Origin of the sequence: Lutibacter maritimus (assembly GCF_900116115.1) — a bacterium.
Classification (GTDB): Bacteria; Bacteroidota; Bacteroidia; order Flavobacteriales; family Flavobacteriaceae; genus Lutibacter; species Lutibacter maritimus.
This window is the reverse complement of sequence record NZ_FOZP01000002.1, coordinates 1-57,671: the sequence shown is the minus strand read 5'-3', so window position 1 is coordinate 57,671 and position 57,671 is coordinate 1. Positions and strand designations below refer to the sequence as shown.

Below are 57,671 nucleotides of genomic sequence, written 5' to 3'. Positions count from 1 at the left end.
AATTAGAAAGCAAATTATAGAATTATTAGAAACATCAACTACAGATGTTGCTGCAGAAATTTCTGTAAATATTACTTTCACTTTTAATACTGAAGGAGAAATTGTTGTTTTAAAAGTAGCTTCAATAGATAAAGAAATTTTAAATTTTGTTCGTGAGAATGTAAATGGTCAAAAAATTGAAAATCCAGGTAAAGTTAAAAGACAATATACTATGCCAATAAGTATAGTAACTAAATAGTTAACCAAAAATAGTAATTAAAAAACTCAAGCTTTTTGCTTGAGTTTTTTTTGCAATAAACTTTTTAACATAAATTAAGTTAAATCATAAACTAAAATAGCATTTAAAATTTAAAATTAAATATTGCAATTAGTTGATAATTAGCTGTGTGTAAAATTTATTGATTGCGTGTAATATTATTTTTGTACTTATGTTGGGTTAAACAATTGTTAATCAGCTAATAATTAAAAAATAAACAATCAATTGCTGTTAAATTTGAATACTATTAAAGTTTAACCTAAATCTACTATTATGAAAAAAATTAAAATTACCGCAATTGCATTATTAATTGGAGTTGGAAGTTTGTTTGCAACGGAAACAAATAAATTTGATGCTCCTACAAAAGAAATTAGAAATCAAATTATTGATTTATTGGGAACTCCAGATTTTGTTGTACAAGATGAAATGACTGTTTTAATTTCTTTTACATTTAGTTCAAATGGAGAAATTGTAGTGCTAAATGTAAACTCAAGCAACAAAGATGTGCTAAATTTTATTAGAGAAAACTTAAATTATAAAGCTATTAATAACCCAGGCGAAAAAGATAAACTTTATACAATTCCATTAAAAATATCTGAAGTATAATTTATTACTTAAATTTTTTTAAAAGCATTCTAACTTTTTTAGGATGCTTTTTTAATTCTTTTTTAAATAGACATACACAGGAAAATGATCACTAAAACCACCTTGATACCATTTTCCAACATAAGTTCTAAACGGATTTCCTTTATATTTTCCTTTCCATTCTTTTAAAAAGTGTTCATCAAAAATTTCGGCATATTTAAAAGAATGCTTATTTTCTTCTATAGTGATAAAATTTTTTGTAAAAATTATTTGATCAAATAAATGCCATTTTCTGTCGTGATTTAAAGTTCCGTGGCCAGTATTAATTAATCGTTCCATCGGATTATAAAAAGTGTCATTCACTAAATATTTTTTAACGCTAATGTTTGTAGGGTCGTCATTAAAATCGCCCATAACAATAATTTTTGCATTTTCTGTTTCATTATAAATTTGATGCACAATTGATGTAACCAATTCAGCGGCTTTAATTCTTTTTTCTTCAGAAACATCTTCACCACTTCTTCTTGACGGCCAATGATTTATTAAAATATGCATTAATTCGCCATTTAAGTTTCCTTTAACTAATAAAATATCTCTGGTAAAATCGCGTACACCAAATTCATTTTCAATATATAACGTAAAAGTTTCAGAATGCAGCAACTCAAACAGTTCTTTTTTATATAATAAAGCAACATCTATTCCACGCTCATCAGGAGAATCATAATGAACCACTCCATAATGTTCGTTTTTTAAATTAATGCTACTAATCAAATCATTTAAAACTACATCATTTTCAACTTCAGCAACGCCAACAATTGCGGGTGAATAATACGAACGTTTTGTGCCAAGTTGAGAAATAACGCTACTTAATTTATTAATTTTTCGTTTATAACGTTTGTAATTCCAATGTTTTTTGCCGTTTGGTGTAAAATCATCATCTAAAATGGTAGGATCTTTTTTCGTGTCAAATAAATTTTCAAGATTATAAAAAGCAATGGTATATGCTTGTTTATTTTTCCCAACAGTTTTAAAAAATGAAAACATAAATAAATTATTAAAAGTCCAAAATACAAAATTAGATTTACTTTAGTATTGTATCTTTGCAGTAATAAATAAATACAATAATTTTCGTATTGAATATGATTGAAGAAAGAAAAGTAACATCTGAGGAAGCTGTTTTAATTGGGATTATAACACAACATCAAACTGAAGAAAAAACCAATGAATATTTAGATGAGTTGGAATTTTTAACAGTAACTGCTGGTGGAGTTGCGGTAAAAAGATTTATTCAACGGTTAGATAGTCCTAACCCAAAAACCTTTATTGGCACAGGAAAATTAGATGAAGTTAAAGCGTATATTGATACACATAATATTGAAACTGCCATTTTTGATGATGAACTTTCTTCTGGACAGTTACGTAATATTGAAAAGGTTTTAAACTGTAAAATATTAGACAGGACCAATTTAATTTTAGATATTTTTGCATCTCGAGCGCAAACAAGTTACGCACGCACACAAGTTGAATTGGCACAATGTCAATATTTATTACCACGTTTAACACGTTTGTGGACTCACCTTGAAAGACAAAAAGGTGGGATTGGTTTACGTGGTCCTGGTGAAACTGAAATTGAAACAGATAGACGTATTATTCGTGAAAAAATTGTGTTACTAAAGGAAAAACTGAAGGTTATTGACAAGCAAATGGCGGTTCAACGTAAAAATCGCGGAAAATTAGTGCGTGTTGCTTTGGTTGGTTATACAAACGTTGGTAAATCTACTTTAATGAATGTGATAAGCAAAAGTGATGTTTTTGCTGAAAACAAATTATTCGCTACGCTTGATACAACTGTTCGAAAAGTTGTGATTAAAAATATTCCATTTTTATTAACCGATACAGTTGGGTTTATTAGAAAATTACCTACGCAATTGGTAGAATCTTTCAAATCTACATTAGATGAGGTTCGTGAGGCAGATTTATTATTACACGTTGTAGATATTTCGCACCCTAGTTTTGAAGATCATATTGCATCGGTAAATAAAATTTTAGATGAAATTAAATCTTCAGATAAACCTGTAATAATGGTTTTTAATAAAATTGATGCGTACGAACCAGAAGTTATTGAAGCCGATGATTTAGTGACTGAGAAAACTGAAATTCATTATACTTTAGATGAATGGCGCAAAACTTGGATGAGTAAATCGGGGGATAATTGTCTATTTATTTCTGCATTAAATAAGGAAAATTTGGATGAATTTAAAGAGAAAGTTTTTGAAGAAATAAAGAAAATTCACATTACACGTTTTCCGTATAACGACTTTTTATATGATGAATATAATGAGGAGGATTAAAAATTTACTGTAAAAAATTCTTTTCAATAAATTGGTGAAAAACGTCTTTATATTGCTCACTTATAGGAATATACGTTTTGTCAAATACAATTCTATTTCTTTCAATTGTTGAGATTTTTGATAAATTTACTATGTAAGATCTGTGAACACGCATAAAATTATTTGAAGGTAATTGTTGCTCTAAAAGTTTCATGCTTAGCAATGTCATTATTGGTTTTTCAACAGTTAAATGAATTCTAACATATTCTCGCATGCCTTCAATGTACGTAATGTCATCTAATTTTACACGTACAATTTTATATTCAGACTTTATGAATAAATAATCGTCATTACTTTTTATTTCTTCAGCAGCATTTTGTTTTAAATTGAACCATTCTTTGGCTTTGTTGGCGGCTTTTAAAAAGGAAGCATAATCAATTGGTTTTAATAAATAATCTATAGCATCAACCTTAAAACCTTCTAAAGCATATTCACTATAAGCAGTTGTGAAAATTACTTTTGGCGGATTTTTTAATGATTTTACAAAATCTAATCCGTTTAAATCAGGCATGTTAATATCAATAAAAATCAAATCAATAGTATTTTCCTGAATAAAAGAAAATGCTTCAATTGGACTTTCAAAATTGCCTTTTAATTCTAAAAAGGGTGTTTTATTTATATAACTAACCACTTGTTTTAAAGCTAAGGGCTCATCATCTATTGTTATACATGTAATCATAATGGAACATTTAAATTTATTAGATAAAACTCCTTGTTGTGATCAACTTTTAAAGTGTAATTTTCGCCGTAAATAAGGTCCAATCTCTTTTTAGTGTTTTCAATTCCAATACCTTTAGTTGTGCTTGTTTTATTAAAATTAGGATTGCTATTTTTAATAATGAAAGTTAATTGTTCTTCTGAAAAACTCATTTTGACATCAATAAAAGAAACTGAATTATAGCTAATTCCGTGTTTAAAAGCATTTTCTAATAGTGATGTAAAAAGTAGCGGAGGGATTAATTTTTCTGGAATTACGGTAGGAATATCTACTGTTATTTTTACTTTTTCAGAAAAGCGTAGCTTCATTAATTCAATATAACTTTCAATAAAGGATATTTCTTTTTTTATGGGTGTTTTGCTCCCTTCAGAATCATATAATAAATGACGCATTAGGTTAGAGAGTTTAATAATAGAGGTTTTTGCTTGTTCAGAATCAATATCTACTAATGCGTGAATATTGTTTAAAGTATTCATAAAAAAGTGCGGACTTACTTGGTTTTTTAAAATGGCCAATTGGTTTTCTACACTTTCTTTTTCAAGTTTAAACTTTTCTTTTTCTAAACTAGACCAACGCATTGAAATTTGCAAACCAGTATCAAAACCAACTAATAAAACAGCTAAAATTAAAAAGTTTATTGATGGTGGAATTGGTTGAGGAGCAGATTCTGAACGTCTCATGGGCGGCGGTGGTATTCTATCAGCATTTTCAGGAGTTGGGTTTAAAAATCCTGAATTTTCAATACCTTCTGGTCTTGGTCTTTTTTGTATAGGAATATCATTAAAAAAATGAATATTAACAGCAAAAAGGACTATTATTGAAATGGTACTCAAAAAATAACCAACTCTTTTTCCTTTAAAAAAAAGCCTAGGTAATAAAGCAAAACGATTGATAAAAAACAACACTAATAAAGGTAAAAAGTTTAACCAAACAGTTTGTACTTTTTGCCACTCAATTTGGTCTTCAAATCGTCCAAATAAAAGAGGAGACGCAAATAATAATGCCCAAAAGGCAATAATTATTAAAGGCTCAAAATAATTGAATTTGTAATTTTTTTTAATTAAGCTCATCGTTTAAAGGTTACTATCTTTATTCTATTTTAAAAACACCTTTGTTTATACAATTTATGATTTAGTGTATAAACAAAGGTATTAAAATCAATTTACTTTAAATAAGTTGTTACCGCACTTGCTCTGCTGCTTGCATGAGATTTTATGGCACTAATACCAGAATAAAATGAACTACTGCTATTTAAAAAGGAATAGCCTTTTACTTCTGTTGTTGCGTATGGTGCTATTAATTCTGCATAGGTATCATAAACAGCTTGAATGTGTGTTGTTTCAAAAGGCCCATCTATAGTTGCTTTTACATAGGCGTCATATTTTGCTTTGTAAACGCTGTCTGCATATAAATATGATATTAATGGCCAATCACCAGAAAGATTTGAGAAATTTAAATTTAAAGAGCCACCTTGTTTCCCTGTTTGTAATGCTTCATTATTATCCCAAGGAATCCAAGTTAGTTTATTAGTAGAAGGATTATTATATAAATAATAGTTGTGTTCCATTCTACCATAAGTATCCCAATTTTGAATTACTGTATTTACAGCTAAATAATTAAGAAATACATCTGTGTCAAAAACAGCATCTAAACCTGCTCTCCAAGCTGCAGGATCTGTTGTTCTGGTGCTAGCGTGTAAGGCACTAAATACTGCTTTAACATCGCTCCAATCAGCTTCATCTTCGTTTGTTTTCTTTTCAAATCCATCTTCATTAAAAGTTCCATTTGCAAAATTTGCACCATCATCTTCAGGTTTGTATAAATTTCCATCACCGCTTGAAAATTGAGTGTCAATAACTGTATCATCAATTTCTTCAACCAATGTGTAAAGTCCAAAATATTGTGGTCCGCTTCCGTAATCAACATATAACGTGTAAAAACCAGTGTTTGAAACAGCTAAACCAGCATTTTTAAAAATTTCTGCTGCAACTTTTTCTCTTAATAAAGCATCGTCATCATAATTATTTTTTAAACTAAATTTTTTGAAACCGTAAAAGCGTTGGTTTTTAATTTGTGGATAATCATCTTCATATTCATCAAAATCTAATTTGAATGAAAGTTTTAAAATTCCTGCTTGCCAAGCACTTTGCAAGCTAGAGTTTCCTTTAAAACGAATACCTACTTTATACCATTCTTTTCCGTTATAAAATACAGAAGCTGGAACAAAAATTGGGTCTTCATCAGAAAAAGATGTGCCACCACCTCCGCCACCACCAGGACCAGAATTTGATGACCCAAAAGTTCCGTAAAGACTTGTCATATCCGCTAACATAGCTTTCCAGTTTGTATTAGATACCACAAAATCTAATCGTTTTACAACAGTATTATCAAATACTTCTGTGTAATTTGGGTCTGCATCTTTGCTGTGCGTTTCGGTTGTCCAATCTGTTGGTGTAAAGTCTAAATCGTCTACAACTACGTTAGTTGTCTCAGTTGTATCGGCATCAGAAATTATTTCATCATCAGAACAGCTAATATGCACATAAGATGCGATAGAAATTGTAATAAAAAGTAATGCAATTTTAATAGTTGAATTTTTCATGTTTATTTGTTTTTAAAAGTGTATTTATATTTTAATCCAATTACATTTAGTATTGATGGATTGCTAGTGTTTAATTCTTTTTCAAATTGATAGTATAAATTTATTTTTCCATATTTTTTCAAATCGTAGTCAGTTCCTATAGATAATCTGAATTTATCAAACCCATTTTCTTCATTTTTTTTGAAGTGATTAAATAGTTCTGCAGAAAATTCAGGATCTAATTTCCATTTTTTAATATTGTAGCCTATTGAAGTTTTTAATCGAATATGTTGGTTAGCATAATCGCCTTCAGATGCACTAATTCCTAATTCATTTTTATTTTGATAACGAAATCTGTATTTAAGTGAAAACTGATCAATTTTATGTTTATAAGCTGCATCTAATTGAAATCTGAAATGATTTTCATTTCCTTGAATTTTTCCTTCATTATCATTTTCTTTAATGAATCGTGCACCAGCGCCAATTGAGAAGTTTTTTGTTAAATCATATTCAGTGCTTATTTCTGTAAAATATTCATCTATTTGCGATATATTTTCTTTTAATCTAAGTTGTTCTTCTAATCCGAAACTTAATTTTTTATTGAATTTATATTCCAATTCAATGGCCGTCCAATTTCCTAAGTCGCTGTTTTGAGAATATGTAATTCCAGACGCAACTAAAAAGAAAAACAGGATAGTGTTTGATATGGTTTTGTTGAATTTCATTTTTTATAATTTTCCGTTGTAATAGTAAATTGTAACCTTTGAAGTATTTTTTAATAAATCTAAATCACCAATTGTAACTCTATTAATAGTTAACCCAGTTTTTTTCTCTAAATCTAGTTTTAACAAACTATAATTTTCCGGTTTTACATTTTCAATATTTTCGTAGGTAATTTTTTTAGAGATTTCATGTTTTAAATGCCAGAATTTTTCTAGAATAGTTAGTACAAAAATTATAAGTGTATTGGCGATTAAAATTTCTGAATAGCTCATTTTTTTGTTCGCTAATGAATTAATTACTGAAACACCAATTACTATAAATAAATACGTCATTTCCTTTATAGCAATAGCATCAGTTCTGTATCTAATAATTCCAAAAATTGCAAAAAGCCCAAGTGCCATACCAATATCTAAATTGTATTTTTTTAGGGTAAAGCATAAGAAAAATACAATTATACTAATCATATAGTAGGTAAATAAATAATCTTTTCGTTTAGAATTTTTATAGTATAAAAACTTGATAATTATTGTTAGAAAAAATAGGTTTAAACAAAATCTAAAAAGCATTTTGTAAAAATCATCATCAAAAATTGGGATGTCTAAAAATTCCATAAAATTGTTTGTTTTATTTAACTACAAAGAAAAATGATGTGCTAAATTTTAAGAAAAGAAATCAATGAACTGGCTTGTTTTATCAACCAAATAATTCCCCACATATTTAATTTTCTTTAACATGTGAGGAAAATTTAACCAAACTTAATTATAAACTCAAAACTTATATTTTAATGCTTATTTAAATCACATTTTATTTTTTCTCAATGGTTTTTTCTTTAAAAAAGAAGCGTATTTTGTTTGCTGGTCTTTTGATAAAATAGATGTAATTTCCTTTTCAAGTGAAGTTTTTAAAGCTTCCATTTCATTTCTATCAGGTCTTCCAGCACTTGTTTTTTCTTTTATTTCTTCAAAGTGTGCAGTATATAATTTTAAAACTTTAGCTTCTTGTTCATCACTTAAAAGAATCTCTTTTGATAAATCACTAACCATAGTTTTAATTTCTTTAGCTGTTGGTAACGCAGGAGGTCCTTCTTGTCCACCTCTTTGTTGTCCACAAGCTGTTGTTGTAATTACTAATACTACAACTAACATTTTCCAAATTTTGTTCATTTTTAGTTTCATTATTTTATTTTTAAAAGGTTGTTATTTAATCATTTGCTGAAACAAAGAAATGAAATGAGTGTATTTTTAGAAACTAAAATCAATGTACTCAGGTATTTTATCAACCAAATTCGGATACTTTAGCACTAACAACTTTATAAACTTTAAAAAACTTATACTTTTTATTGATGAAAATGGTTTTACAAAACGGACAAAAAAAACCGGCCTATGACTGACCGATTTTTTCAACTTAATTCAAACCAAAAATATTAATTATTTAAATACTACTATTATATGGGCCAAGTATTAAAAGGTTGTTTTTCAAACTGCATTGTTCCATCTTCACCTTTAAAAATATTTATCCAAACATTCCAATTTTCATAATCTACTTCAGGGTAATCTATACGGTAATGGCTACATCTACTTTCAGTTCTCATAATAGATGCTTTCAATTTCATTTCAGCAGTAACAATCATATTTGCTGTTTCGTGTACCAAACGCAATTCATGAAAATTCTTTGCTCTTAACGTTGGTAAATGATGATCTCTTAATTCTTCAACATAAGCCAAAGCGCCTTTTAATAAGTTTTCCTTTTTTATATAAATTATAAAGTTAGGAATCATAATTCCTTGTAATGTTTGTGTAACCCAAGCAGCGCTGTAACCAGCGTCACGTTTTAATGGTGCTAAAATTTCTTCTTTAATTTCTTTTATTTTGCTTGATGAAATACTTGCTGTTTTTACAGTTTTACTATACTTAGCAGCGGCCTCACCTGCAACAGCTCCTTGAACGGCAGAACCAGCTAATGAAGAACCAATTTGCGTGTAAATTGCGCCAGCCATATAAGATCCTAAAGCATCACCTGCGGCAAATAAACCTGAAATGTTAGACTCACATTGATCATTTATGGGAACTATTCCCTCAGCTTTGTGAATAGACATTCCGGCAGAAGAACCCCCAACTACACTACCTCCCATTCCTGGAGGACCTCCTTTACCTTCTTTTCTTGGAGGTCTTTTTTCACCTTCTTTTTTTCCCCCCTGATGACCGCCTGCATTGTTAAATTCTTCAGGTCTATATGGGCCACCTACTACTATATTTTCCTGTTTTCCCATTCCTGGAGGTCCCATTTGTGCAGCGCCACCATTTATATAAGCAGTATAATTCATATCTACACCTAAATCGTGACGAATTTCAACACTTGTGGTTTCAGGCTTTTTCTCAAACATATCTCCCCAACCATCATAACAGGCTGCTGCATTTTCAGATTTTGCAGGATGTCCATCATTCCATTCTTTACCTGTTACTTTTGCGCCAATATTATAGGCCATTATGGTGCCATCATGTGTTAAATCGCAAATAGGAAAACCATTTGGTTTAAAACCTCCAGCTCCTGTGCAAAGTATCACGCTCTTTGCTTCATAAAAAATAATTTTTTCAGAATCTAAACTAAATCCTGCGGCGCCCACAATTTTATTATTTTCTTTTATTAAATGTGTTATTACTACACGTTCTTGTAAAGGAATATTTCGGTCGTTTATGGGTTTGCTAAAACTTTTATTATACAATGAAGAATCAAAAAAGCCCCATTGTTTTAATTCATTTACTCTATCTAGCGAATGTTCTGCTAATTGTTTTGTGTAGGCAGGATTGTTGGTTCCTAAAGCTGATCTTGATACGGCTTGTGCAAATTCATCAATGCTTAATTTTTCTTTTTTAGGATCATAGGTAAATATTCCTTTCGCAAAAGGGGTTTGCCCAGATGCTCCTAATCTTCCTTTTGAAACCATTAAAACTTTTGCACCAGCATCATGCGCTTTAACTGCGGCAAATAAACCTGCCATACCGCCACCAATAACCAATACATCGGTTTTAATTTTATCAAAACTTAATGAATCAACATCAACTTTAGTAGTGTTTAAAGCCCAATCTGTTGGTAATCCCATTGCTGCAATTGCTGCAAAACTAGCTGCGCCACCTGCTAAGGCTATAAATTTTCTTCTAGATAAATTATTAGTTGATTCTTTCATTTTTTTGAAGTTTTAAAAAGGTATGTTTTCAATAAAAAATAGATAACACTAACAACAGCAAGTATATAATATATTGAAAAAGGGTTGGTACCGTGTCTGCCTAAATTAATTACATGCCAAGTTGCAGTAATAATAAAAAGAGTTGTTAAATAACCATGCAAATATCTCCATGTTTTATATTTTAAATAAATTTTAAATCTGAAAAACGCAGTAATTAACAAAATAAGCATGCTGGTATAAGCAATGATTCCTAAAATTACTCCTAAACTGTTGAAGCTAGTTATTAAAGTTAAAAACGCATCTGTAGGTGAAACTCCATTGTCAAAAAATTTTGGAACCACAATAAAAAATGGATGCAAAAGTAGTATTGAAATAAATAAATATCCAATAAACTTATGAATTTTTAGCACATTAACCATTCTTATATCTTTTACCAATTTTTGATTTATTCTGGTTGAAAAAAATTGAGAAAGGAATAAAGAAAATCCTAAAATTGTGATGATTGATAAAACATCCATTAAAAAACTTCTTTTTGGAAAATCTCCTAAGTTGTATAATACTATTGGCACAATAATAAAAAATAATGCAAGTATTAATAGCCTAAATATATTGCGTTGTTTTTTCATAATTAACCCCATGATACAATTACTGGAATACTTTTTTCAGGAGAAATTGTAATAGCGTCTACCGGGCAATACATACGGCATAAATGACATATTTGACAGTCTTCTTGGTAAACTATTTCTGCTTTTTTAGTGGTAGGATTTAACCTAATTACATCTGTAGGGCAGCTTTTTATACACTCCTCACATCCTATGCAACCGTTAATACTTTCTATGGACATAATTCTTTGATTTCAAAGTTTATTTTCTATTTTGAATCAAAGTAACACTACAGTTTTGTGTAAATAAAAAAGATTCAACAAACTAGTGATATTTCTCAATAGTTTGTTGAATATTAATTACCAACAATTATTACAAAGTGATAAATTTTAAGGTATTATAATGAAATAAAATTCATTTTATAGATTATCTTTTTTATGTCGATCATCAATAAGTCCAATTTTTTTAGCTCTTGTTTCCCAACTTTTTCTGGCGAGTAGTTGTAAGTCTTCAACATTATCGCTTTCATCCATAATTTCTAAACCAAGTAAGGTTTCAATAACATCTTCCATAGTTACAATTCCACTAGTAGTTCCGTATTCATCAACTACTAATGCTATATGTTCTTTTTGCGAAATAAATTTTTCAAAGAGGCTTGGTATTGGAATGGTTCTATTGGTAATTAATAATTCCCTTTTTATTTCTGATAATTTTTTTTGTCTGTTTCCATTAATAATTTCTTCCATAACTTCATCTTTTAAAATGAAGCCGGTAATATTATCAGAATTTTTTTTATAAATAGGAATTCTAGAAAAACGCAATTTTGGGTGTTCTTCAAAAAATTCTTGAACAGTAGTGTTTTCAGAAGCTCTTATCATTACAGTTCTTGGAGTCATAACATCTTTAACTTGTACCTGTTTAAATGTTAATAGGTTTTTTATAATGGCGCTTTCATTTTTTTCAAAAACACCTTCTTCGTGGGCAATGTCTGTCATAGCATGAAAGTCTTCTCTACTTAAAATTGATCCATGTCCACCGCTTCCTCCAATTAGTTTTGTAGTTAATTGTAACAACCACAAAATTCCAGTATATTTTAAAATTAAAATTAACGGTAATAAAGCATTTGCAGTAAAACCAGCTAATTTTTTCCAGTATTTGGCTCCAATGGTTTTTGGAATAATTTCAGAAACTACAAGTATTAATAGGGTCATTAATGCTGAAATAATTCCAACAGTGTTAATGCCAAAAATATTTATTTTATATTCTAAAGTTTCGGCCTGAACACCAACTAATATTGCGCCAACAGTATGAGCAATGGTATTTATTGTTAGAATTGCAATTAAAGGTTTATCAACATCTTTTTTTAATTCTTCAAGTTTTAAAGCATAACTTTTACCTTCTTGTTTTTTTATATTTACAAAAGTGGGTGTTATACTTAACAAAACAGCCTCTAAAATGGAACATAAAAACGAAAAAAATATTGAAATAGCAGCGTAAAATATTAGTAATGACATTCTCAATTAGTTTAAAAGCGAATTTAAGTAATTAAATTTCAATTTTGAAATAAAAAAAAGACGCTCAAAAAATATAAGCATCTTTTTAATAGTTACTAAATTATGATGTATTTAAAATTCATAGTTTACACCTAAACCAAAAACTTCTCTTATTTGGAAACCTTCAAAAGCATTATCATCATAAATAGTTTGGAAACTAACATTTGCTGATAAATATTTGTTTATAGCCATTACTAAATTCATGGTGTAATCTAAATCTATATTTTGAGGATCTTCTAAATAGTTTGAATATAAATTTAAAATATTTTCCATGGAAACGTTTTCCATTACATTTACTTTAGCATAAGCTGCAGCATTAAAACCTAACTCAAAACGGGTACTTTTTCCTTCTTCAACACCAAAATAAGCATCGTTTGGAAGGGTTAAGTCTTTATCAACAATTACAATTTTTGCAGTTGCAGGAGCTAAATTAAATTTAAAATTATCGCTTTTTTTCCACAACATACCTGGTCCAAATGATAAATTAGCAGGTGACATAAAATTGGTATATGACGTTCTAATTTCGGCGCCATTTGCATCCGTTTCATATTTGTAGCCTTCAGTAAATTGTGTTTTAAAATTTAAAAAACCAGAATAAAACCAATAGCCTGAAGCTTTTTTTCCTACAACAGAATTAAACTCAAATCGGTCATCTGTTTTCTTTTCAAAAGGACTGTTTTTACTTTTTGTTAAACCGTATGCGGCAATTATTTTATTGTCCCAGTTTAAATTTCCTTTCACATAATTAAAGTCGTAATTTAAACCTAAATTACCTGCAATATTGTTTTCTCCGCCGGCAACCCAATTTGAAAATGCAGATTGATTAAATAGCAATGAAATTTTTCCATTTTTAGTCCATCCGTCTTTTGGACCTTCTTTTTCTTGCGCAAATAATGAGTTTATGCTACAAGTAATTGCAATAAATAAAATTACTTTTTTCATACTTTTTATTTTAATTTATAATTTAATGGTTTTATTATTGGACATAATTTTTATGAAAAAGTCACTAAAATTATTTTTTTCTTTTAAAAAGTGGAACTGTTGAGCAAGCTTCGCCAAACATAATTGTTTTTGCAATGGGTTGTAGTTTTTCAATTAATTGAATATAAGCCGTTTCTGGTATTGGTTTATGAGCGCATCCTTTAATAATTATGGGTTTGTCAATAAACTCGTCAATAGTTAAATTGGTAATTATTTCTTGAAAAATGGAAGTTTCTAATTCTTTTAAGTTTCCAATAACAATTTTTTTTGCAAATGGACTTAGGTATGTTGTAATTAACATGAAAGCCCAAGAAGGTATAATAGCATCAGAAGAACAAGTTAATGCAATATATTGGTTTTGATATTGACTCCAATCATGATTTGATACATGCGTTCTAAAGTCAGCTTCTTTTAAAATAAGTTCATGAAAAAGCCAAATTTTTATATCAATAACGGTTCTTTCACCTTTCGGATAAAAATCTTCTAGGTTAATTGTTTTTAAATTGCTGTTGGCAATTCTATTTACAATTTCATCAACCATTTATAAAAAACCAAGTTCTAGTTTTGCTTCTTCGCTCATCATATCTTGTGTCCACATTGGGTCAAAAGTAATTTCCACTTCAGCATTGTTAACTTCTTCAATGGTTTTAACTTTTTCTTCAACCTCTACAGGTAAAGTTTCTGCAACTGGACAATTTGGAGAAGTTAGGGTCATTAATATTTTAACGTCGTTGTTTTCGCTAACAAAAACATCATAAATTAAGCCTAATTCAAAAATATCTACAGGTATCTCTGGGTCGTAAATAGTCTTCAATTTTTCTACTATTTTATCGCCTAAATCTGCTACACGTTCACTATTCATTGTATAAACCTTTCTTTATATTCATTCTAAATAAGTACAAATATACATTATTTAACTTAATTTTGATTGAAAAGCTAAAGCATACAATTTTATTTGTTTAATCATGGATACTAAACCGTTGGCACGCGTTGGCGATAAATGTTCTTTTAAACCAATTTCATCAACAAAATATAAGTCTGCGGCTAAAATATCTTGTGGTTTTTGATTGTTAAAAACACGTAGTAAAAGAGCTACTATTCCTTTGGTTAAAATGGCGTCACTATCGGCACTAAATTGTAGTTTATTTCCTTCAATTTCAGAATGTAACCACACTTTAGACTGGCATCCAACAATTAAATTTTCATCTTTTTTAAATGAATCATCAATAAGTGGAAGTGATTTTCCAATTTCAATAATATATTCATAACGTTCCATCCAATCTTCAAACATTGAAAACTCATCTATAATTTCTTCTTGTATTTCTTTGATAGTCATTTTTTAAACTTATTTTTGCAAAATTAATCACATCTGCTGTTTAAAAAAAATATAAACACAATTAATACCATTTAAGGTGTGAAACGAAATTTAAAAATATGAGTAAATTATTAATTGTAGGTACAGTTGCATTTGATGCTATTGAAACTCCGTTTGGAAAAACAGATAAAATTTTAGGTGGTGCAGCTACTTATATTTCATTATCAGCGTCACAATTTGGAGTAGAATCTGGAATTGTTTCGGTTGTAGGTGGAGATTTTCCGAAAGAATATTTTAAAAAATTAAACGCAAAAAATATTAATACAGATGGTATTGAAGTTGTTGAAGATGGAAAAACATTTTTTTGGAAAGGAAAATATCATAACGATTTAAATTCTAGAGATACTTTAATTACAGACTTAAATGTATTGGCCGATTTTAATCCAATTGTACCAAAAAAATTTAGTCAACCTGAATTTTTAATGCTAGGGAATTTGCATCCAGCAGTTCAAATGGCTGTTATAAATCAAATTCCAGTTCGTCCAAAGTTAGTAGTTTTAGATACTATGAATTTTTGGATGGATAATACTTGGAATCAGTTAATGGAAGTGATTGCTAAAATAGATGTAATTACTATTAATGATGAAGAAGCTAGACAATTATCGGGCGAGTATTCTTTAGTAAAAGCAGCTCAAAAAATTTACAAAATGGGTCCAAAATATGTGGTAATTAAAAAAGGTGAGCACGGAGCATTATTATTTCATGAAGACAATGTATTTTTTGCGCCAGCGTTACCATTAGAAGAAGTTTTTGATCCAACAGGTGCAGGTGATACGTTTGCGGGTGGATTTATAGGTCATATGGCAAAAACGGAAGATATTTCTTTTGAAAATATGAAAAGAGGTGTAATTGCAGGATCAAATTTAGCTTCGTTTTGTGTGGAGAAATTTGGAACCGAGCGTATGGAAAATTTAACGCATAACGAAATACAAGAACGATTATTACAATTTAAGTTGTTAACTCAATTTGATATTGAATTAGGATAACATTCAAATTCCGCACGTGTGCGGAATTTTTTATTTAAAAAATACTACAACTAAAACTACTATTATGAGTGACGCTATTAAACATGAATGTGGAATTGCAATGGTTCGGTTATTAAAACCATTACAGTATTATAAAGACAAATATGGTTCAGCTTTTTATGGTTTAAATAAAATGTATTTGTTAATGGAAAAACAGCACAACCGTGGGCAAGATGGTGCTGGATTGGCAAGTATAAAATTTAATGTTGCGCCAGGTACGCGTTATATTAGCAGAGTTCGTTCTAACGCAGATCAGCCAATTCAAGATATTTTTTCACAAATAAACGGAAGATTAAATGCTTTAAATGAGGAATATCCTGATAAAATAGATGATGTTCAATGGCAATTAAACAATGCTCCTTATATTGGAAATTTATTTTTAGGACATGTTAGATATGGCACATTTGGTAAAAATAGTATAGAAAGTGTACATCCATTTTTACGCCAAAGCAACTGGATGCATAAAAGTTTAATTGTGGCCGGAAACTTTAATATGACCAACTCTAAAAGGTTGTTTAATGATTTAGTTGAAATTGGTCAGCATCCAAAAGAAATGACTGATACTGTTACAGTGATGGAAAAAATTGGTCATTTTATTGATGATGAGGTTGCTAAATTGTATAAAAAAATTAAAGATGAACACGGAGTAAATAAAAAAGAAGCTTCACCATTAATTGAAGAGCATATAAATATTAAAAAAATATTAAAACGTTCTGCAAAAAATTGGGATGGAGGTTATGCAATGGCAGGTTTATTAGGTCATGGAGATTCTTTTGTTTTGCGTGATCCAGCCGGAATTCGTCCTGCATTTTATTATAAAGATGATGAAATTGTGGTAGTTGCGTCAGAACGACCAGTAATTCAAACGGTTTTTAATGTTCAAATTAAAGATGTGAAGGAAATTGATCCGGGTTGCGCTTTAATAATTAAGCGAAATGGTAAAATTACGATGAACAAAATTATTGAACCATTACCAAAAAAATCATGTTCTTTTGAGCGTATTTATTTTTCAAGAGGAAGTGATGCCGATATTTATAACGAACGTAAAAAATTAGGAAAATTAGTATTTCCTGAAATACTTAAAAAAATTAATAAAGATATTAAAAATACCGTTTTTTCATTTATTCCAAATACTGCTGAAACTTCATTTTATGGAATGCGTGAAGCAGCGGAAGATTTTTTAAATCTTCAAAAAACAAAAGCGATATTAAACGGTAGAGGAACACTTTCTGCAGAGCATGTAACTGAAATTTTATCAGCAAGACCACGTATTGAAAAATTAGCGATTAAAGATGCTAAATTAAGAACATTTATTGCTGATGATAATAGTAGAGACGATTTAGTAGCGCATGTTTATGATGTAACTTACGGAATTGTTAAACCAAAAGACAATTTAGTTGTTATTGATGATAGTATTGTGCGTGGAACAACTTTGAAAAAAAGTATTATTAAAATTTTAGACAGATTGCATCCTAAAAAAATAATTATTGTTTCATCTGCACCACAAATTCGTTATCCAGATTGTTATGGGATTGATATGGCACGTATGGGAGATTTTATTGCTTTTAGAGCTGCTTTAGAATTATTAAAAGATACCAATCAATATCATATTGTTGAAGAAGTTTATAATCGTTGTAAAATTATGCAGCCATTAGAAGATGGCCAAATTTACAATGCTGTAAAAGATATTTATACGCCATTTACAAACCAACAAATTTCTGATAAAATAGCTCAAATGTTAAAAACTCCAGAAATAACTTCTGAAGTTGAAATTGTTTATCAAACAGTTGAAAATTTACATGTTGCTTGTCCAAACCATTTAGGTGATTGGTATTTTACAGGTAATTATCCAACGCCAGGCGGAAACAGAGTTGTAAATGATTCATTCATCAATTTTTATGAAGGAAATAAAGGGAGAGCATATTAAATAAGAATTCATACATTAGCATATATACTTTAAATTTTTTTCTGAATACTATTTTGAAAGATATTCTGCTAATTACACCGCCATTTACCCAATTAAATACACCGTACCCAGCTACTATGTATTTAAAAGGGTTTTTGAATACAAAGCGTATTTCTTCATTTCAAACCGATTTAGGCATTGAAGTTATTTTAGCACTTTTCAGTAAAAATAAACTGCAAGAAGTTTTTGAATTAGCGTTTAAAAACAACACAATTATTTCAGAAAACGCACAACAAATTTATGCATTACGCAATACCTATATAGCTACTATTAATGCTGTTATAAAATTTCTTCAAGGTAAAAATCAAACTTTTGCACGCCAAATATGTTCTGAAAATTTTCTTCCGAAAGCTTCCAGATTTAATGAAATTGATGATTTAGAATGGGCTTTTGGCGCTATGGGAACACAAGATCAGGCAAAGCATTTGGCAACCTTATATTTAGAAGATTTATCTGATTTTATTATTGAATGTATTGATGAAAATTTTGGTTTTAGCAGATATGCAGAGCAATTGGGCAGAAGTGCCAATAGTTTTAATGAATTGTATGAAAGTTTGCTACTAAAACCTACTTTTATTGATGAAATTACGCTGAATATTTTAGATGATAAACTGCAAGAAATTCAACCAAAATTGGTATGTTTTTCCGTGCCATTTCCGGGGAATTTATATAGTGCATTTAGGTGTGCACAATTTATAAAAACCAACTACCCAAATATTAAAATTGCAATGGGCGGCGGTTTTCCAAATACGGAATTACGAAGTTTAACTGACAATCGTGTTTTTGACTTTTTCGATTTTATTACGTTAGATGATGGCGAATTACCTATTGAAATTCTTTTTTCAAATGTTGTAAATCCATCAATAGAAAATCCTGATTTTAATATGTTCAAAAGAACTTTTTTACGATTAAATAATGAAGTTTTTTATAACAATTCATCTATAAAAAATGATTATAAACAAGCCGAAATCGGAACACCAGATTATAGCGATTTATTGCTTGATCAATATATTTCAGTAATAGAAATTGCCAATCCAATGCACAGTTTGTGGAGCGATGGACGTTGGAATAAATTAACAATGGCGCACGGTTGCTATTGGGGAAAATGTACTTTTTGCGATATTTCACTGGATTATATTAAAATTTATGAACCAATAACCGCTAAATTATTGGTAGATAGAATGGAGCAAATTATTGCACAAACAGGTGAAACTGGCTTTCATTTTGTTGATGAAGCAGCACCGCCAGCTTTAATGCGAGCTTTGGCAATTGAAATAATTAAAAGAAGATTAACAGTAACTTGGTGGACAAACATTCGGTTTGAAAAAAGTTTTACCAACGATTTATGTTTGTTGTTAAAAGCATCTGGTTGTATTGCTGTTTCTGGTGGTTTGGAAGTTGCATCTGATAGATTGTTACAATTAATTCAAAAAGGTGTAACTGTTGAGCAAGTTGCTAAAGTAACCAAAAGTTTTACCGACTCGGGCATTATGGTACACGCCTATTTAATGTATGGTTTTCCAACACAAACTATTCAAGAAACAATTGATAGTTTAGAAATGGTGCGACAATGTTTTGAGCTTGGTATTATAAAATCTGGTTTTTGGCATCAATTTGCTTTAACTGCACATAGCTCCATTGGAATAAATTATGAGAATTATAATATTATTCCAGATTTAGAAGAAATTTCTTTTGCTAATAATGATATTCAGTTTACAGACAAAACGGGAATAAATCATGCTAAATTTAGTGAAGGTTTAAAAAAATCTATTTTTAATTTTATGCACGGCATTGGTTTTAACTTGCCGTTGCAAGAATGGTTTCCTTTTAAAATTCCTAAAACTAGTATTAAAAACGATTTTATTAGTTCATCATTAGAAAACCAAGGATTTGAAATATGCAAACCAACATCAAAAATTATTTGGTTAGGTGGTGCGCCTTTAATTATACCTTTTTCAAAAACTAAAAAAGGGAAAACGTGGCAAATGCTTCAACTAACATTTTTTAGCGAAACCGAAAGGTATGAAATTTCAGTCCCTGAAAATTATGGAAAATGGTTGATTGAAAGCCTTAAAAAACTGAGTGTTTATAATAATGAATCAATTACATTCAGTCAGTTAAAAGTCAATTTTGAAACCGATTTTGAAAACTTTGAATTATTTTGGTATTCAAAACCAATAGACACATTAAGAAAACACGGTTTATTAGTTTTATAAAATACTACAATTCTCTATTAATTATTTGGTTGAATAGAATCCAACACAATGGTTGAAGGATCTATAGCTAAAGAATCAATAACAATATCTAATGTGTCTTTTTTAGGTGAAGGAACGCCTTTACGTGATAAACAATCATATAATTTTAAAACTTCTTTTGATGGTTTTTTAAAATTGCCGTTTAGGTAATATTTAAAAGAAGGATTGTTATTTAACGATCGTAAAAAATCGCCATTAATTGGTAATGCTGTATGCGAACCTTGACCTTTATCCATACTTCTAAAATGAATGGAAGGGTTTTCCGCTCCAACCCAGCTTCCGGTTACTAAATTTGAAGTAAAACCAAAAAACCATCCATCAGCTTGAGATTGTGAGGTTCCTGTTTTTCCGCCTAAATCGTTATACAAACCATAATCATATCTTAAGGAAGCTGCTGTACCATTGGTAATTACTTTTTCAAGCATTTGAACCATAATTTCAGCAGTTTGTTCTGAGTATACATTTTTATTTTTAACCTCAGGAAACGTGGGTAGCTCAACACCTTCTCTGTTTATAATTTTTACTATGGAAACTTCATGAACTGGTAATCCGTAATTAGGAAATGTTGTATAAGCTCTTGCCATTTCAAGTAAAGAAAGCTCTGCTGTACCTAATGATAACGAACCAATTTCAGGTAATTTAGTTTCAATACCCATTTTTGTTGCCAGATTAATTATATTTTTCAGACCAGCTTTTTCCATTAATTGTACTGTAACGGTATTAGTTGAATTTGCTAAAGCGCCCCAAACACTAAATTCACCTCCATAAATCCAATCAGAGTTTTTAGGTTCCCAATCTTCATATTGAGGGTATTTTATTAAAATATTTGGATACATATCACAAGGTGAAACACCTTTTTCTATGGCAGCTGTATACACAAAAGGTTTAAACGTACTACCAACTTGACGTTTAGTTTTTATATGATCATATTGAAAATGTTGTTCGCTAATACCACCAACATAGGCTTTTATATGTCCGGTTTGTGGTTCAATAGCAATAAATCCTGCGTGTAAATGTTTTAAATAATGTTTAATAGAATCTAGCGGAGACATTGTTACTTGTTTGTCGCCATTCCAAGTGAAAATTTTCATTGGTATTTCAGTATTAAAATTTGCTCTAATATTGGCTTCAGAAATACCTTTTTCTTTTAATCGTTTGTATCTGCTTGAATTTTTAATGGCATTTTCTAAAACAACCGGAACATCTTTCCATGGTTCCTCTCCTCGCCATTCATAATCAAATTCTTGTTGTAATTTTTTTAATTGTTTAGCAACAGATTTCTCTGCATATTGTTGCATTTCATAATTTAACGTGGTGTAAATTTTTAAACCATCTTTGTATAAATCGTAGTTTTTTCCACTTGGTTTTTTATTTTCTTCAAGCCATTTTTTCATTTCAGTACGTACATATTCAGTAAAATATTTAGCTTTACCTACGTGGCGAACTAATCTTTTTTCTTTGGTAATTATGGGTAAATCGGAAATAGAATCTTCTTCTTTTTGTGAAATAAATTCAGCTTCTTTCATTAAATTTAAAACAATATTTCTTCTTTTTTTGGAAGCTTCAGGAAATTTTACAGGGTTATAAGTGTAGCTTGCTTTTAACATTCCAACCAAAACAGCACTTTGTTCTATAGTTAATTTTGATGCCGTTGTGCTAAAAAAACGTTGGGATGCACTTTCTAATCCAAAAGCCGATTGCCCAAAGGGAACGGTATTAAAATAAAATTCAATTAATTGTTCTTTAGTAAAATGTTGCTCTAATTTATAAGCAGCAACCATTTCTTCTAATTTATTAATTGGCGTTGAAAAAAACCGATGCGATTTACGCGGAAAATAGTTTTTTACCAATTGTTGCGTAATGGTACTTCCACCGCCAGAACTTTTATCGCGCATAATAATAGTTTTTACTAAAACACGAAATAAACTTTTTATATCCACGCCGCTATGTTCAAAAAAACGAGCATCTTCTGTGGCAATTAAAGCGTTTACCAAATGTTTTGGAATGGAATCATAAGGAATATTAATTCTGTTTTCTTTGTCGAATCTATACAGTAAAATATTATCAGCAGAATACACTTCAGAAGCTTCCATATTTTGAAAAAGTTGTATTTCTTTGTTTGTAGGAACTCTTCCAAAATAACCAAAATAAATGGCAATAAAAAAACTTAAAAAAAGAAATGTAGCTAAAAAAAAGCCATATTTTAGCGATTTTTTAAATGTAAAATTCTTTAATTTAAATTTCAAAAAAAATTGTTTAATGCTATTTAATATGTTGTTCATTTTAATGAAATAAGTATAGGCAAAAGTCTTCTATTTTTTTTTAATTTTGATAAATGCACTCATAATTCTTTACAAAATAGGATTATTTTTTTAGAATTTAATTTTTTTAAATTGCTAAACACTTAAAAATAAAGACGAATCAATATAAAAATAATACTTTTGCTTAAATTTTGTTGCATGAAAGGTTTTTTTCAAAAATTAAAACGATGGTTTTTTAAAGCCATTGTTATATTCTTTATCACATCAATACTTACTGTTATCTTATTTAAGTGGGTTCCTGTCCCATTTACGCCATTAATGCTTATTAGAAATATAGAACAATGGACAGAAGGTACATCAGCGACATTTACACATAATTGGGTTTCAATGGATAAAATATCACCAAACTTAGTAAAAGCTGTAATTGTAAGTGAAGATCAAAAATTCTTTGAGCATTTTGGATTTGATGTAGAAGCCATTGAAAAAGCCTACGAAGGCAATAAAAAAGGTAAAAAAATTAAAGGAGGAAGCACTATTACGCAACAAACTGCAAAAAATGTTTTTTTATGGCCGCAACGCAGTTATGTTAGAAAAGGATTTGAAGTGTATTTCTCTTTTTTAATTGAAGTTTTTTGGAGTAAAGAGCGCATTATAGAAGTATATTTAAATAGTATTGAAATGGGTGATGGCGTTTACGGAGCCGAAGCAGCATCACAACATTGGTTTAGGAAATCCGCTAAAAAATTATCTACTTATGAAGCGGCTTCCATTGCAGCTATTTTACCAAATCCAAGGAAATATAAAGCTATTAGATCTTCTAATTATGTTGAAAGAAGAAAAAATTGGATAGTACGGCAAATGGGTTATTTTGGACCTTTAAATTTTGAATAACCATTGAGCTTTAAATATAAAATTTTAGGATATTTTTTTAAAGAAAAATCAAAAACCGAAGTTCATTTGGTGTTGTTGAAATGGAGTTCTTATTACAAAGATTTATCAACCGTAAATCAAGAAATATTTCAAATAAGAACTTTAATATTTATTAAAACTACACGGTTTTTATCGGATCCCAATTTTTATGTAAGTCCAGAAATGAAAATAGTAATTTCAAGTGCATTTACACAAGTTACATTTGGTTTAAAAATTGTAGCACTTTCTAAATTTAACACTATTTTTATTGCTCCTTCAGCCTACACATATCAAAAAATTAATCAACTTTTTGATGGAGATGTAAATATAAAAACTAATCGTGTAAATTTATCTTGGCCTGCTGTAGAGCGAGGTTTTAAAATTTCTGATGATGCTTTAAATTTATGTATTCACGAATTTGGTCATTGTTTAATAATTGAAAATTCCAAAAGAAATTATATGGGTATTTTTAATGAAAATAATCTTGAAAGTTATAAGAATACGGCAATCTATTTTATAAATGAGGTAAGAGCAGATGAGCATTCTTTTTTACGAAATTATGGAGGTGAAAATTTGATGGAATTTTTTTCGGTATCATTAGAGTCTTTTTTTGAAAAGCCTAATGAGTTTAGTCAAAAATTACCAAAATTATATAATTCATTAGCACAATTACTAAATCAAGATCCCAGAAAAAAGGAACATCCCAAGCTTAATTGATAAAAAACAACACAATTCCACCAAGTGCAATAAAAGCACCAATAACTTCTTTTAAGGTTACTTTTTCTTTATACAATAAAATTGCTGGAGGAATAATTAAGACAGGAATAATTGCCATAATAGTAGATGCAATTCCAACAGTGGTATATTTAACAGCTAACAAGGATACATAAACCCCTAAGAAAGGACCAAAAATAGAGCCAATTACAATAAATTTCATTGAAATTTTATCGCTAACCGCTTGTTTAACTTTTGGCCATCTTTTTATTAGTGAAATCAAAATTATAAAACCAATACATCCTGTAATAATTCTAATTTGTGTAGCTGCAAATACATTGTAATCTTGCATTCCGTATTTACTTAAGACTAAACCTAATGCCTGCCCAATAGAACCAAAAAAAGCAAATAGCATTCCTTTTGGAGAAAATGAAAATTGTATTTTTTTGTTTTTTATTCCTGCTTTTTCATCATCTAATTTCTTTTTTTCAGTGATAACCATCATAATACCAAAAATGGTAATAAACATAGCTAACAAAGAAATAAGATTCATTGTTTCACCTAATAAAAACCAACTAATAAATGCCGCCATGGGAGCACTTAATGACATAATTAGCATAGAAATACGCGCGCTAATTAATTCGTATGATTTAAATAAAAAATAATCTCCAAAAACAAACCCTATTAATCCAGAAACTGACATCCAAATCCATTGATGTGTTCCTGCATCAAATGGTAAAAATAATCCTCTTGAGAAATAGGAAATAATCCCAAAAATAAAAAAGGCTATGATTAATCTTAAAACATTTACTGATAAAGAACCAGCTCTTCTTGTGGCTTGTTGAAAAGATAAACTAGTAGTAGTCCAAAATATGGCAGTTAATAAAGCAAATAGCTCACCCAAATGAGATGTTAACATACGTAGCAACAATAAATTTAAGGCGCTAAAGTACAGAAAACAATAATGAGTTTAGGTAATTAAAATACTTATTTTAAAAGAAATAAATTGAGATAAAAAAAGTCCGCAATTTGCGGACTTTTTTATTTTAGTTAGTAGTAAATAAATTATTTGCTTTCAGCATATCTTCTTTCAACTTCGTTCCAGTTAATAACATTAAAAAATGCATTAATATAGTCTGGTCTTCTGTTTTGGTAATGTAAATAGTAAGCATGTTCCCAAACATCTAATCCTAAAATTGGGGTTCCTCCACAAGAAACACCTGGCATTAATGGGTTGTCTTGGTTTGGAGTAGAGCAAACTTCAACTTTACCACCTTTATGTACACAAAGCCAAGCCCATCCAGATCCAAATCTAGTTGCGGCAGCTTTTGAAAATTCATCTTTAAAAGCATCTACAGAACCATAAGCAGCTATAATAGCATCTTTTAATTCTCCAGATAAATATCCTTTTCCTTCAGGTTTCATTACATCCCAAAATAAAGAGTGGTTGTAAAAACCACCACCGTTATTTCTAACAGCAGCGTTATTCATATCTAAATCAGCTAAAATAGCTTCAATAGATTTTCCTTCTAGATCAGTTCCTGCAACGGCGTTATTTAAATTGTTTGTATATCCTGCATGATGTTTTGTATGGTGTATTTCCATAGTTCTAGCATCAATATGTGGTTCTAATGCATCGTAAGCATACGGTAATTTTGGTAATTCAAAAGACATAATTGTATTTTTTTAGTTCAACATTTATTGTACTCAAAGATAATGAACGGTTTTCATTCTAAAAAATCTTAGAATTGATTGTTCTTATAGTACTATTGGTTTAAGTTATGAAATTTAAAATTAATAATTGGCATTTTCGGGATATTTTGCCATAAACTCACCTGCTTTATCTACCATATTTTTACTTCCACAGAAAAATGGCACGCGTTGATGAAGTTCTGTTGGTTTTATATCTAAAATACGTTTATACCCATCAGTAGCTTTTCCGTTGGCTTGTTCTGCTAGAAAAGCCATTGGGTTGCATTCATATAATAAACGTAATTTTCCTTTAGGACCTATAGAGCTTGTAGGATAAATGTAAATACCACCTTTAATCATATTTCTATGAAAATCTGATACTAATGATCCAATGTAACGAGATGTATAAGGTCTGTCGTCTTTTTCTTCTTGGCAATATTTTAAATAATCTTTAACACCTTGTGGAAAATGCACATAGTTTCCTTCATTTATAGAGTATATTTTTCCATCTTCAGGAAAACTCATATTCGGGTGCGATAAATAAAAGGAGCCAATAGCAGGGTTTAAGGTAAATCCGTTTACTCCGTGGCCAGATGTATACACCAACATTGTTGAAGTTCCGTATACCACATAACCTGCAGCAACTTGCTGATTTCCTCTTTGTAAAAAATCAATTTGTTCAACGGGAGTACCTATTGGAGTAATTCTTCTGTAAATAGAGAAAATTGTACCTACAGATACATTTACATCAATATTTGAAGAACCGTCTAACGGATCAATAAGCATTACATATTTATTTTCGTTGGTGCCGTGTTTTCCTTTTATAGTTACATAATTATCTTCTTCTTCACTGGCAATTCCACAAACAATTTCTCTATTTATAAGCGTTTGCATAAAAACATTGTTTGCATAAACATCTAATTTCTGTTGATCTTCACCTTGTATATTCGTATCTCCTGCAGCACCTAAAATATCTACTAAACCAGCTTTGTTAACTTTGTAATTTACAATTTTTGCAGCTAATTTTATGGAACTCAGTAGTCTAGAAAATTCTCCAGAAGTATATTTATAATGTTTTTGATTTTCAATAATAAATTCTCCTAAGGTAAGATTGTTGTTTTTCATTGTGAAAGTTGAATAGATTTTTACAAATATCGAGAAAATTATTTTTAAAAATGAAGAGATTGTAAGATACTTTGTATTCAAATTTTTTACTTTAGCATTACTAATTAAATATTATTTATTACCTATGAATTTTACCATTAGAGAAGCTGTTAAAAATGATATGTTTGATGTGCTTAAATTAATTAAAGAATTGGCGCATTTTGAAAAGGAAGCAGATGCTGTACAAGTTACCGTTGAAGATTTAGAAAAAGATGGTTTTGGAGAAACACCTTTATTTAACTGTTTTGTTGCTGAAATTGATGCTGAAATTGTAGGAATGGCGTTGTTTTATCCAAGATATTCTACTTGGAAAGGACCCACAATTCATTTAGAAGATTTAATAGTGACCGAAAATAAAAGAGGACTTAAAATTGGCGGTGCTTTATATGCTAAAGTAATTGAGTTTGGGTACAAAAAAGGTGTGAGAAGAATTGAATGGGCGGTGTTAGATTGGAACAAACCAGCCATTGATTTTTACGAAAAATCGGGCGCACGTGTTTTGCGTGATTGGAATACAGTACATATTGAAAATGATGCCATTAAAAATTATATTAATAGTTTGTAAAATAGGTATTTATGAAAATTTTTAAATTTGGAGGTGCATCTGTTAAAGATGCTGAAAGCATAAAAAATGTAGTACGTGTTTTACAACATGAAGGTTTTGAAAACACTTTAATTGTAATATCTGCAATGGGTAAAATGACCAATGCTTTTGAAGAAATAATACATTCCTACTGCAATAAAAAGGATGATTTACCTCAAAAAATAGACTTTGTAAGAGACTATCATTTTAATATTATTGAAAATTTATTTACTGCCAATAAACCAGTAATTATTTTAGAAATTGAACAGTTTTTTGGTCAATTAAGTGGTTTTTTAATTAAAAACAAGAATAATGATTACAACTTTATTTATGATCAAATTATTGGTTTTGGAGAGTTGCTTTCAACAAAAATTGTGAGTATTTATTTAAATGAAATTGGTATTAAAAATAGCTGGGTTGATGTGCGGGATTATTTAAAAACTGATGACACCTATCGAGATGCTTATGTAAATTGGGATGCTACTTTACAAAATATTTCAAAACTTAATTCAGATAATTTATACATAACACAAGGGTTTTTAGGAAGTACTGCACAAGGTAAAACAACCTCTTTAGGCAGAGAAGGCTCAGATTATACAGCGGCAATTTTCGCTTATTGTTTAAACGCCGTTAGTTTAACTATTTGGAAAGATGTTGATGGTGTGTTAAATGCAGATCCACGATTTTTTGATAATGCAGAATTATTGCAACAAATATCTTACGGCGAAGCTATAGAAATGGCTTTTTATGGCGCATCTGTAATTCATCCAAAAACATTAAAACCATTAGAAAATAAAAATATTCCGTTATTTGTTCGATCTTTTTACAACCTAAATGCTAAAGGAACCATTGTTGGAAAAGGACATTATTTATTGCCAGATATTCCTTGCTTTATTTTAAAACAGCAACAAATATTAGTATCAATTTCTGCATTAGATTTTTCGTTTATGGTAGAATATAATTTGAGTGATATTTTTAAAATTTTGCATGATTATAAGTTAAAAGTAAATTTAATTCAAAATTCGGCCTTAAGTTTTTCAGTTTGTATTGAAGATAAATTCAATACTTTTCAACAGTTTTTAACCGAGATTAATAAAAAATATAAAGTAACATTCTCTGAAAATGTTTCTTTATACACAATTAGACACGCAAATGAAAATGCAGTAAATAAAATAGAAGAAAAAGGAGAAATATTGTTAAAACAAGCTACAAAAGGTACTGTGCAACTTGTATTGAAATAAATTTGTGTATTTTTGTAGCTACGTTAATTTTATATAAATGAGTTTAGTAACAGCTAAAGAAGTTGCAAAGGTTGTAAGCCTTGATAAATACGGATTTATAGGAACATTTTTTGGCTGGGTACTTATGAAAGTGCTTAGAATTTCAGCAATAAATAGAATTTATAATAAGCATAAACATTTAAAAGATTTAGAATTTTTTACAGCACTTTTAGATGATTTAGAAATTAAATTTGAAATTCCAGAAGAAGATTTAAAAAGAATCCCAAAAGATGGTGCTTTTATTACAGTTTCAAATCACCCACTGGGTGGTATTGATGGAATTCTGTTACTTAAATTATTAATAGAAAAACGTCCTGACTATAAAATTATTGCCAATTTTTTATTGCATAGAATTGAACCTATGAAGCCTTTTATTATGCCAGTAAATCCTTTTGAAGATAGAAAGGATGCGCAATCAAGCCTTTCTGGTTTAAAAAATGCTTTAGCACATATAAAAGAAGGAAATCCGTTAGGTGTTTTTCCTGCAGGAGAAGTTTCAACCTACAAAGATGGAAAATTAATTGTTGACAGACCTTGGGAGGAAGGTGCAATTAAGCTAATTCAAAAAGCAAATGTACCCGTAATTCCAATATATTTTCATGCTAAAAACAGCAGGTTATTTTATTTATTATCAAAATTAAATCCAACATTGCGCACCGCTAAATTACCTTCTGAATTATTATCTCAAAAAGGCCGAGTAATTAAAGTTAGAATTGGAAAACCTATTTCAGTTACTGATCAAGAAGAATATAAAAGCACACAAGAATTTTGCGATTTTATTCGTAGAAAAACTTATATGCTGGCAAATCCTTATCAAAAAGAACCAAAGCCATTAACAACAGCAGCACTTAAATTACCAAAAGCTCCCAAACAAATTGTTGATCAGAGAAATATTGATAAAATGATTGCAGAAGTTGATGCTTTAAGAGAAAATGGCGGAAGATTGCTTAAAAGTAAAAACTACGAAGTGTTTTTTGCGCAACGTAAAGAAATACCAAATTTAATTTTTGAAATTGGACGTTTACGAGAAATTACTTTCAGAGAAGTAGGTGAAGGAACCAATGAAGCCATAGATTTAGATAGTTTTGATAGTTATTACCATCATTTATTTTTATGGGATGATGAAGCAAAAGCATTGGCTGGAGCTTATAGAATGGGATTGGGAAAAGATATTTATGCAAAATATGGAATTCACGGTTTTTATGTGCAAACTTTGTTTAAATTTGAGCCAGAATTGTATTCTATGATGGAGAATTCTATTGAAATGGGGCGGGCATTTATTATTAAAGAATATCAACAAAAGCCAATGCCGTTATTTTTACTTTGGAAAGGTATTGTACACGTTACGTTACGTTATCCAGAATATAAATATTTAATTGGCGGAGTAAGTATAAGCAATCAGTTTTCTAATTTTTCAAAATCGTTAATGATTGAGTTTATGAAATCTCATTATTACGATCCTTACATTGCACAATATATTCATCCTAAAAAAGAATATAAAGTAAAATTAAAAGATGCCGATAAAGATTTTGTTTTTGATGCTACACAAGCTGATATGAACAAATTTGATAAAGTTATTGATGAAATTGAACCAGGAGCTTTAAGAATTCCTGTTTTAATTAAAAAATATGTGAAACAAAATGCAAGATTGGTTGCATTTAATGTAGATCCGCTATTTAATAATTCTGTTGATGGCTTAATGTATATTAGAATTTCAGAAATACCAGAAAGTACGGTAAAACCTGTAATGGAAGAATTTCAGGCAGAGTTAGAAAACCGTATGGAAAATGAAAATAATGAAGCTGAAACCTCTAATGAAACTTCAGCTTCAAAAAAAGATTAAAACCAGCCTTTTTTATTGATTTGATATGTATAAACAAACTCTTCATCAGATTTTGTTAGGTAAATTATGCCTTCAATAAAAGGAATTATTCCTAATATTCCACAAGATACAACAGATATTATGAGTTGAATAATACCTTCTTTTGTATATCCTAATACAAATTTGTGAACCCCTAACGATCCAAGTAAAATAGCTAAAACGCCCGCTAATACTCTTTTACTTTCTTCACTACTTTTAGGAACGACATTTCCTTTTTCATCAATTACATCCATTTTTTTATTGTTTTAGTTAATTAATTTTTTACAAAAAAGCACTATCTATTGGTTCCCAAAGTTCAATTTTATTGCCCTCAGGGTCTAAAATCCAACCAAATTTTCCATATTCATATATTTCCATTTCACCAACAATGGTTACACCTTCATTTTTTAATTTAGCTAATAAATCTACTAAATTTTCAACTCTATAATTAAACATAAAGTCTTTTTTTGAAGGAGAAAAATAAGTAGTATCATTTTTAAAAGGACTCCATTGAGTGCTTGCAGCTTTATTATTATTCTCTTTCCACCAAAAAGTACATCCATAATCATCGGTATTAAAACCTAAATGTGTTTTGTACCATGCTTTTAATTTTACAGGATCTTCGGTTTTAAAAAACAATCCGCCAATTCCGGTGACTCTTTTTGATGTTGTTTTTTCTTCAATTTTAGGTTCATCAAAAAAGATATTTTGTACTTTATCAACAATTACTTGCGCTAATTTCACTTTAGATTCAACAGTCCAACCAGCAATATGTGGTGATAATAATACATTATCAGCATGTATTAAATAATTGAATGCTTCTGGTAAATTGTCGTTTTCAAATAAATTTTCAAATGATAATTTTTCATATTCCAACACGTCTAAACAAGCGCCTAATATTTTTTTACTTATGAGTGCTTTAACAAGATCATTTGTTACAACAGCAGAACCTCTTGCTGTATTTATTAGGTAAAATGGTTTTTTAAAATTTGAAATAAATTCACTATTTACCATTTTGTTTGAAAGCTTATTAAATGGTGTGTGCAAACTTAAAACATCAGTTTTTTCTTGGAGCTCTTCAAGGGTAACTTGTTTGCAATTTTCATCGCCAACATCGTTTTTTATATCGTAACAAATTACTTCAACATCAAAACCTTTTAATTTTTTAGCAAAGGCTTTTCCCATGTTTCCATAGCCAATAATTCCAACGGTTTTTCCTTCTAACTCAATACCTCTATTTGCTTCGCGCAGCCATTTTCCTTGACGTATTTCTATATCAGCTTTTTTAATATTGTTAAATAAAGATAAAATCATTCCCAATGCATGTTCTCCAACAGCATTTTTGTTTCCTTCAGGTGATGAAATTAAATGAATTCCTTTTTTTGTGGCATAATCAACATCAATAGATTCTAATCCGGCACCAACACGTGCAATAAATTTTAGGTTGGTTGCTTTGTTTATAAACTGTTGATCTATATCAAATCTACTTCGTATTACAATACCGTTGTAATTGCTTATTTTTTCTTCAATTTGTTCTTTTGAAGCAGTATAATCTTCATCGCAAGTACAACCTAATTTTTCTAAACCAGTTATTAAAATTGGGTGATTGGTATCTATAAAAAGTACTTTCATTTAGTATTGTTCGTTATCGTTTGGAAAATCTTTGCTTTTTACATCGGTTACATAATTTTCAAAAGCAGTGGTCATTTCAGAGTATAAATCTAAATAGCGACGTAAAAATCGTGGATGAAACTCGTGTGTCATTCCTAACATATCGTGTGTTACTAAAACTTGACCATCAACACCATTTCCTGCGCCAATTCCAATTACAGGAATTGAAATGCTATCGGCAACTTCTTTGGCTAATTTTGCCGGAACTTTTTCTAAAACCAATGCAAAACAACCTAATTCTTCTAAAAGTAAAGCATCTTCTTTTAGTTTGTCGGCTTCTTCTTCTTCTTTTGCTCTAACGGTATATGAACCAAATTTGTAAATAGATTGCGGTGTTAAACCTAAATGTCCCATTACAGGTATTCCTGCAGTTAAAATTCTAGAAATTGATTCTCTAATTTCTCCTCCACCTTCTAATTTTACCGCGTGACCACCAGATTCTTTCATAATTCTAATGGCAGAATCGAGTGCGCTACGTGAATTTCCTTGATAACTTCCAAAAGGTAAATCAACCACAACTAAACAGCGCTCAATAGCTCTAATAACAGAGCTTGCGTGGTATATCATTTGGTCTAATGTTATTGGTAAAGTAGTTTCATGACCTGCCATTACATTTGAGGCAGAATCACCAACTAAAAGAACATCTACACCAGCATTATCTAAAATTTTAGCCATGGTGTAATCATACGCTGTTAGCATAGCAATTTTTTCACCATTTTTTTTCATTTCTACCAAACTTTTGGTAGTAATTCTTTTATAGTCTTTTTTTGCAGTTGACATTTTATTTAAATTATAATAAGGAATGGTAAAAGTAATGAAAAATCATTGCTATAAAAAGAATGTTGAAAGTATAGCGAGTATAAGTACCTAGTTTTGTAATATTTTTATAAAAATTTGAATAATAGTTTTAATACATTTAAATTTACATTAAAATAATATGTTATTTTGAAAAAAGAGGATAAAAGTCGGCAAAATTATTATAATGATTTAGAAGATAAAATTATTGAATTGAGTTTAAATTTAAAGCGTAAAAACAATGAATTAAATGAAGTTATCGATTTAAATAATTTAATTTTTAAAAAGTTAATTCATAATTTAAAAAACCCAATTGGAGTATCATTTTCATTTTCAGAAATGATTTTAGAAGGCTTGCCAAATTACAACCCTGATAGGTTAAAAAGCCATATTGAGATTATAAAAAATTCAACAGAATTTTCACTTAATTTATTAAACCGTTTAGCTGATTTTTCAAGATATCAGCTACCTGATATGAAATTCATTTTTCAAACCCAAAATTTCACTAAAGTTTTAAAAGACGTAATTGAGAAAACACAAACTTTAGCAAATGAAAAAGGAATTAAAATTATAAGTAACCTTCCTGAAAACGATATTTTTTTAAATTTTGATAAAGATGAATTATCAATAGCTTTATTAAATATTATTAATAACGCAATTAGATTTTCTGAAGAGAAATCGATAGTAAACATTCATTTAACTGAAGATGATACATCAGTAAAAATTAATGTAATTGATAATGGTTTGGGAATTTCTGAAAAAGATATTCCAGCAATCTTTAATGAATTTTATGTTGTAAATACTTACTCTAATGATAAAGTAAAATGTATTGGTTTAGGATTACCAATTGCTAATAAAATTGTTAAAAAGCATCAGGGAAAAATAATTGTTGAAAGTGAATTAGAGAAAGGTTCTATATTTACAATTATAATTCCTAAAGAAATATAGTTTCAAAATTATTTATTAAAAGTAGTTAGGATAGAAGTTAGTTGTTTCTCAATTCTTAATAACATATAAATATTTCTTATATTTATGAAATTAAACCCCTTAAGTTGTTAAAATGGAAGAAGGAATTATTTTTAATGGTTCTAATGAAAAAGCAACCGATAAATATCAAAATAAAAATATTGATAACTTGAACTATTTCAATTTTTTTGAATATGCACCTATAGCACTTTGGATAGAAGATTTTTCAAAAGCCAAACTTTTTTTTGAAAAAAAGCTAAAACAGCACAACACTAATTCAGATACTTTATTAATTCAATATCCGCAATATATAGCCGAATTAGTATCATTAGTTACCATAAAAGATGTTAATGCTACAGCAGTTAAATTGTATAAAGCAAAAGATAAAAGCGATTTGTTAAATAACTTAGATGTAGTTTTTAACGAAAAATCTGATGAAGGTTTTGTAAAATTACTTTTAGAAATTTTATCAGGAGAAAAAGAAACAGAAATAGAATCTGTAAATAAAACAATTCTTGGTGAAGAATTCGATATTTTAATAAAATTTAAAGTTGTTGACGAAAGTAAACACACTTTAGAAAACGTAGTTATATCTATAGAAAATATTACTGAAAAAAAACAAATTGAAAATAGAATTAAGGAAGCATTTAATATTATTAATAAAAGCTCATCTGTTGCAATTCTTTGTAAAAATGAAAGAGATTTTCCTGTAATTTTTGCTTCAGAAAACACGCAACATCTTTTTGGATATACTTATAAACAATTTTTAAATGGTGAAGTAAAAATTCATGAAATTGTACATCCAGATGATTTAAGTACTATACGAGACCGAGTTTTTCAGCTAATTAAAAATAACAATGTTACCACAATAAAACCCAAGCCATTTAGAGTTTTAACAAAAGACAAAAAAATGAAATGGGTAAAAACCAATATAGATGTTATCAGAAATTCTGAAAACGAAATTACGCATGTTCAAGGAATTGTTGAAGATTTTACCGAACAAAAACAAACAGAAGACTTATTTTTTAAAAGCAATCAACAATTAAAAGAACAATTTAATAACACTCCATTAGCCTCCATAATTTGGGATTATAACTTTAACGTTTTAGAATGGAACTCATCAGCCGAAAGAATATTTGGATATTCAGCAAATGAAGCCATTGGAAAACACGTAAACGATTTATTACTTCCTGAAGAAGTAATACAAGAGGTGAAAATTATTTGGCAAAATTTAATACACGAAAAAGGCGGACATAGAAGTACCAATAAAAATAAAACTAAAAGCGGTAAAATAATAATTTGTGATTGGTACAATGTAACCCTAAAAGATTCATTAGGAAATGTAACAGGAATTGCATCATTAGCTGAAGATATTACTGAACGGAAAAAAACAGAAGCACTACTTTTTGAAAGTAACCAACGATTAAAACACCAGTTTAATAACACGCCGTTGGCATCAATTATATGGGATTTAGACTATAATATATTAGAATGGAATAATGCTGCCGAACGAATTTTTGGTTATTCTGAAGAAGAGGTAAAAGGAAAACCTAACAGAGATTTGTTAACGCCACCTCATTTGATAGAAGAAATGAAAATTTTAACAGAAACTTCGTTTGCTCAAAATGAAAGCTTTAGGCATACAAATGAAAATATAACAAAAAATGGTAAAATAATAATTTGCGATTGGTATAGTGTTACTTTAAAAGATTCTAATAACAAAATTATTGGAGCAGCCTGTTTGGTAGATGATGTTACCGAAAGAACCAAAGCAAAACAATTACTTGAAAAATCGGAAAGAAAATATAGAGATATTTTTGAAAAATCAACAGATTCTGTAATGGTTCTTAAAAACGGATTGTTTACAGATTGTAATGAGTCTACATTAAAAATGTTTGGTTTTTCAAGTAAAGAATCTTTATTTAAATTAAAGCCATCTGATATATCACCAAAATTTCAACCAGATGGAAGTTGCTCTATAGAAAAAGCTGAAGAAGTAATTAGAATTGCGATTGAAAATGGTTTTAACAGATTTAGATGGAGCCATCAAAGAAAAAATGGACAAATATTTCCAACCGAAGTTACCCTAACAAAAATTGAAGATATTGATAATAAAACCAGTATTCATGCAGTTGTAGTTGATATATCTGACAGAGTTAAAAAAGAACAACTTGAAAATGTTTTATACAATATTTCTAAAGCAGCCTCTGCAATAGAAGATTTCAATGAATTTAGCCTATATATAAAAGAAGAGCTTCATAAAATTATTGATACTAATAATTTTTATATTGGTTTGTACGATGAAATTACAGATATGATTAAAATGCCTGTAATGGTTGATGAAAAAGAAGATTTAAGAGAGTTTCCTGCCAAAAATAGCTTAACAGGTTATGTAATAAAAACAGGCAAATCTTTAATGGTTACAGACAATGAACATAAAAATTTAATTGAAAAAGGTATTGTAGATTTAGTGGGTATAGAATCTAAAATTTGGGTGGGTGTTCCTCTAAAAATTCAAGACAAAACAATAGGAGCCATTGCAGTTCAAAGTTATACAAATAAAAATGCTTATCAACAAAGTGATTTACAATTGTTAGAATTTGTTTCCGATCAAATAAGTATTACAATTCAGCGTAAAAATAGCGATGATGAACTTAAAAAGGCATTAACAAAAGCACAAGAGTCAGATAAGTTAAAATCATCCTTTTTAGCAAATATGAGTCATGAAATTAGAACTCCAATGAATGGTATTATTGGTTTTTCAGAATTATTTTTAGACCCAGAATTATCCTATGCTGATAGAAAAAGATATGCCAATATTGTTGTAAATAGTAGTAAGCAGTTATTAACAATTGTAAATGATATTTTAGATATTTCTAAAATTGAAGCTGGCGTAGTAAAATTAAATTATCAAAGCACTAATATTAATCATTTAATTGATGATTTACACGAGTTTTACAATCAAGTAGCCAAAGATAATAAGTTATATTTAAATGTTAAAAAAGGGTTAGATAGCGCAAAAAGTTTTATCGAAATTGACGGTCCTAAATTGAATCAAGTTTTAACAAATTTATTGTCAAATTCTTTTAAATTTACAGAAAAAGGAGGCGTTGAATTTGGCTATGAATTAAAAGATGCCAATACATTATTGTTTTTTGTTAAAGATACCGGAATTGGTATTGATAATGAGTTGCATGCTGTAATTTTTGACAGATTTATGCAGGCAAACTTAAATTTAAGTAAGCAAAGTAAAGGAACAGGATTAGGTTTAGCAATCTCTAAAAAGTTTGTAGAATTATTTAATGGAGAAATTTGGATAGATTCAAATGAAAAAGGAACAACAATCTATTTTACAATACCATATTTAAAATCAAAAGAAAAACCAATAACAACAGTAGTAGAACAAAAAATTTCACAAATACCAATTGAAAATATGGAGCTTACAATTCTAATAGCAGAAGATGAAGAATATAACATGTTATATATGAATGAACTTTTTTCTAATTCTAAAATAAATATTATTGAGGCTTTTAACGGATTAGAAGCTGTTGAGTTAGCAAAAAGTAATCCAGACATAGATTTAATTTTAATGGATATTAAAATGCCAATCATGAACGGAATTGAAGCTATGAATGAAATAAAAAAAATCAAACCAAATATCCCAATTATTGCACTTTCAGCTTTTGCAATGGAATCAGATAAAGAAACAGCTTTAAAAAACGGATTTGATGAATATTTATCAAAACCAATTGATCGAAAAAAATTGTTTGCAATTTTAAGTAGTTACGCCAGTAAAGATTAAAGCTGCTTTTAGATTGTTTGTAAATTAGAATAATTCTAAATAATTAATTATTTTAGCAATAAAGTAATTACATCTAATGTCAAAAGAAATACATAAATTAAATCCTAATAATTGGGTGAAACTTCATGCAGATTACTTATATAATTTTGCCATAGGTAGAATTAATGAGCATGATTTAGCAAAAGATTTAGTGCAGGACACCTTTTTTGCTGGATTAAAAGCTATGGACAATTTTCAAGGATTGGCAAGTGAAAGAACTTGGTTAGTTGCTATTTTAAAAAGAAAAATTATTGACCATTATCGAAAAATAAATTCTAACAAAGGAAAAGCTGAAGTTAAAATGAATTTTTATGCTGATGGAGAAAGAGAAGGTGAGTGGATTGAAGAGCGTGTACCATCAAATTGGAACAATGAAATAGAAAAACAAATAGAAAATGAAGAGTTAAATGTTGCTTTAGAAAAGTGTATAAATAATTTACCAGAAAAATATGCAATGGTTTTTAGAATGAAAACAATTCAACAACTTGAAACAGAAGATATTTGTAAGGAGTTAGAAATTACATCGTCAAATCTATGGGTAATAATTCATAGAGCCAGAACACAATTAAGAAAATGTATGGAAGATAATTGGTTTAAAAATTAAAGAAAATACAAATGAAATTAACGTGTGACCAAGCAACCACTATTTGTGATAAAAGTCAATATAAAGAGGCAACTTTTTGGGAAATACTAAAATTAAATATTCATTTGTTTGTATGTAAAAAGTGCGGAATGTACTCTAAGCAAAATGTTATAATTACAAAATGTATACAAAAACATAAAAATGCTTTAAATAAACCAACCACTTGTTTGTGTGAAAAGGAAAAGGAACAAATGGAAACAGAATTAAAAACAAAAATTTAAACTTTATATATTAAAACGGAACTCATTTGAGTTCCGTTTTTTACTTTTGCAAACAAAAACAATGAGCTTTTTATCTGAAAAACTGGAAGATTATGTAATAAGTCATTCACAAAATGAACCACAACTTTTACAACAATTAAATAAAGAAACTTGGCAAAAAATTCTCAATCCTCGTATGTTAAGTGGCGCATATCAAGGTAGAGTTTTAGCAATGATTTCAAAAATAATAAATCCTAAAAGCATTTTAGAAATAGGAACCTACACGGGTTACTCCGCATTATGTTTAGCCGAAGGTTTGCAGAAAAAAGGCACATTAATTACTATTGATAAAAATGAAGAATTAGAAGCTTTTAGTAAAAAATATTTTAATGCATCAAACTATAAAAATCAAATTGAGCAATTGACCGGAAATGCATTAGAAATTATTCCAACCATCAATAAAAAATTTGATTTGGTTTTTATTGATGCCGATAAAGCGAATTATAGCAATTATTTTCATTTAATTATTGATAAAATGAATCCTGGAGGAATTATTTTATCGGACAACGTACTTTGGAGTGGAAAAGTAATAGAGGAAATTAAACCAAATGATATGGATACACAAGAATTATTAGTCTATAATAAATTATTAAATAACGATGAAAGAATTGAAACAGTGTTGTTACCAATTAGAGATGGTTTAACTATTAGTCGTGTAAAAACAACTTAATTTTTTAGAAAAAATTTGTTTAATATTTTGTAAAAAAATAAAGCAATACTAAACCCTAAAAACATCCCGAATAAAATATCTAAAGGATAATGCGCTGCTAAATAAAGTCTGCTATAGGCAAATAATAAAGGGAACAGAAATATAAAAAAAGCAAATTTGTAATGTTTTCTTAATACAAAAAATGATAAGAAAGCAATGGTAAAAGAAACGGTTGAATGCCCCGAAACAAAACTAAAGTCTGTCGCTTCAATTAAAACCCGAACATTTGTATTTATGCTAATGTCATTTATTGGTCGCAGTCTTTGTACATTATTTTTAATAAAATTTACAGTAATTAATGAAAAAGCAGCACTTAATGCAGTAAATAAAGAAATGATAGCCGCAGTTTTTAAACCATAAACTTTATACCCAACATAAAATAGTATAAAAAATAAAGGAATCCAATACAAAGGATTTGTAACAAATATCCAAAAACCATCCCAAGTTGTTGAGCCTTTTGAATGTAAAAAGAGAAGCAGTTCTTTGTCGTAATTAATAAGCTGGTTCAGCGGTTCCAATATTACAAGTTTCTTTTTACAGGACCAGTAATATCATCAATAATTTTATCTTTTATTTTTTTTACTGGCTGCGTTATATCTTCAACATTATCAGTTACTTTACTAATTTCATTTCTAACTTTTGCGGCAACATCAACATCAATATTATGTTTTTCAGCACTATTCTGAATTTCTCTTTTAATATCATTTGTAGCATCCTTTATTTGTCGCATTCCTTTTCCTAAACCGCGAGCAATTTCAGGTAATTTATCAGCACCAAATAACATAACAGCAATAATTAATACAACAAATATTTCAGCTCCGCTTATAAATAAAAACATATAAAAATCCTTTTGAATAGACAAAGGTAATTAAAAAATACGTCAAAAAAATGTTAAAGAATTTTTTGAGCTCAATCAATTTTAAAAATAATTAAAACTATTTTTTCACCAACATTCGTTTAATTTCATTTAATTTCATTAATGCTTCAATTGGTGTAAGCGTATCAATATTTGTTGATAAAATTTCTTCTTTAATATCTTCTAGCAAAGGATCATCTAACTTAAAAAAGCTTAATTGCATATCGTTTTCAGCAGCTGTTTTTAAGGTCTCTTTTACTTCGGAATTGGTATGGTTTTTCTCCAATTGTTTTAGCATTTTTGTTGCTCTATGAACAACAGAAGCTGGCATACCAGCCAATTTAGCCACGTAAATACCAAAACTATGTTCACTACCTCCAGGAACTAATTTTCGTAAGAAAATCACTTTATCTTTTAATTCTTTTACCGAAACATTAAAGTTTTTAATGCGCTCAAAAGTATTGGTCATATCATTCAGCTCATGATAATGTGTCGCAAATAATGTTTTAGCTTTTGATGGATGTTCATGTAAATATTCGGCAATTGCCCACGCTATTGAAATTCCGTCATACGTGCTTGTTCCACGTCCAATTTCATCTAATAAAACTAAACTTCTATCAGAAATATTATTTAAAATACTAGCAGTTTCGTTCATTTCTACCATAAAAGTAGATTCGCCCATAGAAATATTATCGCTGGCGCCAACACGTGTAAATATTTTATCTACAATTCCAATTCTGGCATTTTGCGCAGGTACGTAACTTCCCATTTGCGCCAATAAAACAATTAAAGCAGTTTGACGTAAAATAGCTGATTTACCACTCATATTAGGACCTGTAATCATAATAATTTGTTGTAAATGTGTGTTTAAAACAACATCATTTGCAATGTATTCTTCGCCAATTGGTAATTGTTTTTCTATTACTGGATGACGACCGTTTTTTATTTCTAAATCGGTACTTTCATCTAATTGTGGACGTACATAATTATTTTGTTTAGCTATTTCAGCAAATGAACATAAACAATCAATTTGTCCAATTAATTGTGCGTTTAACTGAATTGGCTGAATGTAATCTAATAAATTGCTAATTAATTCAGCAAAAAGTTCACTTTCAAGTTTGCTAATTTTTTCTTCAGCACCTAAAATTTTGGTTTCATATTCTTTTAATTCTTCGGTAATATAACGCTCAGCACTAACCAACGTTTGCTTACGAATCCATTCGGCAGGCACTTTATCTTTATGTGTATTTCTAACTTCAATGTAATATCCAAAAACGTTGTTAAAAGCTATTTTTAACGATGTAATTCCACTACGTTCAATTTCACGCGCTAACATAGCATCTAAATAATCTTTTCCTTTTGTTGAAATAGCTCTTAAATCGTCTAATTCTGTTGAAACACCTTCTGCAATAGCATTTCCTTTATTAATATTTACAGGAGCATCTTCGTTTAATGTTTTTGATATTTTTTCACGAAGCGTATTGCAATTTTGTAATTGCTCTCCAATAATTTTTAAGCTTTCATTATCACTTTTTTCAGCTGCTTCTTTAATTGGGATAATGGCATTTAAAGAGTTTTTTAACAAAACAACTTCTCTCGGATTTACCTTTCCAGTGGCAACTTTTGAAACCAAGCGCTCAATATCACTAATTTGTTTAATTTGATAGGTTGTTAACTCAAAAAAGGTGTCATTATCAATTAAATATTTTACAATATCATGGCGTTTTTTTATGCGGTTAATGTCTTTTAAAGGCAAGGCTAGCCAACGTTTTAACAACCTTCCGCCCATTGGTGAAATAGTTTTGTCAATAACATCCAAAAGCGTTACTGCATTTACTGAAGTGGAATTGTACAATTCTAAATTACGGATGGTAAAACGGTCCATCCATACATAATTATCTTCAGCAATACGGTTAATTACCTGAATGTGTTCTAATTTATTGTGTTGTGTTTCAGATAAATAATATAAAACCGCGCCGGATGAGATAATGCCTTCATTTAATTCATTAACTCCAAAACCTTTTAATGTTTTTACTTTAAAATGATTGGTTAATGTTTCTAACGCATATTCTGTTTGAAAAATCCAATCTTCTAAATAAAAAGTATAAAAACGATCGCCAAATAATTCTTTAAATTTATGTTTATGTTGCTTTTGAACCAAAACCTCACTTGGGCTGAAGTTTTGCAACAATTTATCAATGTATTCACTAGTTCCTTGTGAAGTTAAAAATTCACCGGTTGAAACATCTAAAAACGAAATTCCTACATGTTTTTTTCCAAAATGAATCGCCGCTAAAAAATTATTGGTATTAGACTGTAAAACTTCGTCATTTAAAGCAACACCAGGAGTTACTAACTCTGTAACACCACGTTTTACAATAGTTTTGGTCATTTTTGGATCTTCCAACTGATCGCAAATAGCAACGCGCATTCCTGCCTTAACTAATTTTGGTAAATACGTATTTAAAGAATGATGTGGAAAACCTGCTAAAGCAGTTTCAGTTTCACTTCCAGCACCACGTTTTGTTAAAACAATTCCTAAAACTTTAGAAGCTTTTTTAGCATCTTCGCCAAAAGTTTCATAAAAATCGCCCACTCTAAATAGTAACATTGCATCAGGATATTTTATCTTAATGGCGTTGTATTGTTTCATTAAAGGGGTGACTTTCTCTTTTTTTGCTGCCAATTTTATAGGAAATTAAGTTAGTTTTGCGAAGTTACATTTTATATTGAAAGATTTAAAAATTTAATGATTGAAAGATGTACAAAAACAATTTGTGAATTATGAGAAAACTAAAAAATAGCGAATTAGGAAGACCAACTGTTGAAGAGTTTAAAGAAGTAACTAAAATTCCATTGATAGTTGTGCTTGATAACATTAGAAGTTTAAATAATATTGGTTCGGTTTTTAGAACCAGCGATGCTTTTATTATTGAAAAAATTTACTTGTGTGGAATTACTGCAAAACCTCCACATAAAGATATTCATAAAACTGCTTTAGGAGCAACAGAATCAGTTGACTGGGAATATGAAGTAGACACACTTGATTTGGTTGAAAGGTTGAAAGGTAAAAATGTTAAAATATTGGCGATTGAGCAAGCTGAGAATAGTACAATGTTGCAAGATTTTATGGTTGAACCCAACCAAAAATATGCAGTAGTTTTTGGAAATGAAGTAAAAGGAGTACAGCAAAAAGTTGTTTCTGCATCCGATTTTTGTGTTGAAATTCCGCAATTAGGGACCAAACATTCATTAAATATTTCGGTAAGTGTTGGTGTTGTTTTATGGGATTTGTTTAAAAAGTTTAGGTTTAGGCAATAGGCTAACTGACTTTATCAATAATAGCAGTATAAAAAATGCTATTCATTTTTATGCAATTTTAAAACTTCTTCAAAATTGGTTGACGCATTTATTTCATAAAAATAATTCAATTGCCATTTTTGGGTTTGTTCAGCTTGTTTATTTTTAACAACATCCCAATTCGGATACACTCTAAATGCTCTTTTTCCTTCTCTTTTTACTGTTGAAATTATTCCTTTTTTTATCAGTGTAGATTTTGGGAAAACAAATTGTCCAAACCTATTTTTAGTTCGCACATTTACAATATAAAAATCAAATAAGTCGGTTTCTTCAAAAGGCTCAATTAATCCGTTTGCGTTTCGTTTCCAAAATGTAACAAATTGCCCTACTTTTTTTGGTGTAATTTTAGCATTTCTGCTTATTATATGTTGTGCGTTTAATTTATATTGACAGGCATTATATGCTGAACTTTCTGTTTCAAATTTGAATTCAGAAATTTCAAAGGCGCACTTATCATAAATTGCTGTTTTTATTTGGTTCAGATTGTTGTACATTTATTTTATTCTGATTGATATTTTGATTTAGCTAATACTAACTACCAAAATACTATTTAAAAAATTGAGATTTGTATAAAAACTAATTAATCTAAAGGAACTAATTCTCTTCCTAATTGCGCTAAAAATGGGAAACCAACAGTATCATATTCATAAAAACCATCATTATAAATTTTATTTTTATTTACATGAATAGTTGCCGTAATTATATATTTCTTATTCGTTTTTGTGTTCTCTATAAACGCACAATCTGTTAAATAGCCATAAGCAAAACCAACTTTGTTATGTATTTTTATATGTGATGGCATTGGTTCTTTAGAGTCACCAAAAAGGAAAAACTTTACATAACTATCATAATATTCTTTTGAAGTATAACCTGCATCTTTGGGTAGTATTGCCATTGTGTTTATTAAAAAATTACGATCTTCTTCTGTTAGGTCAAATCTTTTTTCTTTCGGAAATAATTCTGGAAACACCAATTGTTTCATTAATTGATGTAAAGAAGTTAATGGTATATAGTTTTTTAAAGAGAAATCCATCGGTTTTTCCACTAAACTATCACCAACCATATAACCAATTCCTTTTTTTATTTTATCTAAAGGAAGGTTTTTTATAGAGTCGTTTTGGATTGGATTTTCAGTATAGATTACGCTATCCTTGTAATAAAAATAAACCGATTTAGTGTTAATATCATAAGGATTATCAACAGAAAACCGATGTGAAATTCGAGCAGTAATTCCTTTGCTTTTTAATTGATTATTAATATAATTTTGACCTAAGTAATCAAATAAACGCGAATAGGCTAAATTATCGCTAACTGCAAAAACCTTTTTAATTTCGTTGGCAAATGTGGTTTTTGTAGTATCACTTGCATTGTTAAAAACAGTATTTTTATCTATCTTTTTGTTTTGATTCATTTTTTGTAAAGCCAAAACAGCAATAGGAAACTTAACAGAACTTGCAGGATAGAAATAAGTGTTTTCATCTACTCTATAAGAGTAATCTTTAAAAGTTGTTTTACCGTTTTCTTGTAGAATTTCGGTAAATAAAACTTGTACTTCGTAGTTTTTTACACTATCAATAACTTTTTTTATTTTTTTATTTTTAGAAGCTATTGCTTTTTCTAGAGGGTTTTGTTTAGCACAACTAATTGACAAAAAAGCTAAAAAAAGAAGTGTTAAAAAATGTCTCATGTGTCTATTTTAATGTTTTTTAAAAGTCTTACTTAAACTCTGCTCAGCACAGCAGTGTTATTCGCTATTAATCATTCTTTTAGGTAATCAAATTTTGAATATGCTCGTTTTATATTATTAAAATTTTTTTGATAATTTTTTAAGAATTATTTTAAAATCCTAAAATTAATTTAGCGATTGAAAAGTAGATTAAAATTCCTAAAATATCATTACTTGTAGTAATAAACGGACCGGTTGCAAGCGCTGGATCTATGCCGCGTTTGTCTAAAATAATTGGGATAAATGTACCTATTATACTTGCAATTATAATTACAGAAATTAATGAAATTGCTACAGTAATTCCAACTTTTAACTCAAATCCTAAAAAGAACATTCCGGCTGACATTAATATAGCTGCTAACACAAAACCGTTTAACAAACTTTGTGAAACTTCTTTTAAAAGTCTTTTAAAATAAGAGCCTCTTAAACTATCATTTGCCAAACCTTGTACAATAATTGCAGAAGATTGTACACCAACGTTTCCTGCCATTGCAGCAATAAGTGGTGTAAAAAAGAAAAGTACGGGATATTTATTCATAGCTTCCTGAAATCCGCCTAAAATAGAAACACTAACAAAACCACCAAAAAGCGCTAAAATTAACCAAGGCAAACGAGCTTTTGTTAGTTCCCAAATGGTGTCATCGGCTTCTACATCTTGTGAAATACCGGCAGCCATTTGGTAATCTTTTTCAGCTTCTTCTTTTATAACGTCTACAATGTCATCAATGGTAATTCTACCTACAAGCCGGCCTAATTCATCTACCACAGGAATGGCTTCTAAATCGTATTTTTGCATAATTTTAGCAACATCTTCGGCATCATCATTTACATTTACTGAATCTACTTTTTTAATAAAAACATCTTTAATTGCTGTTTTTGTTGAGGTTGTTAGTAAATCTTTTAAAGATAAACGACCTTTTAAAATATCATTATCATCAACAACATAGATAGAGTGTACTCTGGTAACTTCTTCGGCTTGTGCGCGCATTTCTTTAACACAAGTAAGTACATTCCAATTTTCATTTACTTTTACCAATTCTTTTGCCATTAAACCACCTGCGGTATCTTCATCATAGCGTAAAAGTTCAATAATATCTTTGGCGTGTTCTTCATCTTCAATATGAGATATTACCTCTTTAATTTGTTTATCTGAAAGTTCGGATATAATATCGGCAGCATCATCGGTATCAAGTTCTGAAATTTCTTCAGCAATTTCTTTTGATGAAAGTCCTTTTAAAATATTCTCACGTGTATCTTCATCTAATTCGGCAATTATTTCCGAAGTTACATCGCTTTCTAGAAGTTTAATTATATAAATTGCCTCACTATATTCAATTTCTTCAATTATTTCAGCAATGTCAGCATAATGGACTTCTGCTAGCATTTCTAGAAGTGTGTCTTCTTTGTCTTCAGCAATTAATTGTTGAATTTTTTGAATATAATCTTTGGTAATTTCAAATGGCATCGTTCTCTATTTTAGATGTGAGATTGATAAATTCCTGAACCGATAATTGTTCTGGGCGTTTTGCAAAGATACTATCTTCTCTTAAACTATCAGATAAATTAAGTGTTTTTAAACTATTTCGCAATGTTTTCCTGCGTTGTTGAAACGCGGTTTTTACTACTTTGTAAAATAATTTTTCATCTACAGGAAGTGTGAAATTTTCTTTTCTAACCAACCGAATTACACCAGAATCTACTTTTGGAGGTGGATTAAAAACTGTTGGCGGAACGGTAAATAAATACTCGACATTATAAAACGCTTGTGTTAAAACCGATAAAATTCCATACACTTTACTACCTTCTTTTTCAGCAATTCTTAAAGCAACTTCTTTTTGAAACATCCCTGAAAATTCTGGAATTTGATGTCTGTTTTCAAGTGTTTTAAAAACAATTTGTGATGAAATATTGTAAGGGAAATTTCCAATAATTGCCAGTTGTTCATCGCCAAAAAAATCGGAAATATTAATTTTTAAAAAATCTTTTGAAATTATTCTATCAGCTAAATTTAGATAATGTGCTTTTAAGTATTCTACAGATTCTGTGTCAATTTCAATGACATGAGTTGTATAGTCTTTTTTAAGTAAGTACTTAGTTAAAACACCCATTCCCGGACCAATTTCTAACACATTTTTATAGTTAGTTCCTACTAAACTATCTGCAATTTGTTGTGCAATTAATTCGTCTGTTAAAAAATGTTGACCTAGGTGTTTTTTTGCTTTTACACTCATAAAATTAGTTGTTTACACTTTTGCTAAATTGTTCGTTAATAACTTTTAATTCGGTTCTAAAAGCAACAATTTTATCTTTAAATAAATTAATGGCTTCATCGCGTAATTTTGGTGCATCTTCTTTATAGTAAAGATGTAAGGTTTCGATACTGTCTGTAGTGTATTGAACTGCGTATGTTACGCCACCCATTTCTTCATCAATTAAAACTAAACTCATTTTTGCTACAGAAAATTTACCTGTTGCTAACATATCGGGTATGTGTTTAGATTTCATCCAATGCAACCATTCATCGTGGATAGATTCATCTACATTAGTTGTTACGTTATATATATACATTTTTATTTGTTTAGTGTTAAGCGTTTATTTTATTTCAATTTAAATTATCACCTCGTAAATCTCTGAATTTTTTTCGAGCATCTACTAAAAATATGCTAGATGAATATTCAAATATTATTTTCTGATAAAATTCTTTCGCTTTTTCAATATTTTGTAATTTATTTACATATAATTCAGCTAAATAATAATGCGCATCATCGGCTAAAATATCATCTTTATTAATGGCTATTATTTGTAAATAATTTTTTTCTGCGTTTTCAAACTGGTTTATTTTTTCAAAAAGTTGTGCTTGTTTAAATAAAGCTTCGTCTTCTATTGGGTGACCTTTATAGTTGTTTAAAACAACTTGCAGTGTATCAATTGCTTGTTGGTTTTTATTTTGAAAAGCTAACAAGTCGGCTTTTGCATAGGTTTTTAAAGCAATTTTTAAACTGTCTTTTACGGCATTATCTGTAATTAGCAAATTTAAATCTAAAGCATCATTAGAAATTAATTGTGATGTTGAATTCTTAAGCACTTTTAATTGCGATTGCGCCCATTCAAAATCACCTTTAAAATATGAAGTTTGCGCTATTTTAAAACGTGCTGTTTGTCCAAGAGTATGGTTTTTTAAATCATTTTGAACTTGTGTATAGTAAATTAAAGCGGCATTAAATTTATTATTAAACACCAAAATATCGGCCAATTTAGTTTTTAAATATCCTGTTTGAAATTCGTTAATAGGAAGTTTTAAAGCTTCTTTTAAAACTATAATTCCATTGTCAGGTTCATCTTTTTTGAAAGCTAAAAACTCAGCATATGCAGCTTGTAAACCAATAGTTTTGTTAGTTTTTCCATATTCTGTAAATAATTGCTGAAATTGATTTTCAATACTTTCATAAGAAGTATTGGTGTTCATATCAATTTCTAACAAATATAATTTTGCCGTTAATTCGGTTTCAACATTTGAACTATTTTCTAACACAAAATGAAAACATTTTTTTGAGGTTTCGTATGAATTATTTTTGAAAGCAATTTTACCAATATCAATAATATTATCTATGTTAGTTGCATTTCTTTTAAAAATTGCTTTTTCTTGTACCAAAGCTTTATCGTAGTCACTTTGTTGCATAAAAAGCCAGCTTAATAATTGGTTCCAAACAGTTAATGGATTATTTTGAAGGCGTTTTATCAGTAGTTTTTTAAGTGTGTTATTGTTTTCATTTTCAGCATCATCCGTTATAAATCGTCCCATATAACTTTTTGATGTTGGTAAATATGATTCATTAATAAGTACCATATCTAAGTAGGTGTTGAACATGTTTTCAATTTCACCTTTTTCACCATAAATTAAAGCAACTTGATAATTATAATTGGCTTTTGGCATTAATTCCATAGCGTTTTTATAAGCCAAAAGTGCATAATCTAACAAGTGATTGTCTTGAAATGTTTTACCAATAATATAACCTAAACTGGGCATTTGATTAATTGCATTTAATGCTTTTTGATAGTTTTCTTCAGCCTTTTCTTGTTGATGTTGCAATTGAAAATTATACCCAATTTCAATAAACAAATATTGTTGATTTTTAAAATTTTCAATTTGTTTAGTAACTACTGTATTTACCTTATCAAATTGTTGTAGTTGTTGGTAACAGTCAATTAAATAGGTTAAATAAATAGAGTTGTATGGATTTTTTTCGTGTAAAGGTTTAAAAATTGCCGTAGCTTTTTCGTATTCACCATTATTAAAATATTGAAATGCTAATTGTGGCTCCTGAGCTTTTATTTGCAAAGAAAACCAACAAAAAAATATGAATAGTAAATAGCGCATTTTCTATATTTTATCTATCAAATATACTTTAAACAAGTGTTAAAGTTTTTATAAATACATGTTATTTTTATAAATGTACTGTAACATTTTGGCACGAAAATTGTCTTAACTGTGATAAATCAATTAAATTATACCAAGATGAACGACATAATCAAACATTACGAAACAGCTAAAAAGAAAGCTATAAAGTTTATGAAAAAAGGTCAAATCAATGCATATTTTGATGCGTTAATTGAAATGAACCATTATAAAAAATTAATGATAGCTGTTCAGTCTAATTAATTAGTTCAAATCCACAGTAAGGAACTAAAACCTTAGGTATTTTTATACCTTCTGGTGTTTGGCAATTTTCTAATAAACCTGCTAAAACACGTGGTAATGCTAATGAACTTCCGTTTAAAGTATGTGCCAATTCACTTTTTCCTTCACTATTTTTAAAGCGAAGTTTTAAGCGATTTGCTTGAAATGTTTCGAAGTTAGATACTGAACTAATTTCTAACCAACGATCTTGAGCTGTTGAAAACACTTCAAAATCGTATGTTAAAGCTGATGTAAAGCCCATATCACCACCACATAAACGCAAAACTCTATAAGGTAAATTTAATTCTTGTAAAATGCTTTTTACATGATTTACCATAGCATCTAATGCAGCATATGAATTATCAGGATGTTCAATACGTACTATTTCAACTTTATCAAATTGATGCAATCTGTTTAAACCTCTAACGTGCGCTCCGTATGAACCAGCTTCACGTCTAAAACAAGGTGTGTATGCAGTTTTGCAAATTGGAAATTCTTCTTCTTTTAAAATTACATCTCTAAAAATATTAGTTACTGGAACTTCAGCAGTAGGAATTAAATATAAATTATCTTGTGCATCGTGGTACATTTGTCCTTCTTTATCTGGCAATTGACCTGTTCCAAAACCAGAAGCTTCGTTTACCAAATGCGGCACCTGAACTTCATCGTAACCAGCAGCCGTATTTTTATCTAAAAAATAGTTAATTAAAGCACGTTGTAATTTTGCACCTTTACCTTTATAAACAGGAAAACCAGCACCAGTAATTTTATTACCAAGCTCAAAATCTATAATGTCATATTTTTTAGCTAGTTCCCAATGAGGCAATGCATCTTTGTGTAAAACGGGTATTTCACCTTCCTGAAAAACATTTAAATTATCATCAGCTGAAAAGCCATTTGGAACAATTTCGTTTGGAATGTTCGGAATTAAGTATAATAATTCTTGTAATTCGTTGGCTTTATTTTGAAGACTTTCGGTTAAATCTTTCGATTTATCTTTTAATTGTACCGTTTTTTTCTTTAAAATATCAGCTTTTTGAGTTTCTCCAGTTTTAAAAAGCATTCCAATATCTTTGGATAACTTATTAGATTCAGCAAGAATAGCATCTAATTCTGTTTGAATTGCTCTGCGTTCTTCATCTGCAGCAATGGTTTTTTCAACTAATTGCTCTGCGTTTTTAAAATTTCTTTTGGCTAAACCTTTTAAAACAGTTTCTTTGTTTTCTCTTATAAAAGCTACTTGTAACATTGTTCTTTTCCTTTAAATGATGCGCAAATTTAAGAAATTGCAGTTAATAGTAACCAATTAGTTTCAAATCATTTTAAAGAAACAGTTTGTTGTATTGTTGAAATAATTTGAGGAACTTCGGTTATTTTAAAATCAACTTTAAAAGTAACACAATCTTTTGATGCTTTTGTAATTGTAAACGTACCGTTTTTTATTGGATAATAACCCGTTGCTCCTTTGCAATAACATAATCTACCAAAATAAAGTTTTATATTTTGAAGCGTTTCATTTGCAAGTGATAATTCTGAAATTTTAGCTGGTAATTCTGCATAAATAATTTCGGTGTAATTGCTGTCTTGTGTATCTTTTAAAGGCTTTTTTTGAAAAGTATATTTAAAAAGTGTTGTATCTCCATCAGAAATAACGGGGTACAAATTTCCAAATTCATCCGATTTAAATTCAATAGATTTATTAGGAATAAGTTCAAAATCACACGTTCCATTTTCAGGGCAATCCAATGAATCTATCACAATAGGTTCCTTTAATTGAAAATTAAAACTTTTACATGAAGTAATTGTTGTAAAAAACACAATAGCTATAAGAAATGTTTTTTTCATAAGGTTGATTTTCACTTAATTGCTTTCAAAAAAAGTGCCACGAATTATTTCTAACGATTTTTGCTGATCTTTTTTAAGTTGATCTTTTAAATCATCAATAGAATTAAATTTAATTTCATCTCTTAAAAATTGCAAAACTTCTACCTGAATAATTTTGTTGTATAAGTTGGTTTTAAAATCAAAAAAATTAATTTCAATAGTTTGGTTTTTACCACTTACTGTTGGCCTATAACCAATATTCATCATTCCAAAAACGGTTTTGTTTGCAATAATTGCTTTTACAATATAAGCACCAGTTTTAGGAATTAATTTATAGGTTTCTTGTATATGAATGTTTGCTGTTGGAAAGCCTATTTTTTCACCTAAATTTTTGCCTTTTACAACTGTGCCGGTTAACATAAAATTATATCCTAAATAACTGTTAACTTTTGTTATTTCACCAAGTTCAATGGCGGTTCTAATTTTAGTTGAACTTACTGTAATGTTACTAATATCTTGTTGCGAAATTTCTTTCAGTTCAAAATTAAATTCAGTGCCATATTGTTGTAAAGTATCAAAATTTCCTTCGCGGTTTTTTCCAAAATGATGATCGTAACCAATTACTAATTTTGCAATATTTAGTTTATCAACTAAAATAGTTTTTACAAATTCAAGTGCTGTTAAATTGGCAAATTCATCAGAAAATTCGTGAATAATTAGCGTATCAAGCCCAATATTTTCAAGCAATTTAATGCGTTCATCAATGGTGTTAATTAGTTTTATATTGGTTTTTTTTTGCAGCACCATTCTTGGGTGTGGAAAAAAAGTAAGTAATACAGATTTAGCATTATTTTTTTTGGCACTTTCAACCAAATCTTTTATTACTTTTTGATGACCCAAATGCACACCATCAAAAGTGCCAATGGTAACAAATGACTTTTTTGTTGATTTATAAGTAGATATATTTTTAAATATATTCAAAATTATAAGTGGTATAAATTGGAATTAGTGTGCAAAAGTACTTTTTTTATTATAATGATGTGTAAACAAATATTTTAAATTGGTATAAAAATTGTAAAGGTAATTTTAAATTATATCTTTGTTTTAATAAACCTTTAAGTTTGATTTTATGATAAAATTGCGGATAAGTACTATTGGTTTAGTTTTTATTTTGTTTTTTTTTAGTTACGGTGTTTCAGGACAAAATTCGGATGAATTATGGAGCAAAAATTATAATTCTGAAAAGAATAATTCAAAAAAATACATTAGAAAAACTATTCCTACAAAATTTAAAGAGTTAAATTTAAATATTAATTTATTAAAAAATAAACTTAAAAATATCCCTCAAAGAAAAGGGAATCAGGTTAGTGGTGGAACAATAGTTAGCTTTCCAAATGCTAATGGCGATATAGAGCAATACACTGTTGTTGAAGCGCCAATTATGGAGCCGAAACTTCAAAATGAAAACCCTTCAATAAAATCTTATATTGGTAAAAGTGTAAACAATTCTAATGCTATAGTTAGATTTAGTGTTACCCCAATGGGTTTACACGGAATGATTTTAAAAGATGGAGAATCTACTGTTTATATTGATCCGGAAGGGAAAAATGATAACTCTTATTTAATTTATTCTAAAAATAATTTACCAGCAATAGATCCTTTTGAATGTAAATTTGATGAAATAAATACCAATACAAAAACTACCACAGCTGCATCAAATGTGAATGCTAAAGCTGAAAATGCCAATGATGGAATTTTAAGAACTTTTAGATTGGCAATTGCAACTACTGGTGAGTATTCACAATTTCATTTATCAAATCAATCAATTCCCGCAACAGCAACTGACGATGAAAAGAAAACAGCAGTTTTATCGGCTATTGTTGCAACTATGACACGGGTTAATGGACTTTTTGAAAGAGATGTAGCATTAACAATGGTGTTAGTGGCAACAAATAAAAATATAATATTTTTAGATGCCGCAACAGATGGGTTTACAAATGATGATAGTGATAAATTAATTGATGAAAGTCAAGCAACAATTAGTGCATCTATAGGAACAGCTAATTATGATATTGGACATACTTTTAGCACTGGAGGAGGAGGGTTAGCGCAGTTAAATTCACCATGTACTACTAATAAAGCTAGAGGAATTACGGGTTCAGGTAGCCCAATAGGAGATGCTTATGATATTGATTATGTTGCGCACGAAATGGGGCATCAGTATGGCGCGCATCATACATTTAATGGTGATGCAGGAAACTGTAGTGGTTCAAATAGAAATAATAGCACAGCGGTTGAGCCAGGAAGTGGTTCAACAATAATGGCTTATGCAGGTATTTGTACTCCACAAAATGTTCAAGATGCAAGTGATGATTATTTTCATTTAGTGAGTATTAGAGAAATATGGAATAATATCTCTGTAGGAAATAGTACGTGTGCTGTAAAAACAGCCACATCAAATAGCGCGCCTATTATTTCGCCACTTCAAAATTATACCATTCCAATTTCAACACCTTTTGTTTTAAATGCAATTGCAACGGATGTTAATGGAGATAATTTAACCTATACTTGGGAACAATTAGATACCGAAATAACAGCACATCCTTTGGTTTCTACTTCTACTGTTGGTCCAGCATTTCGATCAGTAAAACCATCTGCTTCCTCACAAAGGTTTTTTCCTGATATAGCTACCGTTTTGACTGGGAATTTACAAAATACTTGGGAAGTTTTACCTTCGGTATCAAGAACAATGCGATTTGGTGTAACTGTAAGAGATAACGTTTTGGGTGGTGGACAAACTGCAAGTAAGGAAAATGTTATTACTTTTGATGCAACTGCAGGTCCTTTTAAAGTAACTTCACAATCTAATTCAGTAACTTGGGATGCGGGAACCTCACAAACAATTACTTGGGATGTTGCAAATACTAATATAGCACCGGTAAATTGTGGTTTTGTGAATATTTTATTTTCTTCAGATGGAGGAGCAACATATCCAACTGTTTTGGCTTCTAATGTTGAGAATAATGGAAGTCATGTAATTATTGCCCCATTAGAAGGAACAACACAAGGAAGAATTAAGGTAGAAAGTGTTGGTAACATTTTTTACGCAATAAACGCAAGTAAAATTGCCATCCAAACTTCTGAATTTGTGATGAGTTTCCAGGAGTTTTCAAAAAAAACCTGTTTACCAAATACGGTATCTTTTAATTTTATCTATAAAACTTTTTTAGGTTTTAATGAAGAAATAACTTTTACGGCTACTAACTTGCCTGTAGGTGCATCGGTAGTATTTACCCCATCAAAAGCAAAAGCTAATAATACACCAGTTGAAATGGTTATTACTGGATTAGGTGTTAATGATATTGGTGAATTTAATATTTCAGTTACAGGTACATCTGCCTTAACCACTAAAGTCAAAACTACCTCAGTTACATTAAATGCTTTTTCTGCTAATATTTCAATCCCAACTTTAATATTACCAGAAAATGCAGCTGAGGTTGTTTTAAAACCTTACAGTTTATTTTGGCAATCAGATGTGAATGCGCAAGAATATATATTAGAAATAGCGACTGACAATATTTTTTCAAATATAATAGAATCTACAATTGTTGCTGAGAATAATTATCAACCTACTCTTTTACAATTAAACACAAAATATTTTTGGAGAGTTAAAAGTAAAAATGATTGTGGTGAAAGTGGGTTTTCAACAGTTTTTAATTTTACAACTGCTGATGAAGTTTGTCATTCAATAAGCGCTACAGATACACCTATTGGTATTCCTGATAACTCAATCACAGGTATTAGTTCTAAAATCAATATAACTCAAAACAAATTTATTACTGACCTTAATTTAACAGTTAATATTACACATCCTTGGGTTGGTGATTTAACATTAAAATTAATAAGTCCAAAAGGTACAACGGTTTTATTATCTGCAAATGTTGGTGATGAAGGAGATGGATATGCAAACACAACTTTTGATGATGATGGTACAGATTTAATTAACTTAGGTGCAGCACCATTTACAGGAGTTTATATTCCACAAGAAAGTTTGAGTAAATTTATTAATGAAGAATCCTACGGAGAATGGCAATTGTATGTTATAGATGAAGGTCCTGACGATGTTGGAACAATTAATAGCTGGAGTATAAATATATGTGGAGTTATTGTTTTAAGTGATGATGATGACAAAGATGGAGTAACCAATGATATTGATGAATGCCCCAACACACCATTGGGATCTCAAGTAAACGCAACAGGTTGTCCTATATTTAGTTTACCAGCATCTAACTTTACAGTAACAGCTATCAGCGAAACCTGTCCTAATAAAAACAACGGACAACTAAAAATTACGGCACAAGAAACCTATCCGTATGTAGCGAGTATTAACGGTACTGCTTATAATTTTACCAATAATAGTTTAACGGTTAATAATTTACAGCCAGCTACCTACAATGTATGCATTACAGTAACTGGAAAAACGTATGAACAATGTTATATTGTTAAAATAGATCCTGGAAAAACGGTTTCAGCTAAAACTAGCGTTGCTGCTTCAAAAGTTGAAATTACAATGGAACAAGGAACTGCGCCGTTTAATGTGTTTGTAAATAATCAACAAGTATTACAAACCTCAGCACCTTCTTTTTCAGTATCAATAAAACAAGGCGATTTACTTCAGGTAAAAACAGCTGTAGATTGTGAGGGAGTATTTTCTAAATCAATTAATTTATTGGAAAATATTGTTGCCTATCCAAATCCAACAAATGGTCAATTTGAAATTACGTTGCCAACAACTGAAAAGGAAATAACCATAGGTTTATACAATACGTATGGACAATTACTATCAAAACAAACCTATCCAATTATTTCAGGAAAAGTACAGTTATCTATTGATAATAAACCGGCAGGATTGTATCTTGCAAAGGTTTATTTAGATAATCCTATTACACTTAAAATAGTTAAAAAATAAAATAACTTAACGAATGAAAAAACTTTTATATACAATTGCATTAACGAGTATTTTAATTTCTTGCGGCGGCGGTGGCGGCGGAGATACCCCTCCAGATCCTGTAGAAACAAATGAGGCTCCATCAACACCAACACTAACATATCCAACAAATAATATGTTATGCATAGATAATTCGGTGCCATTTACTTGGAATGTTTCATCAGATCCTGAAGGAAATACAATTACATACCAAATACAAGTAGCCAAAGACAATCAATTTTCTCAAATTGCACATACTTTAACAAGTACAACTGCGGCTCAAACAATTGCATTAGAGAAAGGGGTTGCTTATTATTGGAGAGTAAAAGCTACAGATAGTAAAAATGCATCCAGTAATTATTCCTCAACATTTCAGTTTTATACAGAAGGAACAGGAGTAACCAATCATTTACCTTTTGCACCAGTACTTGTAAAACCAGTATTAAATGCAACTGTACAAACAGCTACAGCTACATTAGAATGGACCGCTAGTGATGTGGATACTTCTGATGCGTTAACCTATGATGTATATGTTGGAACATCCAATCCGCCAACAGCAAAACTAGGGGATAATATCTCGGCAAATTCTTTAACCGTGTCTGTGAACGCTTCAACCAATTATTACTGGAAAGTTGTTGTGAAAGACAATAAAGGCGGTCAAACAATTGGGCAAATTTGGAACTTTGTAACGGATTAA

General features: G+C 29.4%; 53 protein-coding genes and 1 pseudogene (1 of these 54 running past the window's edge). 20 read left to right on the top strand and 34 right to left on the bottom strand.

What is annotated here, in order from left to right; genetic code table 11:
• Positions 1-238 carry the 3' portion of a hypothetical protein gene (locus tag BM335_RS03630; RefSeq protein WP_090223389.1) on the top strand. Its footprint begins 95 nt before the window's first position, so only the last 238 of its 333 coding nucleotides appear in the window; its start codon lies off the left edge, out of view; it ends in the stop codon at positions 236-238.
• Positions 239-529: 291 nt separating this feature from the next.
• Positions 530-862, top strand: coding sequence for a hypothetical protein (locus BM335_RS03625; protein ID WP_090223388.1), 333 nt, complete (start codon positions 530-532; stop codon positions 860-862).
• 51 nt (positions 863-913) lie between these two features.
• On the opposite strand, the gene BM335_RS03620 is transcribed toward BM335_RS03625, so the two are convergent.
• Positions 914-1,885 carry an endonuclease/exonuclease/phosphatase family protein gene (locus BM335_RS03620; protein WP_090223387.1) on the bottom strand — a complete coding sequence of 324 codons (972 nt, stop codon included), beginning with the start codon at positions 1,883-1,885 and terminating at the stop codon, positions 914-916.
• A 95-nt stretch (positions 1,886-1,980) separates the two neighbouring features.
• On the opposite strand from BM335_RS03620, the gene hflX reads away from it, so the two are divergent.
• A complete protein-coding gene (gene hflX / locus BM335_RS03615; RefSeq protein WP_090223386.1) occupies positions 1,981-3,192 on the top strand; it encodes a GTPase HflX in 1,212 nt (403 codons plus the stop codon).
• A 4-nt stretch (positions 3,193-3,196) separates the two neighbouring features.
• Here hflX and BM335_RS03610 read toward each other — a convergent pair whose 3' ends face one another.
• From BM335_RS03610 to BM335_RS03545, 14 genes are all read right to left on the bottom strand, one after another.
• Positions 3,197-3,910 (bottom strand): LytR/AlgR family response regulator transcription factor, encoded by a 714-nt coding sequence (locus BM335_RS03610; RefSeq protein ID WP_090223385.1) that lies wholly within the window; start codon positions 3,908-3,910, stop codon positions 3,197-3,199.
• The gene (locus BM335_RS03605) at positions 3,907-5,019 is read right to left on the bottom strand and encodes a sensor histidine kinase (RefSeq protein ID WP_090223384.1); all 1,113 of its coding nucleotides are present in this window, start codon (positions 5,017-5,019) and stop codon (positions 3,907-3,909) included. Before BM335_RS03605 ends, BM335_RS03610 begins: the two co-directional genes overlap by 4 nt.
• Before the next feature lie 92 nt (positions 5,020-5,111).
• The gene (locus tag BM335_RS03600) at positions 5,112-6,551 is read right to left on the bottom strand and encodes a CotH kinase family protein (RefSeq protein WP_090223383.1); all 1,440 of its coding nucleotides are present in this window, start codon (positions 6,549-6,551) and stop codon (positions 5,112-5,114) included.
• Positions 6,552-6,553: 2 nt separating this feature from the next.
• Complete coding sequence (locus BM335_RS03595) at positions 6,554-7,255, bottom strand: DUF2490 domain-containing protein (RefSeq protein ID WP_090223382.1); 702 nt, start codon at positions 7,253-7,255, stop codon at positions 6,554-6,556.
• Positions 7,256-7,258: 3 nt separating this feature from the next.
• Positions 7,259-7,864, bottom strand: a complete 606-nt coding sequence (locus BM335_RS03590) for a DUF4956 domain-containing protein (RefSeq protein ID WP_090223381.1) — start codon at positions 7,862-7,864, stop codon at positions 7,259-7,261.
• Between the two features lie 186 nt (positions 7,865-8,050).
• On the bottom strand, positions 8,051-8,416 hold the full coding sequence (locus BM335_RS03585; RefSeq protein ID WP_090223380.1) for a hypothetical protein: 366 nt from the start codon (positions 8,414-8,416) through the stop codon (positions 8,051-8,053).
• 281 nt (positions 8,417-8,697) lie between these two features.
• The gene (locus tag BM335_RS03580; protein ID WP_090223379.1) at positions 8,698-10,437 is read right to left on the bottom strand and encodes an FAD-dependent oxidoreductase; all 1,740 of its coding nucleotides are present in this window, start codon (positions 10,435-10,437) and stop codon (positions 8,698-8,700) included.
• The gene (locus BM335_RS03575; RefSeq protein ID WP_177219148.1) at positions 10,434-11,063 is read right to left on the bottom strand and encodes a ferric reductase-like transmembrane domain-containing protein; all 630 of its coding nucleotides are present in this window, start codon (positions 11,061-11,063) and stop codon (positions 10,434-10,436) included. The genes BM335_RS03580 and BM335_RS03575 overlap by 4 nt, the downstream gene beginning before the upstream one ends.
• Before the next feature lie 2 nt (positions 11,064-11,065).
• Positions 11,066-11,281: a 4Fe-4S dicluster domain-containing protein gene (locus BM335_RS03570; RefSeq protein WP_090223377.1), complete on the bottom strand. Its 216-nt coding sequence runs from the start codon at positions 11,279-11,281 to the stop codon at positions 11,066-11,068.
• A 177-nt stretch (positions 11,282-11,458) separates the two neighbouring features.
• A complete protein-coding gene (locus tag BM335_RS03565; RefSeq protein ID WP_090223375.1) occupies positions 11,459-12,553 on the bottom strand; it encodes a CNNM domain-containing protein in 1,095 nt (364 codons plus the stop codon).
• A 111-nt stretch (positions 12,554-12,664) separates the two neighbouring features.
• On the bottom strand, positions 12,665-13,534 hold the full coding sequence (locus BM335_RS03560; protein WP_090223373.1) for a DUF3078 domain-containing protein: 870 nt from the start codon (positions 13,532-13,534) through the stop codon (positions 12,665-12,667).
• 70 nt (positions 13,535-13,604) lie between these two features.
• A complete protein-coding gene (locus BM335_RS03555; protein WP_090223371.1) occupies positions 13,605-14,114 on the bottom strand; it encodes a DUF2480 family protein in 510 nt (169 codons plus the stop codon).
• Complete coding sequence (locus tag BM335_RS03550; RefSeq protein WP_090223368.1) at positions 14,115-14,435, bottom strand: SUF system Fe-S cluster assembly protein; 321 nt, start codon at positions 14,433-14,435, stop codon at positions 14,115-14,117.
• Positions 14,436-14,486: 51 nt separating this feature from the next.
• Positions 14,487-14,909 (bottom strand): SufE family protein, encoded by a 423-nt coding sequence (locus BM335_RS03545; RefSeq protein WP_090223366.1) that lies wholly within the window; start codon positions 14,907-14,909, stop codon positions 14,487-14,489.
• 98 nt (positions 14,910-15,007) lie between these two features.
• On the opposite strand from BM335_RS03545, the gene BM335_RS03540 reads away from it, so the two are divergent.
• From BM335_RS03540 to BM335_RS03530, 3 genes are all read left to right on the top strand, one after another.
• Positions 15,008-15,934 (top strand): PfkB family carbohydrate kinase, encoded by a 927-nt coding sequence (locus BM335_RS03540; RefSeq protein ID WP_090223364.1) that lies wholly within the window; start codon positions 15,008-15,010, stop codon positions 15,932-15,934.
• Positions 15,935-15,998: 64 nt separating this feature from the next.
• A complete protein-coding gene (locus BM335_RS03535; RefSeq protein ID WP_090224026.1) occupies positions 15,999-17,900 on the top strand; it encodes an amidophosphoribosyltransferase in 1,902 nt (633 codons plus the stop codon).
• A 53-nt stretch (positions 17,901-17,953) separates the two neighbouring features.
• Complete coding sequence (locus BM335_RS03530; RefSeq protein ID WP_090223362.1) at positions 17,954-20,155, top strand: B12-binding domain-containing radical SAM protein; 2,202 nt, start codon at positions 17,954-17,956, stop codon at positions 20,153-20,155.
• A gap of 17 nt (positions 20,156-20,172) precedes the next feature.
• On the opposite strand, the gene BM335_RS03525 is transcribed toward BM335_RS03530, so the two are convergent.
• Positions 20,173-22,440 (bottom strand): transglycosylase domain-containing protein, encoded by a 2,268-nt coding sequence (locus BM335_RS03525; RefSeq protein ID WP_177219147.1) that lies wholly within the window; start codon positions 22,438-22,440, stop codon positions 20,173-20,175.
• 213 nt (positions 22,441-22,653) lie between these two features.
• On the opposite strand from BM335_RS03525, the gene mtgA reads away from it, so the two are divergent.
• Positions 22,654-23,346 carry a monofunctional biosynthetic peptidoglycan transglycosylase gene (gene mtgA, locus BM335_RS03520; protein ID WP_090223358.1) on the top strand — a complete coding sequence of 231 codons (693 nt, stop codon included), beginning with the start codon at positions 22,654-22,656 and terminating at the stop codon, positions 23,344-23,346.
• 3 nt (positions 23,347-23,349) lie between these two features.
• Positions 23,350-24,081: a zinc-dependent peptidase gene (locus BM335_RS03515; protein WP_090223356.1), complete on the top strand. Its 732-nt coding sequence runs from the start codon at positions 23,350-23,352 to the stop codon at positions 24,079-24,081.
• Here the strand turns inward: BM335_RS03515 and BM335_RS03510 are convergent.
• The 3 genes from BM335_RS03510 to fbp form a co-directional block, all read right to left on the bottom strand.
• A complete protein-coding gene (locus BM335_RS03510) occupies positions 24,074-24,997 on the bottom strand; it encodes a DMT family transporter (RefSeq protein WP_090223354.1) in 924 nt (307 codons plus the stop codon). The genes BM335_RS03515 and BM335_RS03510 overlap by 8 nt on opposite strands.
• Before the next feature lie 146 nt (positions 24,998-25,143).
• Positions 25,144-25,752 (bottom strand): superoxide dismutase, encoded by a 609-nt coding sequence (locus BM335_RS03505; RefSeq protein ID WP_090223352.1) that lies wholly within the window; start codon positions 25,750-25,752, stop codon positions 25,144-25,146.
• A 120-nt stretch (positions 25,753-25,872) separates the two neighbouring features.
• On the bottom strand, positions 25,873-26,895 hold the full coding sequence (gene fbp / locus BM335_RS03500) for a class 1 fructose-bisphosphatase (protein WP_090223350.1): 1,023 nt from the start codon (positions 26,893-26,895) through the stop codon (positions 25,873-25,875).
• 124 nt (positions 26,896-27,019) lie between these two features.
• Between fbp and BM335_RS03495 the strand changes: the two genes are divergently transcribed.
• From BM335_RS03495 to BM335_RS03485, 3 genes are read left to right on the top strand one after another with little or no spacing between them, the layout of a single operon-like run.
• Positions 27,020-27,499: a GNAT family N-acetyltransferase gene (locus BM335_RS03495; protein ID WP_090223348.1), complete on the top strand. Its 480-nt coding sequence runs from the start codon at positions 27,020-27,022 to the stop codon at positions 27,497-27,499.
• An 11-nt stretch (positions 27,500-27,510) separates the two neighbouring features.
• On the top strand, positions 27,511-28,758 hold the full coding sequence (locus tag BM335_RS03490) for an aspartate kinase (RefSeq protein ID WP_090223345.1): 1,248 nt from the start codon (positions 27,511-27,513) through the stop codon (positions 28,756-28,758).
• A gap of 37 nt (positions 28,759-28,795) precedes the next feature.
• A complete protein-coding gene (locus tag BM335_RS03485; protein WP_090223343.1) occupies positions 28,796-30,640 on the top strand; it encodes a GNAT family N-acyltransferase in 1,845 nt (614 codons plus the stop codon).
• Here the strand turns inward: BM335_RS03485 and BM335_RS03480 are convergent.
• From BM335_RS03480 to panB, 3 genes and pseudogenes are all read right to left on the bottom strand, one after another.
• On the bottom strand, positions 30,637-30,912 hold the full coding sequence (locus tag BM335_RS03480; RefSeq protein WP_090223340.1) for a TM2 domain-containing protein: 276 nt from the start codon (positions 30,910-30,912) through the stop codon (positions 30,637-30,639). The genes BM335_RS03485 and BM335_RS03480 overlap by 4 nt on opposite strands.
• Positions 30,913-31,357: 445 nt before the next feature.
• Positions 31,358-32,290: pseudogene (locus BM335_RS03475) on the bottom strand (2-hydroxyacid dehydrogenase); the annotation flags it as partial.
• Entirely contained in the window at positions 32,291-33,109 is an 819-nt protein-coding gene (gene panB, locus BM335_RS03470) for a 3-methyl-2-oxobutanoate hydroxymethyltransferase (protein ID WP_090223334.1), read from the bottom strand. It abuts the pseudogene before it with no gap.
• Positions 33,110-33,274: 165 nt separating this feature from the next.
• On the opposite strand from panB, the gene BM335_RS03465 reads away from it, so the two are divergent.
• The 5 genes from BM335_RS03465 (at position 33,275) to BM335_RS03445 (ending at position 39,504) form a co-directional block, all read left to right on the top strand.
• Positions 33,275-34,072, top strand: a complete 798-nt coding sequence (locus BM335_RS03465; RefSeq protein WP_090223332.1) for a sensor histidine kinase — start codon at positions 33,275-33,277, stop codon at positions 34,070-34,072.
• A gap of 112 nt (positions 34,073-34,184) precedes the next feature.
• Entirely contained in the window at positions 34,185-37,892 is a 3,708-nt protein-coding gene (locus BM335_RS03460) for a PAS domain S-box protein (protein WP_090223329.1), read from the top strand.
• A gap of 76 nt (positions 37,893-37,968) precedes the next feature.
• A complete protein-coding gene (locus tag BM335_RS03455) occupies positions 37,969-38,535 on the top strand; it encodes a sigma-70 family RNA polymerase sigma factor (protein WP_090223327.1) in 567 nt (188 codons plus the stop codon).
• Positions 38,536-38,546: 11 nt separating this feature from the next.
• Positions 38,547-38,795: a hypothetical protein gene (locus tag BM335_RS03450; protein WP_090223325.1), complete on the top strand. Its 249-nt coding sequence runs from the start codon at positions 38,547-38,549 to the stop codon at positions 38,793-38,795.
• Between the two features lie 61 nt (positions 38,796-38,856).
• The gene (locus BM335_RS03445; protein ID WP_090223323.1) at positions 38,857-39,504 is read left to right on the top strand and encodes an O-methyltransferase; all 648 of its coding nucleotides are present in this window, start codon (positions 38,857-38,859) and stop codon (positions 39,502-39,504) included.
• On the opposite strand, the gene BM335_RS03440 is transcribed toward BM335_RS03445, so the two are convergent.
• From BM335_RS03440 to mutS, 3 genes are all read right to left on the bottom strand, one after another.
• Positions 39,501-40,061, bottom strand: a complete 561-nt coding sequence (locus tag BM335_RS03440) for a phosphatase PAP2 family protein (RefSeq protein ID WP_177219146.1) — start codon at positions 40,059-40,061, stop codon at positions 39,501-39,503. The two genes, BM335_RS03445 and BM335_RS03440, sit on opposite strands and share 4 nt — an antisense overlap.
• A 2-nt stretch (positions 40,062-40,063) precedes the next feature.
• Positions 40,064-40,381, bottom strand: coding sequence for a Sec-independent protein translocase subunit TatA/TatB (locus BM335_RS03435; protein WP_090223319.1), 318 nt, complete (start codon positions 40,379-40,381; stop codon positions 40,064-40,066).
• A gap of 97 nt (positions 40,382-40,478) precedes the next feature.
• Positions 40,479-43,052 carry a DNA mismatch repair protein MutS gene (mutS, locus tag BM335_RS03430; protein WP_090223315.1) on the bottom strand — a complete coding sequence of 858 codons (2,574 nt, stop codon included), beginning with the start codon at positions 43,050-43,052 and terminating at the stop codon, positions 40,479-40,481.
• Between the two features lie 131 nt (positions 43,053-43,183).
• On the opposite strand from mutS, the gene BM335_RS03425 reads away from it, so the two are divergent.
• Positions 43,184-43,720: an RNA methyltransferase gene (locus BM335_RS03425; protein ID WP_090223312.1), complete on the top strand. Its 537-nt coding sequence runs from the start codon at positions 43,184-43,186 to the stop codon at positions 43,718-43,720.
• A 38-nt stretch (positions 43,721-43,758) separates the two neighbouring features.
• On the opposite strand, the gene BM335_RS03420 is transcribed toward BM335_RS03425, so the two are convergent.
• The 6 genes from BM335_RS03420 to BM335_RS03395 form a co-directional block, all read right to left on the bottom strand.
• Positions 43,759-44,253: a MepB family protein gene (locus BM335_RS03420; RefSeq protein WP_090223309.1), complete on the bottom strand. Its 495-nt coding sequence runs from the start codon at positions 44,251-44,253 to the stop codon at positions 43,759-43,761.
• A gap of 86 nt (positions 44,254-44,339) precedes the next feature.
• A complete protein-coding gene (locus BM335_RS03415) occupies positions 44,340-45,446 on the bottom strand; it encodes a serine hydrolase (protein ID WP_090223306.1) in 1,107 nt (368 codons plus the stop codon).
• Positions 45,447-45,597: 151 nt separating this feature from the next.
• On the bottom strand, positions 45,598-46,950 hold the full coding sequence (gene mgtE / locus BM335_RS03410; protein WP_090223303.1) for a magnesium transporter: 1,353 nt from the start codon (positions 46,948-46,950) through the stop codon (positions 45,598-45,600).
• The gene (gene rsmA / locus BM335_RS03405; RefSeq protein ID WP_090223300.1) at positions 46,940-47,716 is read right to left on the bottom strand and encodes a 16S rRNA (adenine(1518)-N(6)/adenine(1519)-N(6))-dimethyltransferase RsmA; all 777 of its coding nucleotides are present in this window, start codon (positions 47,714-47,716) and stop codon (positions 46,940-46,942) included. Before rsmA ends, mgtE begins: the two co-directional genes overlap by 11 nt.
• A gap of 4 nt (positions 47,717-47,720) precedes the next feature.
• A complete protein-coding gene (locus BM335_RS03400; protein ID WP_090223298.1) occupies positions 47,721-48,053 on the bottom strand; it encodes a DUF4286 family protein in 333 nt (110 codons plus the stop codon).
• A 34-nt stretch (positions 48,054-48,087) separates the two neighbouring features.
• Positions 48,088-49,863 carry a tetratricopeptide repeat protein gene (locus tag BM335_RS03395; protein ID WP_143102377.1) on the bottom strand — a complete coding sequence of 592 codons (1,776 nt, stop codon included), beginning with the start codon at positions 49,861-49,863 and terminating at the stop codon, positions 48,088-48,090.
• Positions 49,864-50,001: 138 nt separating this feature from the next.
• On the opposite strand from BM335_RS03395, the gene BM335_RS15655 reads away from it, so the two are divergent.
• A complete protein-coding gene (locus BM335_RS15655; RefSeq protein WP_177219145.1) occupies positions 50,002-50,145 on the top strand; it encodes a hypothetical protein in 144 nt (47 codons plus the stop codon).
• On the opposite strand, the gene serS is transcribed toward BM335_RS15655, so the two are convergent.
• The 3 genes from serS to BM335_RS03380 all read right to left on the bottom strand — a co-directional run bounded on the left by serS (position 50,138) and on the right by BM335_RS03380 (position 52,968).
• On the bottom strand, positions 50,138-51,412 hold the full coding sequence (gene serS, locus BM335_RS03390) for a serine--tRNA ligase (RefSeq protein ID WP_090223296.1): 1,275 nt from the start codon (positions 51,410-51,412) through the stop codon (positions 50,138-50,140). The two genes, BM335_RS15655 and serS, sit on opposite strands and share 8 nt — an antisense overlap.
• 68 nt (positions 51,413-51,480) lie before the next feature.
• Positions 51,481-52,008 carry a hypothetical protein gene (locus tag BM335_RS03385; RefSeq protein WP_090223294.1) on the bottom strand — a complete coding sequence of 176 codons (528 nt, stop codon included), beginning with the start codon at positions 52,006-52,008 and terminating at the stop codon, positions 51,481-51,483.
• A gap of 15 nt (positions 52,009-52,023) precedes the next feature.
• On the bottom strand, positions 52,024-52,968 hold the full coding sequence (locus tag BM335_RS03380) for a bifunctional riboflavin kinase/FAD synthetase (RefSeq protein ID WP_090223289.1): 945 nt from the start codon (positions 52,966-52,968) through the stop codon (positions 52,024-52,026).
• A 148-nt stretch (positions 52,969-53,116) separates the two neighbouring features.
• On the opposite strand from BM335_RS03380, the gene BM335_RS03375 reads away from it, so the two are divergent.
• Positions 53,117-56,956, top strand: a complete 3,840-nt coding sequence (locus tag BM335_RS03375; RefSeq protein ID WP_090223287.1) for a reprolysin-like metallopeptidase — start codon at positions 53,117-53,119, stop codon at positions 56,954-56,956.
• Between the two features lie 13 nt (positions 56,957-56,969).
• Positions 56,970-57,671: a glycoside hydrolase family 78 protein gene (locus tag BM335_RS03370; RefSeq protein ID WP_090223285.1), complete on the top strand. Its 702-nt coding sequence runs from the start codon at positions 56,970-56,972 to the stop codon at positions 57,669-57,671.

Bases quoted from the DNA above. Each gene is read 5' to 3' on its own strand.
- BM335_RS03625 (WP_090223388.1), top strand. From the start codon at position 530: ATGAAAAAAATTAAAATTACCGCAATTGCATTATTAATTGGAGTTGGA.
- BM335_RS03620 (WP_090223387.1), bottom strand. From the start codon at position 1,885: ATGTTTTCATTTTTTAAAACTGTTGGGAAAAATAAACAAGCATATACC.
- hflX (WP_090223386.1), top strand. From the start codon at position 1,981: ATGATTGAAGAAAGAAAAGTAACATCTGAGGAAGCTGTTTTAATTGGG.
- BM335_RS03610 (WP_090223385.1), bottom strand. From the start codon at position 3,910: ATGATTACATGTATAACAATAGATGATGAGCCCTTAGCTTTAAAACAA.
- BM335_RS03605 (WP_090223384.1), bottom strand. From the start codon at position 5,019: ATGAGCTTAATTAAAAAAAATTACAAATTCAATTATTTTGAGCCTTTA.
- BM335_RS03600 (WP_090223383.1), bottom strand. From the start codon at position 6,551: ATGAAAAATTCAACTATTAAAATTGCATTACTTTTTATTACAATTTCT.
- BM335_RS03595 (WP_090223382.1), bottom strand. From the start codon at position 7,255: ATGAAATTCAACAAAACCATATCAAACACTATCCTGTTTTTCTTTTTA.
- BM335_RS03590 (WP_090223381.1), bottom strand. From the start codon at position 7,864: ATGGAATTTTTAGACATCCCAATTTTTGATGATGATTTTTACAAAATG.
- BM335_RS03585 (WP_090223380.1), bottom strand. From the start codon at position 8,416: ATGAACAAAATTTGGAAAATGTTAGTTGTAGTATTAGTAATTACAACA.
- BM335_RS03580 (WP_090223379.1), bottom strand. From the start codon at position 10,437: ATGAAAGAATCAACTAATAATTTATCTAGAAGAAAATTTATAGCCTTA.
- BM335_RS03575 (WP_177219148.1), bottom strand. From the start codon at position 11,063: ATGAAAAAACAACGCAATATATTTAGGCTATTAATACTTGCATTATTT.
- BM335_RS03570 (WP_090223377.1), bottom strand. From the start codon at position 11,281: ATGTCCATAGAAAGTATTAACGGTTGCATAGGATGTGAGGAGTGTATA.
- BM335_RS03565 (WP_090223375.1), bottom strand. From the start codon at position 12,553: ATGTCATTACTAATATTTTACGCTGCTATTTCAATATTTTTTTCGTTT.
- BM335_RS03560 (WP_090223373.1), bottom strand. From the start codon at position 13,534: ATGAAAAAAGTAATTTTATTTATTGCAATTACTTGTAGCATAAACTCA.
- BM335_RS03555 (WP_090223371.1), bottom strand. From the start codon at position 14,114: ATGGTTGATGAAATTGTAAATAGAATTGCCAACAGCAATTTAAAAACA.
- BM335_RS03550 (WP_090223368.1), bottom strand. From the start codon at position 14,435: ATGAATAGTGAACGTGTAGCAGATTTAGGCGATAAAATAGTAGAAAAA.
- BM335_RS03545 (WP_090223366.1), bottom strand. From the start codon at position 14,909: ATGACTATCAAAGAAATACAAGAAGAAATTATAGATGAGTTTTCAATG.
- BM335_RS03540 (WP_090223364.1), top strand. From the start codon at position 15,008: ATGAGTAAATTATTAATTGTAGGTACAGTTGCATTTGATGCTATTGAA.
- BM335_RS03535 (WP_090224026.1), top strand. From the start codon at position 15,999: ATGAGTGACGCTATTAAACATGAATGTGGAATTGCAATGGTTCGGTTA.
- mtgA (WP_090223358.1), top strand. From the start codon at position 22,654: ATGAAAGGTTTTTTTCAAAAATTAAAACGATGGTTTTTTAAAGCCATT.
- BM335_RS03510 (WP_090223354.1), bottom strand. From the start codon at position 24,997: ATGTTAACATCTCATTTGGGTGAGCTATTTGCTTTATTAACTGCCATA.
- BM335_RS03505 (WP_090223352.1), bottom strand. From the start codon at position 25,752: ATGTCTTTTGAATTACCAAAATTACCGTATGCTTACGATGCATTAGAA.
- fbp (WP_090223350.1), bottom strand. From the start codon at position 26,895: ATGAAAAACAACAATCTTACCTTAGGAGAATTTATTATTGAAAATCAA.
- BM335_RS03495 (WP_090223348.1), top strand. From the start codon at position 27,020: ATGAATTTTACCATTAGAGAAGCTGTTAAAAATGATATGTTTGATGTG.
- BM335_RS03490 (WP_090223345.1), top strand. From the start codon at position 27,511: ATGAAAATTTTTAAATTTGGAGGTGCATCTGTTAAAGATGCTGAAAGC.
- BM335_RS03485 (WP_090223343.1), top strand. From the start codon at position 28,796: ATGAGTTTAGTAACAGCTAAAGAAGTTGCAAAGGTTGTAAGCCTTGAT.
- BM335_RS03480 (WP_090223340.1), bottom strand. From the start codon at position 30,912: ATGGATGTAATTGATGAAAAAGGAAATGTCGTTCCTAAAAGTAGTGAA.
- panB (WP_090223334.1), bottom strand. From the start codon at position 33,109: ATGTCAACTGCAAAAAAAGACTATAAAAGAATTACTACCAAAAGTTTG.
- BM335_RS03460 (WP_090223329.1), top strand. From the start codon at position 34,185: ATGGAAGAAGGAATTATTTTTAATGGTTCTAATGAAAAAGCAACCGAT.
- BM335_RS03455 (WP_090223327.1), top strand. From the start codon at position 37,969: ATGTCAAAAGAAATACATAAATTAAATCCTAATAATTGGGTGAAACTT.
- BM335_RS03450 (WP_090223325.1), top strand. From the start codon at position 38,547: ATGAAATTAACGTGTGACCAAGCAACCACTATTTGTGATAAAAGTCAA.
- BM335_RS03445 (WP_090223323.1), top strand. From the start codon at position 38,857: ATGAGCTTTTTATCTGAAAAACTGGAAGATTATGTAATAAGTCATTCA.
- BM335_RS03435 (WP_090223319.1), bottom strand. From the start codon at position 40,381: ATGTTTTTATTTATAAGCGGAGCTGAAATATTTGTTGTATTAATTATT.
- mutS (WP_090223315.1), bottom strand. From the start codon at position 43,052: ATGAAACAATACAACGCCATTAAGATAAAATATCCTGATGCAATGTTA.
- BM335_RS03425 (WP_090223312.1), top strand. From the start codon at position 43,184: ATGAGAAAACTAAAAAATAGCGAATTAGGAAGACCAACTGTTGAAGAG.
- BM335_RS03420 (WP_090223309.1), bottom strand. From the start codon at position 44,253: ATGTACAACAATCTGAACCAAATAAAAACAGCAATTTATGATAAGTGC.
- BM335_RS03415 (WP_090223306.1), bottom strand. From the start codon at position 45,446: ATGAGACATTTTTTAACACTTCTTTTTTTAGCTTTTTTGTCAATTAGT.
- mgtE (WP_090223303.1), bottom strand. From the start codon at position 46,950: ATGCCATTTGAAATTACCAAAGATTATATTCAAAAAATTCAACAATTA.
- rsmA (WP_090223300.1), bottom strand. From the start codon at position 47,716: ATGAGTGTAAAAGCAAAAAAACACCTAGGTCAACATTTTTTAACAGAC.
- BM335_RS03400 (WP_090223298.1), bottom strand. From the start codon at position 48,053: ATGTATATATATAACGTAACAACTAATGTAGATGAATCTATCCACGAT.
- BM335_RS03395 (WP_143102377.1), bottom strand. From the start codon at position 49,863: ATGCGCTATTTACTATTCATATTTTTTTGTTGGTTTTCTTTGCAAATA.
- BM335_RS15655 (WP_177219145.1), top strand. From the start codon at position 50,002: ATGAACGACATAATCAAACATTACGAAACAGCTAAAAAGAAAGCTATA.
- serS (WP_090223296.1), bottom strand. From the start codon at position 51,412: ATGTTACAAGTAGCTTTTATAAGAGAAAACAAAGAAACTGTTTTAAAA.
- BM335_RS03385 (WP_090223294.1), bottom strand. From the start codon at position 52,008: ATGAAAAAAACATTTCTTATAGCTATTGTGTTTTTTACAACAATTACT.
- BM335_RS03375 (WP_090223287.1), top strand. From the start codon at position 53,117: ATGATAAAATTGCGGATAAGTACTATTGGTTTAGTTTTTATTTTGTTT.
- BM335_RS03370 (WP_090223285.1), top strand. From the start codon at position 56,970: ATGAAAAAACTTTTATATACAATTGCATTAACGAGTATTTTAATTTCT.